This is a genomic window from Streptomyces sp. NPDC020681, from assembly GCF_044334895.1.
In the GTDB taxonomy this organism is placed as follows: Bacteria; Actinomycetota; Actinomycetes; order Streptomycetales; family Streptomycetaceae; genus Streptomyces.
Genome location: NZ_JBIRTX010000027.1, coordinates 1 through 57,671, shown reverse-complemented (window position 1 = coordinate 57,671; position 57,671 = coordinate 1). Strand labels below are relative to the sequence as shown.

The 57,671-nt window shown below is 69.6% G+C and carries 43 protein-coding genes, 1 tRNA gene and 2 pseudogenes; 23 read left to right on the top strand and 23 right to left on the bottom strand.

Annotated features, from left to right (window positions below; translation table 11 throughout):
- Positions 1-16: 16 nt before the first annotated feature.
- A complete protein-coding gene (locus tag ACH4YL_RS36815) occupies positions 17-709 on the top strand; it encodes a LuxR C-terminal-related transcriptional regulator (protein WP_398511887.1) in 693 nt (230 codons plus the stop codon).
- A gap of 13 nt (positions 710-722) precedes the next feature.
- Here ACH4YL_RS36815 and sbnB read toward each other — a convergent pair whose 3' ends face one another.
- Both sbnB and sbnA read right to left on the bottom strand, forming a co-directional pair.
- Complete coding sequence (gene sbnB / locus ACH4YL_RS36810; RefSeq protein WP_398511886.1) at positions 723-1,721, bottom strand: 2,3-diaminopropionate biosynthesis protein SbnB; 999 nt, start codon at positions 1,719-1,721, stop codon at positions 723-725.
- Positions 1,714-2,706 carry a 2,3-diaminopropionate biosynthesis protein SbnA gene (gene sbnA, locus ACH4YL_RS36805; RefSeq protein ID WP_398511885.1) on the bottom strand — a complete coding sequence of 331 codons (993 nt, stop codon included), beginning with the start codon at positions 2,704-2,706 and terminating at the stop codon, positions 1,714-1,716. The genes sbnB and sbnA overlap by 8 nt, the downstream gene beginning before the upstream one ends.
- 266 nt (positions 2,707-2,972) lie before the next feature.
- On the opposite strand from sbnA, the gene ACH4YL_RS36800 reads away from it, so the two are divergent.
- Entirely contained in the window at positions 2,973-3,968 is a 996-nt protein-coding gene (locus tag ACH4YL_RS36800; protein ID WP_398511884.1) for a TauD/TfdA family dioxygenase, read from the top strand.
- Positions 3,969-4,050: 82 nt separating this feature from the next.
- Here ACH4YL_RS36800 and ACH4YL_RS36795 read toward each other — a convergent pair whose 3' ends face one another.
- Positions 4,051-5,001, bottom strand: a complete 951-nt coding sequence (locus ACH4YL_RS36795; RefSeq protein ID WP_398511883.1) for a D-2-hydroxyacid dehydrogenase — start codon at positions 4,999-5,001, stop codon at positions 4,051-4,053.
- Complete coding sequence (locus ACH4YL_RS36790; RefSeq protein ID WP_398511882.1) at positions 5,002-5,214, bottom strand: MbtH family protein; 213 nt, start codon at positions 5,212-5,214, stop codon at positions 5,002-5,004. It abuts the gene before it with no gap.
- Positions 5,215-5,530: 316 nt separating this feature from the next.
- On the opposite strand from ACH4YL_RS36790, the gene gntD reads away from it, so the two are divergent.
- The 8 genes from gntD (at position 5,531) to ACH4YL_RS36750 (ending at position 21,755) form a co-directional block, all read left to right on the top strand.
- Positions 5,531-6,565 (top strand): guanitoxin biosynthesis L-enduracididine beta-hydroxylase GntD, encoded by a 1,035-nt coding sequence (gntD, locus tag ACH4YL_RS36785; RefSeq protein ID WP_398511881.1) that lies wholly within the window; start codon positions 5,531-5,533, stop codon positions 6,563-6,565.
- Between the two features lie 64 nt (positions 6,566-6,629).
- Positions 6,630-7,835, top strand: a complete 1,206-nt coding sequence (locus ACH4YL_RS36780; RefSeq protein ID WP_398511880.1) for a pyridoxal-phosphate-dependent aminotransferase family protein — start codon at positions 6,630-6,632, stop codon at positions 7,833-7,835.
- Positions 7,832-9,130 (top strand): MFS transporter, encoded by a 1,299-nt coding sequence (locus ACH4YL_RS36775; RefSeq protein WP_398511879.1) that lies wholly within the window; start codon positions 7,832-7,834, stop codon positions 9,128-9,130. Before ACH4YL_RS36780 ends, ACH4YL_RS36775 begins: the two co-directional genes overlap by 4 nt.
- Complete coding sequence (locus tag ACH4YL_RS36770; protein ID WP_398511878.1) at positions 9,127-12,402, top strand: amino acid adenylation domain-containing protein; 3,276 nt, start codon at positions 9,127-9,129, stop codon at positions 12,400-12,402. Before ACH4YL_RS36775 ends, ACH4YL_RS36770 begins: the two co-directional genes overlap by 4 nt.
- A 31-nt stretch (positions 12,403-12,433) precedes the next feature.
- Positions 12,434-16,522, top strand: coding sequence for an amino acid adenylation domain-containing protein (locus ACH4YL_RS36765; protein WP_398511877.1), 4,089 nt, complete (start codon positions 12,434-12,436; stop codon positions 16,520-16,522).
- Between the two features lies 1 nt (position 16,523).
- On the top strand, positions 16,524-17,687 hold the full coding sequence (vioD, locus tag ACH4YL_RS36760; protein ID WP_398511876.1) for a capreomycidine synthase: 1,164 nt from the start codon (positions 16,524-16,526) through the stop codon (positions 17,685-17,687).
- Entirely contained in the window at positions 17,684-20,962 is a 3,279-nt protein-coding gene (locus ACH4YL_RS36755; protein ID WP_398511875.1) for an amino acid adenylation domain-containing protein, read from the top strand. Before vioD ends, ACH4YL_RS36755 begins: the two co-directional genes overlap by 4 nt.
- Positions 20,963-20,978: 16 nt before the next feature.
- A complete protein-coding gene (locus ACH4YL_RS36750) occupies positions 20,979-21,755 on the top strand; it encodes a 4'-phosphopantetheinyl transferase family protein (protein ID WP_398511874.1) in 777 nt (258 codons plus the stop codon).
- An 82-nt stretch (positions 21,756-21,837) separates the two neighbouring features.
- On the opposite strand, the gene ACH4YL_RS36745 is transcribed toward ACH4YL_RS36750, so the two are convergent.
- Entirely contained in the window at positions 21,838-22,299 is a 462-nt protein-coding gene (locus ACH4YL_RS36745; RefSeq protein ID WP_398511873.1) for a pyridoxamine 5'-phosphate oxidase family protein, read from the bottom strand.
- Positions 22,300-22,457: 158 nt separating this feature from the next.
- Positions 22,458-22,889, bottom strand: coding sequence for a DUF1398 domain-containing protein (locus ACH4YL_RS36740; RefSeq protein ID WP_398511872.1), 432 nt, complete (start codon positions 22,887-22,889; stop codon positions 22,458-22,460).
- A 139-nt stretch (positions 22,890-23,028) separates the two neighbouring features.
- On the opposite strand from ACH4YL_RS36740, the gene ACH4YL_RS36735 reads away from it, so the two are divergent.
- A complete protein-coding gene (locus tag ACH4YL_RS36735; protein ID WP_398511871.1) occupies positions 23,029-24,387 on the top strand; it encodes an alkaline phosphatase PhoX in 1,359 nt (452 codons plus the stop codon).
- A gap of 123 nt (positions 24,388-24,510) precedes the next feature.
- Here the strand turns inward: ACH4YL_RS36735 and ACH4YL_RS36730 are convergent, their stop codons facing one another.
- Both ACH4YL_RS36730 and ACH4YL_RS36725 read right to left on the bottom strand, forming a co-directional pair.
- Positions 24,511-25,209: a class I SAM-dependent methyltransferase gene (locus ACH4YL_RS36730; RefSeq protein ID WP_398511870.1), complete on the bottom strand. Its 699-nt coding sequence runs from the start codon at positions 25,207-25,209 to the stop codon at positions 24,511-24,513.
- A gap of 172 nt (positions 25,210-25,381) precedes the next feature.
- Entirely contained in the window at positions 25,382-26,506 is a 1,125-nt protein-coding gene (locus ACH4YL_RS36725; RefSeq protein ID WP_398511869.1) for a PP2C family protein-serine/threonine phosphatase, read from the bottom strand.
- Between the two features lie 219 nt (positions 26,507-26,725).
- Here ACH4YL_RS36725 and ACH4YL_RS36720 point away from each other — a divergent pair, with 219 nt between their 5' ends.
- Positions 26,726-27,304, top strand: a complete 579-nt coding sequence (locus ACH4YL_RS36720) for a dihydrofolate reductase family protein (protein WP_398511868.1) — start codon at positions 26,726-26,728, stop codon at positions 27,302-27,304.
- Positions 27,305-27,408: 104 nt separating this feature from the next.
- On the opposite strand, the gene ACH4YL_RS36715 is transcribed toward ACH4YL_RS36720, so the two are convergent.
- The 6 genes and pseudogenes from ACH4YL_RS36715 to ACH4YL_RS36690 all read right to left on the bottom strand — a co-directional run.
- Positions 27,409-27,537: a hypothetical protein gene (locus ACH4YL_RS36715; RefSeq protein WP_398511867.1), complete on the bottom strand. Its 129-nt coding sequence runs from the start codon at positions 27,535-27,537 to the stop codon at positions 27,409-27,411.
- A 170-nt stretch (positions 27,538-27,707) separates the two neighbouring features.
- A complete protein-coding gene (locus ACH4YL_RS36710) occupies positions 27,708-28,034 on the bottom strand; it encodes a carboxymuconolactone decarboxylase family protein (protein ID WP_398511866.1) in 327 nt (108 codons plus the stop codon).
- A gap of 433 nt (positions 28,035-28,467) precedes the next feature.
- A complete protein-coding gene (locus ACH4YL_RS36705) occupies positions 28,468-30,804 on the bottom strand; it encodes a chitinase C-terminal domain-containing protein (RefSeq protein ID WP_398511865.1) in 2,337 nt (778 codons plus the stop codon).
- 278 nt (positions 30,805-31,082) lie between these two features.
- Positions 31,083-31,805: an LmeA family phospholipid-binding protein gene (locus tag ACH4YL_RS36700; protein ID WP_398511864.1), complete on the bottom strand. Its 723-nt coding sequence runs from the start codon at positions 31,803-31,805 to the stop codon at positions 31,083-31,085.
- Entirely contained in the window at positions 31,777-34,002 is a 2,226-nt protein-coding gene (locus ACH4YL_RS36695; protein WP_398511863.1) for an MMPL family transporter, read from the bottom strand. The genes ACH4YL_RS36700 and ACH4YL_RS36695 overlap by 29 nt, the downstream gene beginning before the upstream one ends.
- 203 nt (positions 34,003-34,205) lie before the next feature.
- Positions 34,206-35,403 (bottom strand): annotated as a pseudogene (locus ACH4YL_RS36690) (RNA-guided endonuclease InsQ/TnpB family protein); the annotation flags it as partial.
- Between the two features lie 175 nt (positions 35,404-35,578).
- Between ACH4YL_RS36690 and ACH4YL_RS36685 the strand changes: the two are divergent.
- The 3 genes from ACH4YL_RS36685 (at position 35,579) to ACH4YL_RS36675 (ending at position 39,111) form a co-directional block, all read left to right on the top strand.
- Positions 35,579-36,265: a response regulator transcription factor gene (locus tag ACH4YL_RS36685; RefSeq protein ID WP_398511862.1), complete on the top strand. Its 687-nt coding sequence runs from the start codon at positions 35,579-35,581 to the stop codon at positions 36,263-36,265.
- Positions 36,262-37,656 carry an ATP-binding protein gene (locus ACH4YL_RS36680; RefSeq protein WP_398511861.1) on the top strand — a complete coding sequence of 465 codons (1,395 nt, stop codon included), beginning with the start codon at positions 36,262-36,264 and terminating at the stop codon, positions 37,654-37,656. Before ACH4YL_RS36685 ends, ACH4YL_RS36680 begins: the two co-directional genes overlap by 4 nt.
- A 126-nt stretch (positions 37,657-37,782) precedes the next feature.
- Positions 37,783-39,111: a cytochrome P450 gene (locus ACH4YL_RS36675; protein ID WP_398511860.1), complete on the top strand. Its 1,329-nt coding sequence runs from the start codon at positions 37,783-37,785 to the stop codon at positions 39,109-39,111.
- Positions 39,112-39,179: 68 nt separating this feature from the next.
- Here the strand turns inward: ACH4YL_RS36675 and ACH4YL_RS36670 are convergent, their stop codons facing one another.
- Entirely contained in the window at positions 39,180-40,319 is a 1,140-nt protein-coding gene (locus ACH4YL_RS36670; RefSeq protein WP_398511859.1) for a PP2C family protein-serine/threonine phosphatase, read from the bottom strand.
- A 279-nt stretch (positions 40,320-40,598) separates the two neighbouring features.
- A complete protein-coding gene (locus ACH4YL_RS36665; RefSeq protein ID WP_398511858.1) occupies positions 40,599-44,282 on the bottom strand; it encodes a S8 family serine peptidase in 3,684 nt (1,227 codons plus the stop codon).
- A gap of 239 nt (positions 44,283-44,521) precedes the next feature.
- Between ACH4YL_RS36665 and ACH4YL_RS36660 the strand changes: the two genes are divergently transcribed.
- Positions 44,522-44,640: transfer RNA gene (locus tag ACH4YL_RS36660), tRNA-OTHER, on the top strand.
- A 136-nt stretch (positions 44,641-44,776) separates the two neighbouring features.
- On the opposite strand, the gene ACH4YL_RS36655 is transcribed toward ACH4YL_RS36660, so the two are convergent.
- The 7 genes from ACH4YL_RS36655 to ACH4YL_RS36625 form a co-directional block, all read right to left on the bottom strand.
- Positions 44,777-45,970: an alpha/beta hydrolase gene (locus ACH4YL_RS36655; protein WP_398511857.1), complete on the bottom strand. Its 1,194-nt coding sequence runs from the start codon at positions 45,968-45,970 to the stop codon at positions 44,777-44,779.
- A gap of 413 nt (positions 45,971-46,383) precedes the next feature.
- Complete coding sequence (locus ACH4YL_RS36650) at positions 46,384-47,409, bottom strand: Gfo/Idh/MocA family protein (RefSeq protein WP_398511856.1); 1,026 nt, start codon at positions 47,407-47,409, stop codon at positions 46,384-46,386.
- On the bottom strand, positions 47,409-48,428 hold the full coding sequence (locus tag ACH4YL_RS36645; protein ID WP_398511855.1) for a Gfo/Idh/MocA family protein: 1,020 nt from the start codon (positions 48,426-48,428) through the stop codon (positions 47,409-47,411). The genes ACH4YL_RS36650 and ACH4YL_RS36645 overlap by 1 nt, the downstream gene beginning before the upstream one ends.
- On the bottom strand, positions 48,425-49,174 hold the full coding sequence (locus tag ACH4YL_RS36640) for an HAD family hydrolase (RefSeq protein WP_398511854.1): 750 nt from the start codon (positions 49,172-49,174) through the stop codon (positions 48,425-48,427). The genes ACH4YL_RS36645 and ACH4YL_RS36640 overlap by 4 nt, the downstream gene beginning before the upstream one ends.
- Positions 49,171-49,635 carry a PTS glucose transporter subunit IIA gene (locus tag ACH4YL_RS36635; RefSeq protein ID WP_398511853.1) on the bottom strand — a complete coding sequence of 155 codons (465 nt, stop codon included), beginning with the start codon at positions 49,633-49,635 and terminating at the stop codon, positions 49,171-49,173. Before ACH4YL_RS36635 ends, ACH4YL_RS36640 begins: the two co-directional genes overlap by 4 nt.
- Positions 49,632-49,862: a glucose PTS transporter subunit EIIB gene (locus tag ACH4YL_RS36630; protein ID WP_398511852.1), complete on the bottom strand. Its 231-nt coding sequence runs from the start codon at positions 49,860-49,862 to the stop codon at positions 49,632-49,634. Before ACH4YL_RS36630 ends, ACH4YL_RS36635 begins: the two co-directional genes overlap by 4 nt.
- A gap of 187 nt (positions 49,863-50,049) precedes the next feature.
- Positions 50,050-50,778: a GntR family transcriptional regulator gene (locus tag ACH4YL_RS36625; RefSeq protein ID WP_398511851.1), complete on the bottom strand. Its 729-nt coding sequence runs from the start codon at positions 50,776-50,778 to the stop codon at positions 50,050-50,052.
- Positions 50,779-51,112: 334 nt separating this feature from the next.
- On the opposite strand from ACH4YL_RS36625, the gene ACH4YL_RS36620 reads away from it, so the two are divergent.
- The 7 genes and pseudogenes from ACH4YL_RS36620 to ACH4YL_RS36590 form a co-directional block, all read left to right on the top strand.
- Entirely contained in the window at positions 51,113-52,348 is a 1,236-nt protein-coding gene (locus ACH4YL_RS36620; RefSeq protein ID WP_398511850.1) for a PTS transporter subunit EIIC, read from the top strand.
- Between the two features lie 44 nt (positions 52,349-52,392).
- Positions 52,393-52,659, top strand: a complete 267-nt coding sequence (locus tag ACH4YL_RS36615) for an HPr family phosphocarrier protein (protein ID WP_398511849.1) — start codon at positions 52,393-52,395, stop codon at positions 52,657-52,659.
- Entirely contained in the window at positions 52,656-54,344 is a 1,689-nt protein-coding gene (gene ptsP / locus ACH4YL_RS36610) for a phosphoenolpyruvate--protein phosphotransferase (RefSeq protein ID WP_398511848.1), read from the top strand. The genes ACH4YL_RS36615 and ptsP overlap by 4 nt, the downstream gene beginning before the upstream one ends.
- Before the next feature lies 1 nt (position 54,345).
- Positions 54,346-55,125: a glucosamine-6-phosphate deaminase gene (gene nagB / locus ACH4YL_RS36605; protein ID WP_398511847.1), complete on the top strand. Its 780-nt coding sequence runs from the start codon at positions 54,346-54,348 to the stop codon at positions 55,123-55,125.
- Positions 55,125-56,048 (top strand): ROK family protein, encoded by a 924-nt coding sequence (locus ACH4YL_RS36600; RefSeq protein ID WP_398511846.1) that lies wholly within the window; start codon positions 55,125-55,127, stop codon positions 56,046-56,048. Before nagB ends, ACH4YL_RS36600 begins: the two co-directional genes overlap by 1 nt.
- Positions 56,049-56,149: 101 nt before the next feature.
- Positions 56,150-57,142, top strand: a complete 993-nt coding sequence (locus tag ACH4YL_RS36595; RefSeq protein ID WP_398511845.1) for a hypothetical protein — start codon at positions 56,150-56,152, stop codon at positions 57,140-57,142.
- 259 nt (positions 57,143-57,401) lie between these two features.
- Positions 57,402-57,576: pseudogene (locus tag ACH4YL_RS36590) on the top strand (IS5/IS1182 family transposase); the annotation flags it as partial.
- Positions 57,577-57,671: the final 95 nt, after the last annotated feature.

Sequence of the window (57,671 nt, the reverse complement as noted above, 5' to 3'; positions counted from 1 at the left end):
GAGCCCGGTAGCAGACATGACAGAGCATCAGGTTCTTGACGTGCCGACCACGGACATTGTCCGGACGGCGATCATCCACGACGATCCTCTCCAGCGGGCCGGCATCCGGTCGCTTGTGGAGAGCTCACCTCTCATCGATGTCATCGGTGACTACGGATCCATGCGGGCCTTCGCCGGTGTCGGGGCCGTGCCGGACGTGGTGCTGATGGGGGCCAGGCAGCTCCAGGACCGGCCTTCAGTGATCACTCCGGCACCGGGCCGTACCGAGCGGGACCGTTCGCCGGCGGTCGTCGTGCTGCTGTGGCCCGACGACACCTCCACATTGCGCAGCGCCATACTGCAGACGGTCCAGGGTTACGTGGATCCGCGCACCAGCGACCGGGACATCCGGGACGCGGTGGTCGCGGCCTCGCGCGGCGGCACATACCTGTCGTCGTCGATCGCGGAGATCCTGGTCGGCTGGACCGCGAGCAAGATGACCTCGCAGACGCACAGCCCGGCCGATGCCGCCAAGGAGCTGACGATCCGCGAGTGCGAGGTGCTGACGGCACTCGGAGAGGGCATTACCAATGCGCAGATCGCACGCCGCCTGTACATCCAGGAGGCCACCGTGCGCAGCCACGTCTACCACATACTGAGCAAGCTCAATCTGCGGACGCGGACCGAAGCCGTGCTGCTGGGGCACAGCTTCGGTCTCGACTGGTGGTGACCGGTGCGGTTCCTCACCACCGGGCGGTGTCGCCGAAGAAGCCGGGCACGGTCAGCAGCCGGCCGGAGGAGGCCGCGGTGCGGTACACGTGATGGCCGACGGCCAGATCGAGTACGCCGAGGCCGAACGGTGAGAACACGGTGGGCCGCTGGGCGTCGAGAGGCACCTCGCCGCGCAGCACACCGGCGAGTGTCCCGGTGACGAAGTCGCGGCTGCCGGTGAGCTGTTCGGCCAGATGCGGTGAGGTGTTGGCCTTGAGGCAGTGGTCCAGGTCGTCGAGCACGTTGTTCGCGGTGAGCAGCAGCTGCGGGGCGAGGTCGCGCAGCGAGATGTTCAGCACCAACTGGCCGGGGCGCAGGGCGTGGGGTTCGTCGATGTACGGCGCGGGGGCGGTGGTGGCGAGGAGGACCAGGTCGCAGTCGAGGGCGTCGGCGAGGGTGCCGGTGGTCGCGTGGCTGCCGTGGGCGTCGGAGAGATGCGAGGCGAGGCGGCCGGCGGAGTGCTGGTCGAGGTCGTGGCAGCGCACCGTGGTCAGGTCGACCCCGGCCGAGGCCAGATAGCGGCAGACGGTTCGAGCGATGAGGCCGGCGCCGACCACACCGACCGAGCGCGGAGCGGCGGTGCCGAGCGTGATGGCGGCCAGCGCGGCGGACGCGGCGGTTCGCGCGGCGCTGATGGCGGCCGATTCCAAGAGGGCCAGCGGATAGCCGGTCTCGAAGTCGTTGAGGATCAGCACCGCGGAAGCGCGCTGCTGTCCGGACCGTACGTTCTGCGGGAAGCTGGAGATCCACTTGAGGCCGGCCAGGCCGACCTTGCCGCCGAGATAGGCGGGCAGCGCGATGATCCGGGCGTCCGGCTTCTGCGGGAAGCGCAGGAAGTGACTGTCCGGGTTGACGCTGTCGCCGTCGTGGTGGGTCAGATACGCCTCGCGGACCAGCTCGATGACGTGGCTGTCCTGGCCGTCGAGCAGTTCGGCGATGTGGGTGCCGGTGACGATCGCGAACTCAGGCATAGTTGATCAGTTGTTCCTTCCGGAAGGATGGCTCCGGCCGGCCGGCGGCGGGCTCGGCCCGCAGAACTTCGACGCCGTACCGTTCGGCCACCCAGTCGTCGTTGTAGATCGTGTCCAGATAGCGGTCGCCCAGGTCGGGAGAGAGGGCCAGGACGCGGCTTCCGACGGGGATCACCGGAGCGAGGCGGGCCACCGCGCCGAGGACGGTTCCGGTGGAGCCGCCGACGAGCAGCCCGTACCGCCGGGCGATGTGGCGGCAGGTGCGCACCGTGTCCGCCTCCGGGATCAGCACCTTCTCGAAACTGCCGTCGTCGCACAGCAGTTGCGAGCGCCGGCTGCTGCCGAGGCCGGGGATCAGACGCTTCTGCGGCGCGTGCCCGAACGTCACGGAGCCGACGGAATCGACGGCCACGATCCTTGTGGGCGCCTCGAGTTCGCGGAAGGCGCGTACGCAGCCCATCAAGGTGCCCGCGGTGCCCGCGCCGACGAACAGCCAGTCCGGGAAGCCGAAACCGGACACGATTTCCAGGGCCGTGCGCTGCTGATGCGTCGCCGGATTGGCCGGATGCGCGTACTGGTTGGTCCAGATCAGCGCGGGATCGGCGGCCAGACGGTGGCGTACGCAGTCGATCCGGGTCTGGAGGTAGCCGCCGTTGCTGTCGCGCTCGGTCACCACGATCACCTCGGCTCCGAGTGCTCTCATCGCGCGCACGCTGGCCAGGTTGGCGTTGGGGTCGGTGACAAGGGTGAGCGGATAGTCCTTTGCCGCGCACACCGACGCCAGAGCGATTCCGAGGTTGCCGGACGTCGACTCGATGAGCGCGCTGCCGGATCCGAGACGACCGCTGTGCTCCAGTGCCTCGATGAGCCCGAGGGCGGTCTTCAGCTTGATCGAGCCGGCCGGGTTGAGGCCCTCGATCTTGAGCGTGGTGCTGAACGTTTCGGTGAAACCCGGCAACGCGAGGAAGGCGTGCTGACTGAACACCTCGAAAGCGTGATCCGCTATCACTAGGTTCCCTTCGACCGCTGCGCTGCTGTGGGACAGGCATTGCTCTGGAAGGAGCATAGGAGCCGTAAATCCGCGTACACATCGGCAGACCGAGACCCGGGTGTGGTCTTTCCGTTGAGTGCTTCTCGTGTTTCGCGCTGATTGTTGGCCGGTCGACGGAACTCTCCTTGACCCGCGTGAAGTTGCCACGGATTCTTGACCGCGCAGAACCCAGATATTCTCGTGGTCTGAAAGGTGCTCTTATGCCTGTGCAGGAAATCAGTGACCTGGACATCGAGAGCCGTCGCGCATTAGCGGCGGCGGCCGGCGAATTCGCCGCCGAAGGCGCACTCGGCGACACGGTGCTCGCCGACGCCGGTGCCTGTCTGCCGGATGTCCTCGCCGCGCGTCTCAACTCGGCGGTGCGGCCGCCGGACCCCGGGGTCGGCTACCGCGTGGTCCGAGGGCTGTTCACCGAGTTCGGCGACCAGGGGCCCACTCCGCTGCACTGGAGGGAGACCGACCGGGAGCGCTGCGCACCCTTCGACATCGGCCTGGCGATGGTCGCCTCGCTGGTGGGCAGGGTGTTCGGCTGGGCCGATCAGCAGGACGGCCGGATCGTGCACAACATCCTGCCGAGCCCGGGCTGCGAGGAGATGCAGATAGGAGCCAGCAGCACCACACCGCTGGCCTGGCACACCGAGGACGCCTTCCATCCGGACCGTGCCGACCTGCTGTTGCTCGCCTGCGTACGCAACCCGGACGCCGTGGGCAGCCGGCTGTCCACGGTGGCCAGCGCGAAGCTCGGCGAGCGGGACATCGGCCGGCTGCTGGAGCCCCAGGTGGTGATCCTGCCGGACGACAGCTACGAGGACGACCACGCCGAACTGCGGGAGCGGATCGGCATGGCGACCCTGTGGCCGCGCCGCGGCAGCCTCGGACTGCGCTATGACCCTTCGTACACACAGCACTTGACGGAAGACGCCGCCTTCCGCGCCGCCTACCAGGAGCTGGGACGTGCCCTGGAGGACGGCAGCTTCATCGTGCCGCTGGCCCCGGGCGACCTGCTGATCATCGACAATGACGCGGCCGTGCACGGGCGCGTCGCCTTCCAGCCCCGCTATGACGGCACCGACCGCTGGCTCAAGCGCGTCCTGGTCCGCTCGCCGCAGGCCCGGCCCGAGCGGGAACAGCGCGAACACGGCTACCAGCAGCGTCAGGTGGACGCCTACCGGACGCAGCTGCCGCTGCCCATGTGAAGGACCATCCGCCACCACAGCCGAAAACGGTGTCCCCACCCCTGAAGGAGGGTGGGGACACCGTTTTCGGCTGTGGTGGATTTCAGTAGCCGCGCTGCGGGTCCACGACATTGCGCAACGGCCGCCCGGACCGGTACCGGGCGATATTGTCCAGGACCAGATCGAGGCAGCGGCGGTCCGTCTCCGCCGTGGTGTCGGCGCAGTGCGGAGTGATCAGCACCCCCGGCGTCGACCACAGTGCGGAGGACGCAGGCAAAGGCTCCGTGGCGAACACATCGAGGGCGGCACCGGCCAACTGCCCGGTGTGCACCGCGTGGAGGAGAGCCTCCTCGTCCACGATCGGCCCGCGGCCGACGTTGACGAGGAACGCGCCGTGCTGCAGCCGGGCCAGTTGCCGGCGGCCGATCAGGCCACGTGTGCCTTCGGTCAGCGGCGCCGCGACGACCAGCAGGTCCAGGCCCTCGCAGAAGGCGTCGAGCTGATCGGACCGATAGGTGGCGGACACCTCGGCGACGGCGCCTTCGCCCCGCCGCAGCCCGACGACCTCGGTGCCGAACGCGCTCAGCAGCCGCGCCGTGGCACGGCCCAGGTCGCCCAGACCCACGATCCCGGCACGCAGACCGCGCAGTTCGCGGGCGACCGGCGGCTGCCAACGGCTCGTGCGCTGGGCGTCGAACAGTTGAGGCAGCCGCTTGCAGTGCGCCAGGGTCAGTGCCAGTACGTGCTCGGCCACCGCATCGCCGTGCGTGCCGGCTCCGTTGGTGACCGTGAGCCCCTCGCGCCCGGCCAGCCGTGACAAGACCTCCGGCGGCAGGCCGGCCGCGGTGGTGTGCAGCCATGCGAGGGCTGGCTGCGCGTCCAGGAAACCGGCGAGCTCCCCGGGATCGCAGTCCCACACCAGCGCAGCCGAGAAGTCGCCGTCCGACGTGTCACCGAGGACTTCGGCGTCCGGCCAGGCGGCCGCGACGTGCTTCGCGGCCTCACTCGCCGGAGCGCCGAAGGTCCGCACCCGGACACGGTCGTTCGCGGTCATTCAGCGCGCCGCGGCTTCCGCGTGCCGGCGCACGCTGAGCGGCCGCATGTCGGTCCACACCTGCTCGATGTGCTCCAGGCACGCCTCCCGGGTGCCGGTGAGCCCGCCGAGATTCCAGCCGGCCGGCAGGGCACGGTCCGCCGCCCAGATCGAGTACTGCTCCTCGCCGTTGACCACCACGTGGAATTGCTGGATCTCCTGCGTCTCGGACATGTCGCTCTCCTTAATCAGTCGACGGCCGCTTCCGGCGGATTCCGCTTCCCATGACAGTGCATGGGAAATAGCGGTTCGGGTCGGTGGCACAGAGCCTATCGGCGCGGCAGCAGGCGTCGACCGTGACCGATGTACGCCGTCTCATCATTTCGTTGAGAGCACTCAACGGAACGTGAAGGAACCGATGATTCGAACTGTGAATTGACCGTGCACTGCGCCTTTTCCTACCGTCGGGGCAGAGGAAACTGCAGAGGAAACCTGCTGGGAACGCAATGCCTGCGGATCCGTGTGCCGATGCGCCGCCGAAGGAGCTGAGATGTTCACCATAGAACTGACCGATGACGACCGAAGCCGGATCGACGCCCTGCTCACCGGGATCCTCGGCAGCCACCAGCAGTTGGACGACCCGGCCTTTCTCGACCAACTCACGGTCTACGCCCAGGAGATGCCGCGCAACGTACGCCTCCAGGCCAACCACTACCGGCTTCACGAGCCCGCGGGCGGCTGCGTGTTCACCGGATTCCGCGTCGACGACGACGCCATCGGCGAGACCCCCGCGCACTGGGGCGCCGCGGACCTGGGCGGCGGCGCACGCACCGCACGCGAAGACCTGTTCCTGCTGCTGTGCGCAGCGCTGCTCGGCGATCCGGTGGCCTGGGCCACCCAGCAGGACGGCCGGCTGCTGCACGACGTGATCCCGATCAAGGGACACGAGACGGAACAGATCAACTCCTCCACCGAAGCGCCCTTGTGGTGGCACACCGAGGACGCCTTCCACCCCTACCGGGCGCACTACGTCGGCCTGATGTGCCTGCGCAACCCGGACGGCGTGGAGACCACCTACGCCGCCTTCGACGACCTGGAACTGGACGAGGACATCGTCCACACGCTCACCCAGCCGCGCTATGTGATCAGGCCCGACGAGTCGCACCTGGCCAAGAACCGCGGCGAGTCCAACAGCATCGACGCCCCCGCGGAGCTGCTGGAGCGCAGCTTCGCCTGGGTCGAGGAGATGAGCACCTCGCCGCAGAAGACGCCGGTGCTCTTCGGCGACCCGAACGCCCCGTACGGCCGGCTCGATCCGTACTTCATGGACCGTGTGGACGACGACCCGCTCGCTATGTCGGCCTTCGACGCGTTCGTCAAGGAGATCGACGACAAGCTCACCGGAGTGGTCCTGCAGCCGGGCGACGCGCTGTTCATCGACAACTACAAGTCCGTGCACGGCAGGAAGCCCTTCGCGGCACGCTTCGACGGCCGCGACCGCTGGCTGCGCCGGGTCAATGTGACCCGCGACCTGCGCCAGTCCCGCGCCGCCCGGGTCAGCGCCGCTTCCCGGGTCATTTTCTGACGGCCTCGTCCCGTCGCCCGAACGTTCCAGAACAGTCCTCGAAGCGATTGCGAGCTGACGACGTATGAAGAAGTACCGGCTGATGGTTCCGGGGCCGACGCCGACGCCTCCGCAGGTCACGGCCGCCGCCGTGCTTCCTGTCGAGGACGAGCGCACCGCCGCGTACGCGCAGGTGTTCACCCGGGTCACCGAGAACCTCAAGCGCGCCCTGTTCACCCGCAACGACCTGCTGCTGTTCACCTCCAGCATGACCGGTGCCTTCGAAGGCGCGATGCAGAACCTCTTCTCGCCGGGCGACGGTGTCCTGGTCGTCAACAACGGTGCATTCGCAGCGCGTTGGGTCGACATGGCCACCCGGTTCGGGCTGCGCGTGACCGAGGTGCACCATGACTGGGGCAGCCCGCTGGACCTCGACCGGATCGCGGCCGCCGCCCGCACCCCGGGCCTGGTCGCCGCGATCGCGGTGCACTGCGAGACCTCCACCGGCATGGTCAACGACATCGAGGGCTTCGCGGGCGCCACCGGCCCACTGGTCACCGTCGTCGACTCCGCATCCGGCGTCGGCGCCTGCGCACTGCGGACCGACGACTGGGGCGTGGACGTCGTCGTCGGCGGCTGCCAGAAGGCGTTGATGACACCGCCGGGCCTGTCCTTCGCGAGCGTCAGCCCGCGCGCATGGGAGCTGCACGCACGGGCCGCACTGCCGCGCTACTACTTCGACTGGGACGAGGCGCGCGACGCCCTGCACGCCGATGTGCCGCGCACCCCGTGGACCCCTGCCATCAGCCTCATCAGCCAGCTCGACATCGCGTTGCAGCAGATGCACGAGGAGGGCATGGAGGCGGTGTTCGACCGGCACATCCTGCTCGGCAGGGTGGCCCGCGCCGGAGTACGCGGACTGGGCCTGAGCCTGTTCTCCCCGGACGAGGACCGCCACGCCTCGGTCACCGCGGCCGAACTGCCGGCCGGCATCGACGGCGGCGCACTGGTCGACCACATCCTGGACCGGTACGGAATCCAGCTCACCGGAGCACAGGGCCGGCTGGCCGGGCGCGTCCTGCGGATCGGCCACTGCGGATACATCGACGTCTTCGACGTCCTGACCGCGCTGGCCGCCGTCGAAATGGGCCTCGCCGACCTCGGACACTCCGTCGAACCCGGCAGTGCCACATCCGCCGCACTGCGCGCCGTCGCCGCGGCCAACTCCCGTACTGCCGACGCGCGCACGCTGATCAGCGCACCGCGCGCGACCGCGACGGAGGCGTCATGACGACGCCGGCCAAGGCCGACAAGCCGGTCCTGGAACTCGTCAGGAGCGCACGCTACTGGCGCTGGGTGCTGGCCACCATGCTGCTGCGACTGCCGCCGATCATGGCGCCGATGGCGTTCGTCGTGATGAGCATGGAGCACAGCGGCGGTCCTGCCCTGGGCGGCCTGCTGGTCGGTGCGGCGGTCCTGCCGGGAGTCGTCGCGGGCCCGCTGTGCGGCCGCCTCCTGGACCGTATCGGCACCGAGAAGTGGACCCCGCGCGTGCTGGTGCTCGGCGCCGGCGCGCGCCTGCTGCTGCCCGTCGCCTTCGTCCAGGACGCACCGGAGTGGGCACTGCTGGGATGCGTCCTGATCGGCACGGTGATCACGTCCGGGGTCAGCGGAGCGACCAGGACGCTGCTGAACAAGACCGTGCCCAAGCACCTGATCGGGCCGGCACTGTCGCTGGACTCCATCGCCGTGGAGTTCGTCGTCATCACCGCACCGTTCACGGTGGCACTGTGCGCGCTCGCCGACCCGATCTACGCGCTGGTCGCGATGGGCGTGGCCACCCTCGGCGGCGCCGTCCTCCTCCACCCCCGCACGATGGGCCCCGCACCGGTCGACACCACCACCCACGAGGACGGCCCCACCGGCGGACCTTCGCCCGCCGGAGTCGAGGAACCGGCCGTGGGCCACAGCGCGGTGAGCGCCTCCGCCGGCCTGTGGCGCAACGGCAAGTTCGTGTTCTGGGTGCTGGTCACGCTGGCTTTCGGGCACCTGCTGGGAACCGCCGAAGTCGGCGTCCTGCCCCGCGTGGCGCTGGACGGCGGCGACACCACCGACGCCGCGATCCTCACCGGCCTGCTGGGCGCGGCGAGTGCCGTCGCCGGCTTCGCCTACGCCTGGTACAGCAACCGCATCCGGACGAGCTTCGTCCGCCAGGCCGTCATCCTGATGATCCTCATGATCGCCAGCAGTCTGGCCATCGCACTCGTCGACGGCTACATCGGCCTGGCCATCGCCTTCGTCGCGCTCGGTGTGTGGACCGCACCGCTGAACACCGTGATGAACGAGGCGCCCGGCCACATCGTGCCGGAAAGCCGCATGACCGAGGCGTTCAGCACGCTCGTCGCGGCGCAGAGCATCGGATTCGCCATGGCCGGAGGCCTGCTGGCCATCGTGTCGGTCGAGCACATGCTGCTGATCGGCTCGGTGACGGCGGTACTCACCCTGGCCCTGGCCCCCACCCTGCTGACCGAGCGGACCCAGGCGCGCACCACACCGGTGGAGCCGGCGAAGGAGTACTCGCGATGAAACTCACGCCCGAGAAGCAGCGGCTGCTGCAGAACCTGCGCGCGGCGCGGCAAGGTGGCGGCGCGACAGTTCCGCCGCAGCACCGGCCCGACGAGCTGCGGCCGCGCACCTCCTCAGGTCCCGTGCCGCTGTCTCCGGCGCAGCAGGGGCTGTGGCTCGTCGACCAGTTGCTGACCGGCGCGGACCGGGCGACGTACAACATGGGCTGGGCGCTGAGACTGTGCGGCACGCTCGACGCCGGAGCCCTGCGCAAGGCGCTGTCGGAGATCGTGCGACGCCACGAGGTGCTGCGCACCCGCTTCGCCGCCGCCGACCCGCTGCCGGTGCAGATCGTCGAGGAGCCGGGCCCTGTCGTCCTGACCGTCCGCGACATCGCTGCGGAGCAGGTACGCGACGCGGCTGCCGCCCACGTCGCCGCACCGTTCGACCTGGCCGCCGGGCCGCTGCTGCGACCGCTCCTGCTGCGCGTCGACGACGACCACATCCTTGTGCTCAGCTGCCATCACACCGTCGGCGACGGCACCTCGATCGGTGTATTCCACGACGAACTCACCGCCCTGTACACCGCCTACGCCGCCGGCCGGCCGTCCCCGCTGCCGGAGGTACGGATCCAGTACGCCGACTACGCGCTGTGGCAGCGGGCGCGGCTGGACTCCGGCGCGCACGAAGGCGACCTGGCGTACTGGCGTGATCGGCTCGCCGGTTCGCCGGCGCTCCTGGAGCTGCCGACGGACCGGCCGCGGCCCGCCGTCGCCTCGCACACCGGAGGACAGTGCCGCTTCACCCTGGACCCGGTGACCACGCGGCGGCTGCGCGAGCTGGCCCGCGCCGAGCGCAGCACGCCGTTCATGGTGCTCATGGCCGCCTACCAGGTACTCCTGGCCCGCTGGTCCGGCCAGGGGGACGTCAGCGTCGGCACACCGGTCTCCGGCCGCGGGCACAGCGAACTGGACGGCCTGATCGGCTACTTCGTCAACACGGTCGTGCTCCGGGGCCGTACAACACCCGAGATGTCCTTCCGCGAGGTGCTGGCGGACACCAGGAAGGCGACGCTGGAGGCATTCGCCCACCAGGACGTGCCCTTCGAGCAGTTGGTGGAAGCCCTCGCACCGCAGCGGACCCTCAGCCACCACCCGCTCTTCCAGACCATGCTGGTCTTCCAGAGCGACAGCGCGGCGGAGCCAGTACGGCTGCCCGGTGTGGAGAGCGAGGACTACCCCGTCGCGACCTTCGACGCGAAGTTCGATCTGGTGCTGGACCTCCTGGAGCGTCCCGACACCCTGGAAGGAACCCTCGGCTACCGCGGCGACCTCTTCGACCCGCAGACCATCGAGCGGCTGGCCGCCCGGTACGTGCAGCTGCTGGCGGCCGTGGCGGCGGACCCGGATGCCCGCACCGGTGAATTGGACCTGCTGCTGCCCGGCGAGGCGCAGCGGCTGCTGGCCCAGGGCCGCGGTGCGCCGACGGACGGCGCGGCCACCACGCTGCACGCGCTCTTCGAGGAGCAGGCCCGCAGCACACCCCACGCACCGGCCCTGTCCTGCGACGGAGTGAACCTGACCTACGCCGAACTGGACGAGAGGGCCACGCGCCTGGCCGACGGGCTGCGCGCGCGGGGCATCGGCCCCGAGCATCTGGTGGCCGTGGCGCTCGAACGCTCGGCGGACACCGTGGTCGCCCTGCTCGCGGTGCTGAAGGCGGGTGGAGCGTATCTGCCGGTGGACCTCGCGCATCCGCCGGAGCGCATCGCCGCGGTGCTGGAAGACGCGCAGCCCACGCTCGTACTGACTTCGGTGGACCTGCGGGCCCAGGCGGCGACCGATCAGGGCCGGCCGTCCGGCGCGGCCGCGCCGCTGACAGCGGCGGGACCGCACAATCCCGCGTATGTCATCCACACCTCCGGATCCACCGGCCGGCCCAAGGGCGTGGTGGTCGAACACGCCAGTGCGGTGAACCTGGTGCGGTGGGCGGTGGCCGAACTGGGAGCCGAGCGGCTGGCCCGGACGGTGTGCACCACCTCCTTCACCTTCGACGTCTCGGTGTTCGAGCTGTTCGCGCCGCTTGCCTGCGGCGGCCGGGTCGAGATACTGCGCGATGCGCTGGCGCTGGCCGAGCGCGAACCGCACGCGGCGCGCGCCACGTTGGTCAGCGCGGTGCCCTCGGCGCTCACCGCGGTGCTCGAGCAGGGCCGGCTGCCGCAGGGCACCGGCACGGTCGTCCTGGCGGGCGAGGCACTGCCGGGCCCACTCGTCGACGCCGCGCTCGCTGCCGCGCCGGGCGCCCGCGTCGTGAACGCCTACGGGCCCACCGAGGCCACCGTGTACGCCACCGCGTGGTCCACCGACCAGGCGTCGCGGACCGCCCCGTGGACCGGCCCGCCGCCGATCGGACGCCCGCTGCCGGGCACCACCGCGCAAGTCCTGGACCCGTACCTGCGACCCGTGCCCGCCGGAGCGGCCGGCGAGTTGTACCTGGGCGGAGCCGGTGTGGCGCGCGGATACCTCCACCAGCCGGCACTGACCGCGGACCGGTTCCGGCCCGACCCCTACGGCGAGCCCGGCGCCCGGATGTACCGCACCGGCGACCTGGTACGGCGTACGGACGACGGCGAACTGCAGTACCTGGGCCGCACCGACCACCAGGTGAAGGTGCGCGGCTTCCGCATCGAGCCGGGCGAGATCGAGGCGGCGCTGTGCGCGCACGAACAGGTGGCGCAGGCCGTCGTCGTGGCCCGGGAGGACATACCGGGGGACAAGCGGCTGGTGGCGTACGTCGTCGCCCCGGCCGCCACACCGGCGCCGCCCGCCGCCGCACTGCGCGGCCATCTGGGCCGCATACTTCCGGCGCACATGGTGCCCGGCTCGATCGTCGAGCTGGAGCGGCTGCCGCTCACAGCCAACGGCAAACTGGACCGCGCCGCGCTCCCGGCGCCCGACCTCGCGGACGCGGCCACGCGCGCCCCGTACGAGCCGCCGCGGCCGGGCACCGAACAGCTCATCGCCACGATCTGGTCGGAGCTGCTGCGGGTGGAGCGGATCGGGCGGCACGACAACTTTTTCGACCTCGGCGGCCATTCCCTGCACGCCGCGACGGCAATTGCCCGCCTGCGCACCCGCACCGGCACGGAACTACCGCTGCCCGCCGTGTTCGCCGCGCCGACCGTGGCCGAGCTGGCGGCCGACGCCGACGCGCGCCGCACCGCGCCCGCCCGGGAAACCATCCGCAGCCTGGACCGCAGCCGCTACCGGATCACGCCCGCCTCCCGCAGCTAGCGACACCGACTTCGAGCAGATTGGAAACGCCATGTCCACGTCCGCTCAGGACGACGCCGGGCCCGTGACGGACACACCGCCGGCCGCCGTTGAGGACGTCCTGGTCTTCCCGGCGTCGTTCGCCCAGGCACGGCTCTGGTTCCTGGACCAGCTCGCTCCCGGCAGCACCGTCTACAACGTGCCCCTGGCGATCGCTCTCACCGGTCCGCTGGACGTACGTCTGCTCACCGACAGCCTCACCGAAGTGGTGCGCCGGCACGAGGCGCTGCGCACCACCTTCGCCGACGGCGACGACGGCCCGCTGCAGATCGTCCGCCCGCCCGTGCCGGCCACGATCGAGGTACGGGACACGACCGCCGACGCCCTTGAACGGGCGGTGACCCAGGAGACATCCAGGCCGTTCGACCTGACGGCCGGCCCTCTGCTGCGCACGCTGCTGCTGCGTGTCTCGCCCACCGAGCACACGCTCGTGGTGACCTTCCACCACACCGTGTGCGACGGCTGGTCGATCGGTGTGTTCTGCCAGGAGCTCAGCTCGCTCTACCAGGCGTACGCGCTCGGCTTTCCCTCGCCGCTGCAGGACCCGGAGATCCAGTACGCCGACTACGCGGTCTGGCAGCGCGAGCGTCTGGGCCCCGACGCGCTCACGGACCGCCTGGACTACTGGCGCGAGCGCCTGAGCGGTGCTCCGGCCCTGCTCAACCTGCCCACCGACCGGCAGCGTCCCGCCGTCGCCTCCTACCGCGGCGCCGAGGTACCGGTCACCGTCCCGGTGGACCTCACCACGCCATTGCACCAGCTGGCGCGCCAGGAGCGCTGCACACCGTTCATGCTGCTCCTCGCCGCCTACCAGGTGCTCCTGGCCCGGTACTCAGGGCAGTGGGACATCAGCGTCGGCACACCGGTGGCCGGACGCGACCACTCCGAACTGGAGCCGCTGATCGGCTACTTCGCCACCACTGTGGTGCTGCGCGGACAGTTGCACGGCGACCTGACCTTCCGTGAACTGCTCGCGCACACCCGTGAGACGACGCTGGCGGACTTCGAGCACCAGGAGGTGCCCTTCGAACAGCTGGTGGACGCGTTGCGGCCGGGCCGCGACATCGGCCACAACCCGCTTTTCCAGGCCGCGTTCGTGCTGCAGAACACCGACACGGACGAAGTGCGCCTGCCCGGTGTGCACAGCCGCATCGGTGAACCGGCCGCCGACACCGCCAAGTTCGATCTGACCCTGACCCTTCAGGCGGACCCTGACGGCCGGTTCACCGGCACTCTTGAATACGCGACGGACCTCTTCGACACCGCGAGCGCGGCCGGACTTGCCGACAGCTTCCACCGCCTGCTGGAGCACGCCGTCACCGCACCGGACACGCCGCTGGACCGGATCCCGCTGACCGCCGCCGACCGGGCCGCCGAACCGGTCGCACCCGCCCCGCAGAGTCTCACCGGCACACCGCCCGGCACCGGGGCAGCCGACAGCATGACGCTGACGGCCTTGTTCGAAGAGCGGGCGGCCCGCACACCGCACGCCTGCGCCGTCACCACCGACGGCTCCCAGCTGTCGTACGCAGAGCTCAACGGCCGCGCCAACCGGCTGGCACGCCGCCTCATCGCGGCCGGTGCAGGGCCCGACCAGCTGGTGGCGCTCGCCATGCCGCGCTCCGCCGAACTGATCGTCGCGCTGCTCGCAGTCCTCAAGTCCGGCGCGGCCTACCTGCCGGTCGACCCGTCCATGCCGGCCGACCGCGCCCGCCACATCCTGGCCGACGCACGACCGGCCTGCGTCCTGACCAGCGAGGAGACCGTCACCGATCTGCTCAACGGGGCCGCGCACACCGTGCTGATGCTCGACGACGGCCCGGCCTCGGACAGCACGGACGTGACCGACGTGACCGACGTCGAGCGCATTGCGCCACTGAGCGCCGGACACCTGGCGTACGTCATCTACACCTCAGGCTCCACCGGACGGCCCAAGGGCGTGGAGATCTCGCACCGGCAGGTTGTCCGGCTGCTCACCACCACCGAGGCCGAGTTCACCTTCGGGCCCGACGACGTATGGAGCCTGTTCCACTCCTTCGCCTTCGACTTCTCGGTGTGGGAGATCTGGGGCGCGCTCGCCCACGGCGGCACCCTCGCCGTGGTGCCGGCCGAGACCGCGCGCTCGCCGCGCGAGTTCCTCGACTTTCTGCAAAGGCACCGGGTCACCGTCCTCAACCAGACACCGTCCGCGTTCCGGGAGTTGACCGCCGCCGCCATCAACTCACCACACCTGGACCAACTTCCGCTGCGCACCGTCGTCTTCGGCGGCGAGGCCCTGGCCGTCGACGACCTCGCACCGTGGTTCGACCGGCTCGGCGACCGCTGCCCCGACATGGTCAACATGTACGGCATCACCGAGACCACCGTGCACGTCACGCACCGCCGCGTACAGCCGAACGACCTGACCTCAGCGGTCCGCAGTCCCATCGGCCACGCCCTGGGCGATCTGCGCCTGCACCTCCTCGACGCGCACGGCACGCCGGTGCCGCGCGGCGTGCCCGGAGAGCTGTACATCGGTGGGCCCGGCCTCGCCCGCGGCTACCGCGACCGGCCCGCCCTGACGGCGGAGCGCTTCGTGCCCGACCCGTTCGGCGCGCAGGGCGAGCGCCTCTACCGCTCCGGCGACCTGTGCCGGTGGCGTACGGACGGCGAACTGGAGTACCTGGGACGCACCGACCAGCAGGTGAAGGTGCGCGGCTTCCGCATCGAACCGGGCGAGATCGAGGCGGCACTCCTGGAGCACCCGCAGGTCTCCCAGGCCGCCGTCCTGGCACGCGCGGACCACGCCGAGGACCAGCAACTCGTCGCCTACCTGGTCCCGGAGAGCGCGGAAATGTCCCCGGACGCCGTCGCGCTGCGCACCCACCTCCAGACGACCCTGCCCTCCTACATGGTGCCCAGCGCCTATGTCGTCCTGCCCGCGCTGCCGCTCACCGTCAACGGCAAACTCGACCGCGCGGCCCTGCCGGCGCCGCACACCGCGCCGCGCGCCACGGCAGCCGCCTACGAACCGCCGCGCGCCGGCAGCGAGGAGCTGCTCGCCGAGATCTGGCGGGACGTCCTGCGCGTGGAACGCGTCGGCGCCCACGACAACTTCTTCGACCTCGGCGGTCACTCGTTCTCCGCCCTGCGGCTGAACAACCGGCTGGAGAGCGCCTACGACTGCACGGTGCCGACAGCCGTCATCTTCCAGACGCCGACCCTGCGCGGCCTTGCACAGTGGCTCGACGAGCGGGTCGCCTCCACCACGGTCTCGCCCTTGGTGTCGCTGCACTCCTCCGGCACCCGGCCACCGCTGTTCCTCGTCCACCCGGTCGGCGGCCACGTGTTCTGCTACACCGGCCTGGCCAAGGCGCTGGGCACCGAGCAGCCGGTGCACGCACTGGTGGCCCGCGGCATGCGCGAGGACGAACAGCCCGCCGAACGGATCGAGGACATGGCCGCCGACTACCTGGCCGCCCTCGAAGACGCCGGGCACGCCGGGCCCTTCACGCTCGGCGGCTGGTCGATGGGCGGTGTGATCGCCTTCGAGATGGCCCGCCAGCTCGAGCGGCGCACCGGCCGCACCGTCCCCGTCGTACTGATCGACAGTTACGCGCCTCAGGAGTACGCGCCCGCCGCCGACGAGGCCGACCCGGACGGGCAAGCCCGACTGGTGGCCGACTTCGCCGACGACTGGGGCCGCTGCACCGGCACTGAGCTCGGCGTCCGTTTCGACGACCTGGCCGCCATGCCCGCCGGACAGCACCACGCCCACCTGCTCGCCCACGCACAACGCGCCGGAGTGCTGGAGCCGCAGGACAGCGCCGACTTCGTCGCCCGCCTGCTCGACCTGTTCCGCGTCAACCGGACTGCTCTGGACCGCTACCTGCCCGCCACCCGCCACCACGGCCCACTGCTGCTGCTGTCCGCGGACGACACCGGCAGCGAACCGGCCGAACCCTCACGCGGCTGGCAGCACTGGACCACTGCGGAACTCAGCATCCGGCAGATGCCGGGAGACCACTACAGCCTGCTGCGCGAACCGAACCTCTCACGACTCGCGGCGCAGCTGCGGTCCCACACCCCGTCAGGAGCCTGAGATGAAACTGCGCCGAGCACCGCTCGAGGACTGGATGCGCGACTTCTACTTCGACACCTCCATCGACCTCGGCAGTAGCGGTGTGCAGTGCTGGACGCTGGCCGAACTGCGAGGCCTGCTGGACATCAGCCACGAAGACCTCGACGCGATCGCCTTCGACGACAGCCCCTCCTACGGCGGACCGGGCCTGCGCACCGCGCTGGCCGACCGCTTCGGCGACGGCGACCCGGACCGCGTCATGTCCACGCACGGCTCCACCGAAGGCATCTTCCTGGTCATGAACGCCCTGCTCGGACCGGGCGACGAGATCGTGGTCATCGACCCGGGCTACCACTCCCTGTGGTCGGTCGCCGAATCCATCGGCTGCAGCATCAAACGCTGGCGGCTGCGCCCCGAGGACGGCTTCACCCCGGACCTGGACGCCCTGCGCCCCTTGATCACACCGCGCACCCGCATGGTCGTCGTCAATCTGCCCAACAACCCGACCGGTGCCACGCTGCGCCCCGAGCAGTTCGACGAGTTCCTGGACATCGTCACCGCCAGTGGCGCCTACCTCGTCTGGGACGGCGCGTTCACCGAACTGACGCACGGCACACCGCAACTGCCCGAGCCGGCCCTGCGCTACGAGCGCTGCCTCTCGCTCGGCACCATGTCCAAGGCGTACGGACTGCCCGGCACCCGGGTCGGCTGGTGCCTCGGCGCTCCGGACCTCCTGGCCCGACTGCTGCCTCTGCGTGACGTGCTCACCATCTGCCTGTCGCCGTTCACCGAGTACATCGCCGAACGGGCCGTCACCCATGCCGACCGGCTCCTGAGCATCCGCGGCGCCCAGACCGCACGCAATCTGCGCCGCCTCACCGACTGGGCCGACGACCATGCCGACCTGGTGTCCTGGACGCCGCCCGGCGGCGGCTGCACCGCCTTCCCCACCTTCCACGGCATCAGCGACACCGAACAACTCTGCCGCGACCTGGGCCGCGACTACGACGTACTGCTCGTGCCGGGCAGCGGCTTCGGCCACCCGGACCGCGTACGGCTCGGCTTCGGCGGTGTGGAGGCCGAGTTCACCGAAGGCCTCGACCGGCTGCGAAGGGCGCTGGAGACCCGTACCGCACCGGCACGCCGGACCGGGACCCGGCCGATCGAAGGAGCCCTGGCCCGATGAGCTACGCACCAGTGACCGACCAGCCGCACAGCGACCGGGTCCGCCCCACTTCCATCAGCCAGCACGGACTGTGGTTCCTCGACCAGGTCACGCCCAACGACCCGCTCTACACACTCGCCTGGCGCATCGAGCTCACCGGACCACTCGACCACGGCGCGCTGCACAGGGCGGTGAACGCGGTCGTCGCGCGTCACGACGCGCTGCGCACCCGCTTCGGCCTCGACGACCAGGGCCGTCCCGTGCAGTTCATCACCCCGTACCTCGCCATCGACCTGCCGGTGACCGACCTACGGGCGCTCTCGGACGCCGAGCGGTCCCAGGCCGCCGACGAGGCATGTGCCGCCGAGGCCGCCATCGGCTTCGACCTGACAACCGGCCCATTGATCCGCACTCGGCTGCTCAGGACCGACGATGACCGGCACGTGCTGATGCTCCTTGTCCACCACATCGTGTTCGACGGGGTCTCGATGGACATCGTGGTGGGCGAACTCGGCGACTCCTACGGTGCGATCCGTGCCGGTGCGCCATGGCAGCCGCAACCCACGGCGCAGTACCCGGACTTCGCCGCATGGCAGCACGACCACCTCGAGGGGCCGCACCTGGAAAAGCTCCTCAACCACTGGCGCGACCACCTGGCCGGCGCTCCCGAACTGCTCACCCTGCCCACCGACCGGCCACGGCCCGCCGTCCAGTCCTACGCCGGAGGCGAATACCGCACCTGGCTCTCCGCCGACCTCAGCCGCCGTCTCCGCGCACTGGCCCGCTCGGAGCGGGCCACGCTCTACATGGTGCTGCTCGCCGCCTACCAGGTGCTGCTGGCCCGCTGGTCCGGCCAGCCCGACGTCAGCGTCGGCAGCACCGTCGCGGGCCGGCCCCGCCGCGAACTGGCCTCCGCCGTCGGCTACTTCGTCAACACCGTCGTCCTGCGCGGTCAGCTGGAGGACAATCCCTCCTTCCGTGACCACCTGCGCACCGTACGCACCGCGAGCCTTCAGGCCTACGACCACCAGGCGCTGCCCTTCGACCGGCTCGTCCAGGAACTGCGCCCGCAGCGCTCTTTGAGCCACAACCCGCTCTTCCAGGTGACCTTCGACGCCTTCGTGGGCGGCCAGGCCGAACAGCGGACGGACTTCGGCGGACTCGACGTGAGCGCCATGGACTTCATCGAAGCCGGCCGCTCCAAGTTCGACCTGTCCCTCACCGCCGTCGACGACGGCCACAGCATCGAACTCACCGTCGAGTACGCGACCGACCTCTTCGACGCGACCACCATCGAGCGCATGACCGGCCACTACGCGCTGCTGCTCGAATCCGTGGCCGCCGCCCCGGAAACGCCCGTCAACAGCCTCGGTTTCCTCTCCGACGCCGAACGCCACGCGACGTTGCACCAGTGGAACACCACGGACGGGCCCGTCCCCGACGCGACCCTCGCCGACCTGTTCACCGCCCAAGTGGCCGGCACACCCGACGCCGTCGCGGTCAGCGACGACACCACCACCCTCACCTACGCGCAACTGGCCGCACGCGCCGCACAGGTCGCGCATGTGCTGAAGGCACGCGGAGCGGGACCGGAGAGCTCCGTCGGCGTCTTCCTCGAACGGTCCGTGGACCTCGTCGTGGCTCTGTACGGCACGCTGCTGTCCGGCGCCGCCTTCGTGCCCCTGGACCCCGGCTACCCGCCGGACCGCTTGGCCTACGTCATCGACGACGCACGGATCACCACAGTCCTCACCCAGCACGAGCTGCGCCCGCGCCTCCCGGACCACCTCGACACGCTGGACCTCGACACCGACCGGGACACCCTCGACCGTCAGCCGACCACCGCACCGGCGCCACACCTCACACCGCGCCACCTCGCGTACATCGTCTACACCTCCGGCTCGACCGGCCGCCCGAAGGGAGCGATGAACGACCACACCAACATCGTCAACCAGCTCACCTGGGTGCAGAACCAGTACCCCATCGGCCCCGGCGACGTACTCCTGCAAAAGACCCCCATCGGCTTCGACGACTCACTGCGCGAACTCTTCTGGCCGCTGGTCACCGGCGCACGGCTGGTGATGGCCGCACCCGGCGGCCACCGCGACCCCGCCTACCTCGCCGACGTCATCGCGGCCGAGAACGTCACCGTCCTGCACGTCGTGCCCTCACTGCTCCAGGCATTCGTGGACGCACCCGCCGACGCGGCCCGCTGCCACTCGCTGCGGACCGTCATCTGCAGCGGCGAAGCGCTCCTGCCCGAACTCCAGCGCCGATTCTTCGCCGCCTTCGACGCCAGACTCCTGAACCTTTACGGCCCGTGCGAGGCCGCCATCGACGTCACGCACTGGGAGTGCCCCCGCGATGCCGCCGGCCAAGTCCCCATCGGCAGCCCCGTGCTCAACACAAGGGCGTACGTCCTGGACAGCGACGGCCGACCGGCCCCCATCGGCGTACCGGGCGAACTCCACATCGGCGGACGGCAGATCGGCCGCGGCTACCACGGCCGCCCGGCGCTCACCGCGGAACGCTTCATCCCCGACCCGTACGCGGACGAGCCAGGCGCCCGCCTCTACCGGACCGGCGACGTGTGCCGCTGGCGGCCGGACGGCCGCCTGGAATACCTCGGACGCACCGACCACCAGGTCAAGATCCGCGGCATCCGGGTCGAACTCGACGAGATCGACGCGGCGCTCAGCGCACTGCCCCAGGTGCGCGAAGCGGTGGTGCTCTGCCGCGAGGACACGCCGGGGGACAAGCGCCTGGTCGCCTACGTCGCACCGGCGGCAGGCCACACACCGCAACCGGCGGACCTGCGTACCGACCTCAACCGCATCCTGCCCGCCTACATGGTGCCCGGCGACTACGTACTCCTGGACGCACTGCCGCTCAACAGCAACGGCAAACTGGACCGCCACGCACTGCCCGCGCCCACCAACGACCGTGCCGAGACAACCCAGTTCGAACCACCGCGCAACGACATCGAAGCTGTTGTGGCGCTGGTGTGGGCGGACGTCCTGCGCGTGGACCGCGTCGGCGCCCACGACGACTTCTTCGACCTGGGCGGCCACTCGCTGCTCGCCACCAAAGCGGTGATGTTCCTGCGTGATCACCTCGGCGTCGACCTGCGGGTGAACGCCCTGTTCCAGGCGACGACGCCGGCCGAGCTGGCGGCCGCGACCACCGCGCTGGCAGCCGACCCGGCTGCCTTGCAGGAGACCGCGGAAGCCGTACGGATGGTTCTGGAACTGTCCGACGAGGACGCCGCCGCCCAGCTCCAACTCTTGGGCACCTAGACCCGGGGAGGGCCACATGTACCGAACCGCCGACAGGCCGCGCATCCCCACCACAGTCCGCCGGCACACCTCGGCACCACTGCGTCTGGTGGCCGACCTGCTGCCACCCGCTCCTGCCCCCCTGCCCCGACTGCGAATCCCGACGGGTGGCAGACCACGGGTCTGGCTGGTGGACGTCACCGCCCACGCCGCAGGCGCCGAAGCCGTCGCCGCCGGGACACTGGGCGCCGACGAACGCAACAGGGCCGCCGCCTTCATGCACCGCGAGGACCGCGAAGCCTATCTGACCAGCCATGTCGCCCTGCGGCGTCTGCTGGCCGCTTACACAGACGCACGCCCGCAGGACATCGACCTGGTCCGTGAACCGTGCCCGCTGTGCGCACGCCCGCACGGCAGACCGGCGCTCAGCGGGGAAGCGGGACCGCACTTCTCGCTGTCCCACACGCGCGGCGCCGGCCTGATCGCCGTCTCGGCGACACCGGTCGGTGTGGACGGCGAGGCACTGTCAGAGATCCACGTCTCGGACGAGCTGAGCCGCCTGCTCCACCCGCGAGAGCAGGAGGAGCTGGCCGCAGCACAACCAGCCGACCGCACCGCTGCCTTCGCACGGGCCTGGACGCGCAAGGAGGCGTACCTCAAAGGACTGGGCACCGGCCTGGGCCGCTCATCGACTCTGGACTACGTCGGTGCGGGACCGGTGGCCTGCGACGTGGGACCCGACTGGCGCGTACAGGACCTGTCCCTGCCGCCGGGCCTCGCCGGAGCGGTTGCCTGGCACACCGCGAGCGGGTGAAGCCAAAGGGCCGTAGACCTGGTTTCCGCCAAGAAAGCCCCGCGTTCCCGGTTCTCCCCGGTAACGCGGGGCTGCGTGGCCGCTACTCCAGCCATGTCCCGTCGCGCATGATGACTCTGCCGCGCAGTTCTGGTTCGCCTCGCCACGCGCGCACGGTCTTTGGCGCCACGCGCACATAGAGGAAGGACCCATTCTCCGTGCGCGGGTCCCACCCGAACTTGTCGGTGAATGCGTCCGCTGCGTCGCCAGGCACGTCCTGGTCGGTGAAGCACTCCGCCTCGCCCTGCAGAAGCACCACGTCGAAGGTGTCCGGCAGGGACAGGCGCACCCGCGGTTCCTTGCGAACGTTCCGCGCGGTCACGGAAGTTGCGCTGGTGCACATCCACACTGCCCGACCGTCCCATGAAAACCACAGCGGCACCTGGTGCGGTCCGTGATCAGGGTGAGCTGTTGATACCCATACATCCCGCTCCGTGGCGAGCCGTTCCAGAGAGTCGCGCTTGCGTTCCGCTACCTGGCGACGAACGAGTTCCGTGTTCTGCATGAGTGCCGACCCTAGCCAGCAGGCTCGAGGCGTACATGGGGCGTCGGTCCTACTCCCAACGACCGAGACGCCCTTCAGCCTTCGCTTCGAGGCGGCCAACCGAGGCGCTCAGTATGGCCAACCGGAGGGTTCTGACCGCTCTTCGGTGAACGGGGTCGTCAGATTTCGACGGTGGGGTACGTCTCGATGTAGCTGTCGCCGTCGGCGCCGTAGTAGGTGCAGGTCCGTGCGGTGAGGTCGACGTCGTACCAGACGATGCCGGCGTTCCAGCAGCCCTGGACGAACTCGGGGAAGGTGGTCTGGCCCGCCTGGTCGGCGCGCAGCGCCGTGATGAGTGCCTGGCGGTCGAACGGCATGACGTCGAGCATGCCGGTGGCCGGCGGTTCGCCCTGGACGGCGACGGGTCCCGCGTCGGTGAGGTAGAGCATGGCGTTCGAGGGCACGGCCATCCGGCAGCGGGTGACGCCGCCCTGGCGCAGGGCCTCGGCGAGGTAGGGGAAGCCGCCGACCTCGGGCCTGACGGTGGCCGCGCGCTCCAGGGCGGCCTGCAGGTTGGTGATCGCGGTATTCGGCCGACGGACAGACCTCACCTGGGTGAACCGCTCCCGAGGGAGCCTCGCCCGGCAACTACACGACGGTGATGGGGCGCGTCGCATGGTTACGTGTGGCTGTGCTGCGTGATACACACGTGCGGGTCAATCTCCATGTCCGCCAACAGGGAGTTGTTCCATGACCGCATCACGACGTGAAGTCCTGGCTCGTACGGGCGCGTTGAGTGCCGGGATCGCTTTCACCGGCGCTTTTTCCGAGCTCTTCGCGGGTACCGCGGCCGCTCGCGGCCACAGCGGGTACGGCCCGCTCGTTTCCGACCCGGCCGGGCTGCTCGATCTGCCAAAAGGTTTCCGCTACACGGTCCTCTCGCGGGAGGGCGACCCGCTTCGCTCCGGCGAGGGAAAGGTCCCCAGCAACCACGACGGCATGGGGGCATTCGCCGGCCGCCGCGGCCGGGTCCACCTCGTCCGCAACCACGAGAACCGTGTCACCGCCAAGATTGGGGTCCCGACGGTCGAGGGCCTCACCTACGACCCGATGGCCAAAGGCGGCTGTACGGCGCTCGAGCTGGACGGCCGCAACAGAGTGCTCTCCGAGCGCGTGGCCATCGCCGGCACGGCCGTCAACTGCGCCGGTGGGCCCACTCCGTGGGGTACCTGGCTCACCTGCGAGGAGACCGAGGACAAAGCCGGCACCAACGGCTACACCAAGGACCACGGCTTCATCTTCGAGGTCGACGGCGCCGACCCACGCCGTACCGGAGCTGTGCCGCTCACGGCGATGGGCCGCTTCCAGCACGAGGCGATCGCCGTCGATCCGAAGAGTGGGATCGTGTACGAGACGGAGGACGCTTTCGACCGGCCCTTCGGGCTGTTCTACCGCTTCCTGCCCGCCAAGCCGCTGGGCGGCACCGGTTCGCTGCGCGCGGGCGGGGTGCTGGAGGCGATGCGGGTGCCGGGCGTGCCCGACCTGTCCGCGATCCAGGAGACCGGCGCGAGCTTCGACTCGGTCGCGTGGGTGCCGGTACCGGACAGCCAGGCGAAGCAGACACCCATCCGGCTGCAGGACTTCGGCCCGAAGGGCATCACTCACGCGCAGAAACTTGAGGGCTGCTACTGGGGCGGGAACTCGGTGTACTTCGTCTCCAGCTTCGCCCAGAGCTCGCTGGGCTCGGCGGCGGACCACTTCGGGCAGGTGTGGAAGTACGAGCCGCAACGGCGCCGTCTGACGCTGGTGATCGTGTTCGGTCCGAGCACGGACATCCAGCTGCCCGGTGAGTCGCCGGACAACATCTGCCTCGCTCCCGGCGGCGGCCTGATGGTGTGTGAGGACGGGAACGGCGCACAGCATGTGTACGGGCTGACGAAGCGCGGCGAGCTCTACCCGATGGCGCGCGGTGCGCAGAACATCGGCACTGAGCAGGCGCCGGAGTGGGGCGAGTTCGCGGGCGTCGCCTTCTCGCCCGACGGGGAGACCATGTACGTCAACTGCTATACGCCCGGCACGACCTTCGCGGTCACTGGGCCGTGGTGCTGAGGCGTTGACCCTGCCGGGGCGGGTGCGGCGCACCACGTGCGTGACGCATCCGCCCCACGCAGTTGCGCGCATCGCCCTGCCGGTCACCGGCACCGACCCCCGAAGCCCTGCGCACCGATCCAGTCACGGAGCTTGACCAGCGCTCCAAGGGCCCGAGGGTTGGTAGTACGAGGCGACGGCGGGCTGTCCGGTGTAGTTGGGGCCGGCGTGGGGATCTGCGCCGAGATAGTCCCAGGGAGGGTCGACCTTCCGGGGGCCGTGGAGGGTGAGTCGGTGGTGGCGCGGGTGGTAGGTGAACCCTGCCGCGCGCAGCGCCGCCAGCGCGGGACGGCTGGCTGATCTGCCGTCGGCCCACCGGATCGAGTCCGGGTCGAAGTGGGCAACGAACAGCCCCTGGTGAGTGAGCCAGGATGCTGCCCGGGTGAGCAGGCCCAGCTGGTCGCCCACGTAGTGCAGCCCGTGGACACACGTGATCAGGTCGTACGCCCGCGGAGCGGTCCATGTCGCGATGGAGGCGGTGATGAGTTCCACTCCAGGGGGCGGTGGGCTCGGCGCGAGCGGGCCCACCAGATCGATGCCGGTCAGCACGGAGGCGTCCGGCAGCCTGCCAGCTGCCTCCCGCAGGGCTCTGCCTTCTCCGCTGCAGACGTCGAGCCAGGACGGCGCCGCGGACTGGGTCAGGAGATGGTGGACCGGATCGAGGCCGAGTTCGCGGGCGTAGCTGTTGACGCCGGCCAGGCCTCGTTCACGGTTCATGGTGTTGTTGGCGACCACGGTGGATTGCTCCAACTCGTGATCCGTCAGCAGCCGAGGCCCGGTCATGAAGTCCGCTCCGGCGTGGTGCCTATATGCATTGGATCATTGTCCCAGAGCGCGGTCAGCATGCCCGTCGTCCCCGGATCGTCTGGGACAGGGTTCCGCACGCGATCGGCGCCTCCCGTACGCCAAGGTACGTCGGGGGAGTGGTGGTAGGCGTCAGCTCTCGCGTTGTGTCCTACCGAGGGTGAGTGAGCATCAGGGCGAGTGCCGCCTGGTCGTCGTTGTCGGTTGTCGCCGCGTCCGCCGACCAGTGTTCCGTGTCCGACTGCAGGAACGCCACGATGGCCTCCGGCTGCAGTGAGCGTGTGTCGCCGAAGTGTTCCGCGAGGCGATCCCGGACGGGGTAGAAATGGCCGGATGCGTCGCGGGCCTCGCTCACGCCGTCGGTGTGGACGACGAGTACCTCGCCGGGACCGAGCGCGTGCTGCGTGGTCTCGGCGGGTCTGCCCGGGGACATGCCTCCAAGGCCCAACGGGAGTCCGGGCACGGTGGCCAGGTACCGGGCGCCGTGCGGGCCGAGGACGATCGGGGGCGGGTGTCCGCGGTCGACGACCCGGACCGCGCCGCCGGTGTGCGGGAACTCCAACACCAGCGCGGTGACGAACAGTTCGGGGTCCCCGTCCTCACCGGCCGGGCTGTTGCGGGCGATGCTGAGTTCAAGACGCTCTGCGAGACTGCTGAGACTCGTCCACTCGTGGGCGGAGACCCGGAAGCTGCCCAGGACGGCGGCGACCGTCTGCACCGCGTCCATGCCTTTCCCGCGTACGTCACCGATGATCACCCGCACCCCGAAGGGTGTCGTGCAGATGTCGTACAGGTCCCCGCCGACGAGCGTGCCGCCCTCGCCCGCCGCGTAGAACCCGGCGGCCCGCACCGGACCGAGCCTGCGTGGCACGGGGCGCAGCAGGGTCTTCTGCATCGCCTCGGCCACCGATCTCGCGCGGATCAGGTGCTGCTTCGTGCGCTCGCGCTGCCAGGCGAGCGCAATGCTCGCCGTGCCGATGAGCAGCGTGCCGGCGTACAGGGCGACATGGTGCTGCTCGGCGAAGTGGCCGGGACGCAGGGCCGCCATCAGCATCTGCAGTCCCAGGCAGCCGGCGGTCGCCACAGCGGTGCCCCGCGGCCCGCGTGTCGCGGCGGCCAGCGGCGGCACGCCGGTGAGCAGGAAGCTCACGGGCTCCTGCCCGCGGAGCGCGATCTCCGCGGCCAGATCGATCAGCACCGCGAAGAACGGCAGCCACCAGAGCCAGCCGTGGCGCGGCAGCGACCACCGGTCCGGGCGACGACTCCTGTCAGGCATGGGGCCAGGCATAAGGCGCACCTTAAGAGCCGGGCCCGCCGCGAACGATCACGGCGAGCGCCGTGTCGCGGACAGCTGCTTCCTCACGTACTTTGCCGTGGTCAAGTCCCGGGGCCGCATCCGGGGCGGCCGGACTCCGGGAGTCCAACCGCGATGAATTTCGCCGTGGCTTCCAGTCTGAATCCACACACCCGATCAACCGCACTCGAGGAGAGCGTCATGACCGCTGCCTACACCTTCGACGTCTTTTCCAGCCTCGACGGCTACGGCGCCGCCGGCGGCAACTGGACCGGCTACTGGGGCAAGCAAGGCCCCGAGTTGCTCGACCACCGCCTCGCTCTGTACGGCGAGGAGCAGCGGATGGTCTTCGGGGCCAACACCTATCGGGCGTTCGCGCGGATGCTGGCCTCGAGCACCGAGGAGTCCGAGGTGCGTGACCCATGGGTCACACGGATGAGGAGCCTGCCGGCAACGGTGGTGTCGACCACGCTGGAGGGACCCCTCGACTGGCCGGATGCGAACGTCGTGAGCGGCGATGCCGTCGACGTCGTCGCGCGGCTCAAGGAGGAGTCCGAGGTACCGCTGCGCTCGCACGGCAGCCTGTCGATGAACCGGGCGCTGATGGCCGCCGGTCTGGTCGACCGCGTCCAGGTGACGCTCTTCCCTGTGATCACCGGTCAGACCGGGCTGGACCCGATCTTCCAGGGTGCGGCCGATTTCGACCTCGAACTGATCGAGCGCCGGACGCTCGACGGCCACATCCAAGAGCTCATCTACCGGCCCACCCTGCATGTCTGAGTCCGTCTATGCACCCCCACACCGTCAAGCATCCGAACCTGACGCGGATGTTCCGACCGACATGCCGACCGGGCCGGGCGAAGGCTGCGGGGCGGCTGCCTGCCTCATGCGCGTATGAACAGGCCCAGGCTCACCAGGATGATGACCGTCCACACTCCGATCGCCAAGCAGACGATCCTGATGATGAGCCGGTTGACGGCAGCCAGCCGCGATTCGTCACGCTTCGATGGCAAGTCCCCTCCCAGAGGAAGACCATAGTGGTCAGCCCCGGGCCGTCTCAGGGCCGTGCGACAGCGGCCAACGGAGACCAACGATGACAACCGCCGACAGCTTCACCGAGCTCAGCTCTGCAGGTGCGCCATGTCCGCCGTGCCGATCATCTGTGCCGGGTAGGAGTCTGCTCTCAGCCCTGGTCCTCGATTTCGGCGTCGGCGACAGCGATGGCGATGCCGAGCGCTGCGGTGATGTTGCCCGCTGCCGTCATGACGCGGGCGGTGCCCACGATGGGGGCGATGGCGACCAGGACGTCTTGCAGCTGCTCGGCGGTCATGCCTGCCTTGATGGCGGGGTCGATATTGGCCACGTAGGAGATCGGCGGAGCGTCTGAGGCTGCGAGGGCCGCGATACGCGTGAGCATGAACGTGTCCGGAGCCAATCCGCACCGTTCGATCGAGTCGACCGTCATGGCGGCGAGGGTGTCCAGGACAGGGGTTTCTGATGCAGTGGCCATGCCAAGTGCCTTTCCCGTGTGCTTCCGACGCCGAGTTGGGAATGGTGGCGGAGCATCGGGTGTCCGCAAGCGCCGGGCTCCCTTTAACCCTAGATCCGTCCTGGGTACCCCGCCTGGCGGCGCAGGTCTCCCATTCTGACCAGCCGGTGCTCGGGACGCGGGCCACGGCATCGCCGTCGTGGGCGTGGGATCGTCGAGCTTCCCGTGTCAGCGGGCGATCGTCAGGGCGAACGGCTTGGGGCCATGGCGGCGGAACAGGTGGGGGACGAGCAGAACCAGCGATTCCGTGGCGCGGGCCGTGGTGATGTCGCCGAGGTCTTCGATCCACTCCTGGCGCCAGCCAGGTCGGCAAGCAGGCCGCGCCCAGCCGCTTTGGCATCTGCCCGGCGGCAAGGTTTGCCGCCGGGCTGCCGGGGTCCGTCAGGGGCAGGGATCAGCACGCACCGAGGTCCTGCCACACCCCCCACTCACCCGTGGTGCCGGGTTCCTCGTTCTTCGTCCACCACTTCGACTTCCACTGGTGCGACGCGTGGGAGACCGTCGTACCGCCGCCGTACTCCGTCGCCGGGTTCCACGCGGGCGCCGTGCATGTGCCCGGGTCGGAAGGGGACGGCGACGGTGAGCCCGACGGGGAGGGTGTGGGCGACGGGGAGGAGCCGGTGCCCGGCTCGACGATCGTCGTCCCGCGCGCGAAGTCCCCGGCGAGCGCGTATGTCTTGCCGCCGAAGGTCGCCGTCCAGTTGGACGGGGTCGACACCGGCAGGTAGTAGACGAAGTCGAGCTGGACCGAGGCGCCCGGTGCCAGGGTCTGCCAGCTCGGCAGCTTCAGTGAGACGCGGTTGTAGTCGCCTTTCAGGCCACCGACGTTGGTGCCGCTGTGGTCGCTGCGGATGATCGTGGTGCCGAATCCGGACTGGTCCTTGGCGTTCGCCGGGGCGGAGGTGCCGTAGTCGAACTGGAACTCCGTACCGCCGGGCAGTGTCGCCGTCGTGTTGTTGGTGATCTTCAGCTTGGGGCTGATGGGGTAGTTGGAGTCGCCGAGCGGGAACTGCCCGAACTCCACGTCGATCTTCACTGCTTCGCCGGGCATGGTGGTCGTCGCCCGCTTCGCGCCGTACGGAGAGGCCGCCTTGAACTTGTCGTACATCGCCGTCGTCAGGGTGTCACCGATCTCGTACTGGCCCTTGGCCGCGTTCCAGCCGTAGTCGCCCGCCAGCTCCCAGACCATCGTGCCGCCGATGCCCCGGTCGACCACGTAGTCGGCCTTGGCGGCCACGGACTGCTCGTCCTCGGTGGACAGGAACACCTTCTTCTGAGCGTTCCACAGCCACGGAGCGACCAGCGTGGAGTCGTACTTGCGGGCGTACGTCCCGGTCAGCGTCGTCGCCGAGGGGAAGCCGTACTTGGTGACATAGTCTCCGACGACACCCTGCTCGAGGTTCTTGGCGTGCCACATCGGGTTGGAACCGGCAGGGGACTCATTGCCGGCGGTGTCCTTGTCGTGCCACAGGTTGTCGATTCCCACCGCGCCGTCACCGCACTTGGTCAGGCCGGAGCCGGCCGGGCAACTGGTCGAAGCCGCCCTGCCCCACAGCCCGTCGGTGCCGCCCTGCACGTTCTTGAAGCCGCGGGTGTAGTACGGCAGGCCGATGTTGATGCGTCCGGCCGGCATCGAGCCGCGGAAGTAGTGGTAGGCCCAGTCGGTGTTGAGATAGCCGATGCCGCCGTACTGGGACGTGGAGTACACGCCCGCGGCGGCAAGTTCGGCGTCCTTGCCGTCGTCGAAGAGCGAGGCGTTCGGGCCGACGTACTCGTTCCACGCGCCGTGCAGGTCGTACGACATGATGTTGACGTAGTCCAGGTACTTCTGGACCTGGTAGGTCTCCATGCCGCGCAGCAGGTAGCCGGACGACGGCGCGGCCACGGTGAGCAGATAGTGCTTGCCGTCCGCGGCGCCCGCGTGGTCGAGCTTCTCGCGGAGCGTTTTCATCAGAGCTGCGTAGCCCTGGACAAGGCCTGCGCGGCGGGCGTTGGAGATGGAGTAGTCGAGCGGATTGCCCGCGTCCTTCATGGACGTCGGGTACTCGTAGTCGATGTCGACGCCGTTGAAGCCGTACTTCTTGATGAAGGTGACGGCGGATTCGGCGAAGGTGTTGATGCCGGCCTGATTCACCGAGCCGTCGGCGTTGGTCGCCATCGAGTAGAAGCCGCCGGAGCCCACCCGGTTGCCGCTGTCGTCGAAGTAGCCGCCGGTCTCGGCCCAGCCGCCGACCGAGATCAGCGTCTTCACGTTCGGGTGCTGCTTCTTGAATTTGCTGAGCAGGTTGAAGTGGCCCTTGTAGGTGTACGCGGGGTCCATCTCGGCGCCGGTGACGCCGGGCCAGGTCATTCCGGTGGCCGCGTTGTTGGCGCCGTCCGTACCGACGGACAACTTGTTGCCGGAGTCGATGTGGCCGAAGGCATAGTTGATGTGGGTGACCTTGCTCCACGGAATGTCGGAGGCAAGGTAGGCGGGCTCGCCGTTCTTGCCGGTACGCCATCCGGTGAAGTAGCCGATGACGCGGCGCTGGTGGTCGGCGCCCATCTTCTCCCTGCCCTCGGCGTCGTACACGGAGCAGTAGGGAACGTCGATGCCCGGAGTCGAATAGAGCCCGTCGGGACGACAGGACTCCTGAGAAGCGGCCTGTGAAACGCCTGCCGGGAGCGATCCGGCCAGCAGCGCTGCGGCGGCTACGAGCAGCGATGCCCGGACACGGGTGGGGGAGAGCACGGTCGGATCCTCCTGGTGGGAGTGGGCTGCACCCGCCAGGGGCGCAGGGGGAACGGCCTCGCACACATGGCATTTGGGGGTGGGTCATGCCGGGCCGGGGGGGGGGGGCCCCCCCCCCCGGGCGCCCCCGGACATACGCCAAGACAAAAAAGAAAAAAAAACTTCGGTGTAAAAGTATTTAAAACTACCAGTGGGGGGCGGGGTTGGGCCCACCCTCCGTTCAGGGGTCGTTCGGGCTGCACGATCGCCCATTCGTCCGTTCCGGCGGCCGTCGGGCTTCATGAGCGGGCCAGTGTGCTGGGGCCGCCGATCAGGGTGACCCGGACACCGTCCTCGCCGACGCGCAAGGAGGTGGCCTTGAGGCCGAGCGGATAACGGCCCTCCTGTGCGCCCGCCCCGGCTCCCAGACCGCTGCCGATGCTCCCGAGGCGGCTGGGAGGCACGGCGCGGCCGAAGACCGTGAGCCCGTCGACGGAGAATAAAACCTTGCCGTCCACGATTGCCGGACGCAGCGTCAGTTGTCCCTGGCCGCCAGGGCCGAGGCCGACGGCTATCGTCCCGCCGGCCGGGTCGGTGGCGACCGAGGAAACGGCCGCGGCCGGTGCCGCGGCCTGGACCGCGGCACCGATGGAGTACGTGGGGACGGTGACCTCGGCGTGGGTGCTGCTGACGCGGGCCTCGTCGCCGAGGCGTACGTCGTCGAGCCGCGCGTCGACGGAGACCTGCGGCAGGGGCCCGAGGTGTGCGTCGTCGCTGCTGATCTCGAGCCGCGGGATGTGCTGTTGCGTCATGTCCCACAGGGCCCAGCTGCCGCCCGTGCTGACAGTCAAGGTGTCGCCGAGGGCGGGGGCCGCGGTGGCGATGCGGCTCCGGATCATATGACGTGCCGTGAGTTCTCCTGTCCCGGCAGCGGCAACGGCCGCGAGGGCGACGGCTGTTGTGATGGTGAGCGCCGGGCGTCGGCGCAGTGTCCTACGGAGCCTTGACGAATGCCGCTTCATCATTCACCTCGATTGCTACGGCCGTGGTTCCTTCGGGGTCGAGGTGAGGCAGGTGTCTGTCGAGCCAGCCCGGTATCCACCAGTTGGCGCGCCCGAAGAGATACATGGACGCGGGAACCAGGACCAGCCGGACCACGGTGGCGTCGATCATGACGCTCACGCCGAGGCCCAGCGCCAGCATCTTGACGACGGTGTTGGTGGAGAGCAGGAAGGCCAGGAACACACTGGTCATGATCAAGGCCGCACAGGTGATGACGCGGGCGGTGGCGGCGAGGCCGGTGGCGACGGCCAGGTGGTTGTCCTGCCGTCGTAGCCAGCTCTCGCGGATCCGGGAGAGCAGGAACACCTCGTAGTCCATGGAGAGTCCGAAGGCGATCGCGAACATCATCATCGGCACGTAGGACTCGACAGGCACCTTCTCGGTGACCCCGAACAGCGAGCCGCCCCAGCCCCATTGGAAGACCGCCACGACCACGCCGTACGAGGCGGCGATGGAGAACAGGTTCAGCAGGGCGGCCTTGAACGCCACCAGCGGGCTGCGGAAGACGGTGAGCAGCAGCAGGAACGCGGCGGCGACGACCACGCCGATGATCAGCGGGAGTTTCGCGACGAGCGTGTCGGTGAACGTCAGGCCCGCTGCGGTGGGGCCGGTGACATAGCCGGTGGCGCCGGTGCCGGACAGCGTCTTGGGCAGGGTGTCGTTCTGCAGGGTGTGGAAGAGGTCGGCGGTGGCCTGGTCCTGCGGGCCGGCGGTGGGGGTGACCGTGGTGATGAGCAGGGCGTGGTCGGGACTTGCGGCAGGTGGCGTCACAGAGGCGACACCGGGAACGGCAGTGAGAGAGCGCTGGAGCAAGGTCGCCACGTCGTGGCGCTGTGCCTCGTCGGCGACCTGCCCGCTGTTCAGCTGGGTGACCACGGTCAGCGGCCCGTTGGCGCCGGGACCGAAACCCTCGGTGATCAGGTCGTAGGCGCGGCGGTTGGTGCTGCTGGTGGGCTGGGCGCCTGCGTCGACATGACCGAGTCGCATCGACGCGGCCGGGACGGCGAGCACGCCGAGCATGAGCAGGCCGGTGACCAGGAAGAGCCAGGGACGCCGTCCGATCATGGCGGCCCAGCGGTGCCACAGGTCCGAATCGCCGGTCGGTTCGGCGACCGGGGTCCGCACACGCAGCCGGTCGATACGGCGGCCCAGCAGACCGAGGAGCGCCGGGGTGAAGGTCAGCGACGCGGCGGCGGCCACGACGACGGTGAGCCCGGCGGCGGCTCCGAGGGTGCCGATGAACGTGACACCGGAGGCGTAGAGCCCGGCAAGGGCCATGGCGACGGTGGCGGCGGCGACCAGCACGGCCCGGCCGCTGGTGGCGAGGGTGCGCCCGACCGCGTCGTGCGGTTCCAGGCCGTCGTGCAGCAGGGCGCGGTGGCGGGTGACCAGGAAGAGCGCGTAGTCGATGCCGACGCCCAGGCCCATCATCGAGGCGAGGGTGGGCGCCGCCTGGGCGAAGCTGAAGTGTGCGGCCAGCAGGCCGAGTCCACTCAGGCCCACGGCCAGGCCGAGTACGGCGGTCAGCAGCGGCAGCCCCGTGGCGGCGATGCTGCCGAAGCCGATCAGGAGCACGAGTACGGCGACGGCCAGGCCGATGGCCTCCGAGGCGCGGTCGGCGGATTTGGGTGCGGCCAGCTGCCCGAGCGGGTCGCCGTACTCGACGGTGACGTGGTCGGCGCGCAGCGGCGCCAAGGCGGTGTCGACCTGGGCGATGTAGGAGCGGTCGAAGCCCGCCGGATTGCTGCCGAAGCGAACGGTGACCATGCCGATGTCGCCGTGCGCGGACACGGCGCCGGGTGTGGTGAGCGGGTCGGAGACCGCGAGCACCTCCGGCAGCCGTTCCAGCCTTTCGACGGCCGTGTTGATGGCGGCCCGGTGATCGGTGAGGGAACCCTGGTCCGATGTGATCGCGATCGGCGCGGACACGCCCCCGGAGCTGTCGCCGCCGTGCGCCTTCAGCAGATCGGTGCCGGTCTGGGTGCTGGTGCCGGGCAGGGAGAAGCTGTCCGCAAAGGCGCCGCCCCACGTGCTGTTGGCCACCCCGAGGCCGACCAGGAGGATCGCCCAGACGGCGATGACGCGCCAGGCGTGCCGGGCGCACCAGCGCCCCAGTCGATGCAGCAGGCCGGGCCCGCCGACTGATTCGGTTTTCATGGGCGCTGACAGTGGGCGACGGACGTATGGACACCGTGGGCTCATTGTTCGGGGAATGTACGGGCCAGGACGCACACAGCGGGAGACCGGGCCTGCGTGGTTAGCATCGAGCACGTTCCCGCACCTGAGAGAGGCATCGTTGACGCCTCCCTCAGCTTAAGCAGGGGGATTCCTAGCTCACGTCGCCTGCCCCCCGGCGGAGGCGCAGGTCTTACACGATCAGCGCTAGCCGGGTTGCAGACCAGCCCGGACCAGCATCACGCGGGCGGAGTTCTTGTCTCTGGGCGAGACCACTCCGCATGCGGTGCAGGTATACGTTCGTTCGGAAAGAGGTAGTGCGTGCTTGGTTCTCGCTCCGCACTGCGCACAGTCCATCGTGGTGTGCGCGGGGTGTACCAGATGCACGATCCGCCCGTGCTTGCGGGCCATCTCGACCAACGCCGTCTTGGTCGCTCCGATCGCGGCGTCAGCGGCCTTGCGAGCCATCGTGGACTTCGCCAGGAACTTCGGGCGGAAGTCCTCCACGGCCAGCGCGTCATGGTCGCGGACCACGCGCTTGGCCCACTTGCGAGCGGTGTCCTGCCGCTGCCGGGCTACCTTCTTGTGCAGCTTCGCCGTCTGCCGGTGGGCTTCGCGGTAGCCCTTCGATGCGGCCTTCCCCTTCGCCGGTCGGCGCCGGGCCATCATCCGCTGATACTTCGCCAGACGCTGGGCGGCGGTCTTGCCATGCTGTGGGTGGGGAGGGTCGTGGTCGTCGCTGGTGGTGGTCGCGGTTTCTTTGACGCCCCAGTCGATGCCGATCACCCGGCCGGTTTCCGGCAGGGCCTCGGTGCTGGTGCCCACGACGAAGGAGGCGTACCACGCTCCGGTGCTGTCGCGGTACACGCGCACACTGGACGGGGGCTCGGGCAGGTCCCGCGACCACACAGGCACTACGGCGATGCCGCCCGCCAGGTGCAGACAGCCGTCTTTAAGGCGGAAGCCCCGCCGGGTGTATTCGAGGGTCGGCAGCGCTTCGCGCTTCTTCTTGTACCGGGGCATCCCGGCCCGCTGCCGCATCGGCAACCGGGCCTTGATGTCCTTGAGAGCCTTGGCGCGGGACTTCCCGAAGTCGCGTATCAACTGCTGCTGCGGGACACACGCCCCCTCACGCAGCCACTCGGTACGCCCACGGGCATCGGTCAGCAGCGCGGCGAGCTGCACCGGCCCGCACGTCGCCTTCTCTCCGGTCGCCCGGTTGTGCGCGTGCACGGCCTTGGACTTGGCGACGCACTCATTCCACACCCAGCGGCACCGGTCCCACTCGGCTTCGAGCGCAGCACGGGCCGTACGGGAGAGGCGAAGCCGGTAGGTGAACCGGGCGTGCCCGATCACCTCGCCCGCCTTCGCCTGCGCCGTCACGAAGAGCAACCTATCGGGTCAGTACGACAGTTGAGGAGACGCCCTGGTGGACTGCCTCACCGGCCCGGTTGGCACTGGGATCCGCCCTGGCGGCGAACCCCAGCCCTATGCCCTGCTCCGCAGGATCTTCGTTTCCTCCCCACCTAAAAGTGGGCGTATCCACGAAGGAGACCAGATGACCGATTCCAAGGGTCTCGTGCTGGTCGTCGAGGACGAGCCTCATATCGCCGATGTACAGAGGCTCTACTTGGCTCGCGAGGGCTTCGGCGTCCATGTCGAGGCCAATGGGAGCGCCGGGCTCGCGGCCGCGAGGCGGATGCACCCGGTGGCGATCGTGCTGGACATCGGGCTGCCGGGACTGGACGGCATCGCCTTCTGCCGGGCTCTGCGGGACGCGGGCGACTGGACGCCCGTGCTGCTGGTGACCGCGCGCGACGAGGAGGCGGACCGGATCCTCGGCCTCGAGCTGGGTGCGGACGACTACCTGACCAAGCCGTTCTCACCGCGCGAACTGGTGGCCCGGGTCAAAACGGTGCTCCGCCGGGCCGCCGGCCCGCCCGGTGCGCCGGCCGGCAGCGTGGGCCGGCTCACCCTGGACCGGCTCAGCCGCACCGTGCGACGCGACGGTGAGCCGGTTGAGCTCACCGCCACCGAGTTCAACCTCCTCGCGCACCTGGTCCAGCACATGGGGCAGGTCTTCACCCGCGAGCAGTTGCTCGCACAGGTCTGGGGGTACCCGGGCTACCGCGACACCCGGATGGTCGACGTCTTCGTCTCCCAACTGCGCGCCAAACTCGGCGATGCGAGCCCGATCCGCACGGTGCGCGGCGTCGGCTACAGCGCCGTGGACCCGGACGCATGAGGCGCTCACACCTGCAGCGCGGGTCCCTGTCGCGCACCATCGTGATGCTGACCACCGCCGTGGCGGCACTCGCGGCAGTGTTGACCGGGCTGATCGCCTGGCAGACCGCGGCGGACGGCGTGGAGCAGCGCGAGCGCGACCATCTGACGCGCCAGGCGACGCTCCTCAGCCGCCTGCCCGTACTGTCCCAGCCGCTGTTCAAAGGGGCTCAGGTGGTGGCGGGGCCGAACGGCGTCGAGATCGCCGTGATCTTCCCGGACGGGTCGGTCCAGGGACCTGCCACCCCAGCCGTCGACACCGAGTCAAAGGCCGCGCTGCTGGCGGGCCGGCCGGTCTCCACCAACGGCATCCTCGGCGGGCAGGACGTGCTCCTGGTGGGACGGCCCGGGGTGCGCGGCGGTGCGGTCGTACTGACCGAGCCGTACACGGTCGTCGAGAACAACACGCGCCAGATCCGTCGCAACGCGATGGTGCCGCTCCTCGTCGGCATGCTCGGTGCGGCTCTGGCCGGCGCGTTCCTGGCCCGCCGCACCGCCCGGCCGCTGGTGTCGGCCGCACAGGTCGCGCACCGGCTCGCCGACGGTGAACGCGGTGTACGTGCCCCGGTCGACGGCCCACGGGAGGCCGCGGACATCGGACACGCGCTCAACGCCCTCGACGAAGCGCTGGCGCACAGTGAGAACCGGCAGCGGGAGTTCCTGCTCTCGGTCTCCCATGAGCTGCGCACCCCGCTGACCGCCGTGCAGGGCTACGCGGAAGCGCTGGCCGACGGCCTGATCGAACCGGACCAACTCCCGGACGTGGGCCGCATCCTGGTGGACGAGACCCGCCGTCTGGACCGCTTCCTCGCCGACCTGCTGGACCTGGGCCGGCTGGAGGCCGACGACTTCCGCCTGGACACCGCTCCGACCGACCTGACCGCTCTCGTCACCGAGGCCGCGGCCTTCTGGTCGGGCCCCTGCGCACGCGAGGGCATCGACCTGCGGCTTGAGAAGCCCAAGCGGCCCGTCATGGCGGACACCGACGCCTTCCGCGTACGACAGCTGATCGACGGCCTGGTGCAAAACGCCCTCCGGGCCACGCCCGGCGGTGCGCCCCTGGTCCTCGCGGTGCGCGCCGGGGCGGCCGGCGGAGCCGAATTGCAGGTCCGCGACGGCGGACCCGGACTGACCGAGGACGACGTTCGCATCGCCTTCGACAGTGGTGCTCTGCACGCCCGCTACCGGGCCACCCGTCCTGGAGGCAGCGGCCTGGGCCTGGCCATCGCCCACCGTCTGACCAGCCGCCTCGGCGGCACCATCAGCGTCGAAGGACACGGGCCCGAGGGCGGCGCCTCCTTCACCGTCGCCCTGCCGTCGTATCCCGGCGACCCGGCTACGGCGTCGGGCTGAAGTTCCCGGGCTCTGACATGCCCGTGGGGGACGCTCCAAGGGCTGTGGCCTCCTCCCATCATGGTGTGGGAGTGATGCCGCGCACATGTCGGTGATCGCCGGACGGTCGCGTGTTAGCGTCCGCCCGTGATCATCCCGGCCGTGGACACACCCACACCTGGCGCCCGAGACGGCATCACGATCCGGGGCCCCGTGGCAGGGACGGGATCGCCCGACGCCCGCGATCCGCTCGGCCTGCTGGACCTGTTCGGCGACGGCTTCGTCTGGGACCCGTACCCCTGGCTGGAGGCGCTTCGCACCCAGGCGCCGGTGTTTCAGGATCCGGGGACCGGGCTGTGGCTGGTCAGCCGCCACCGGGACATACGCCGGGTGCTGCTCGACCCGGCCGCCTTCCGTCCGGACAACGCCCAGCACGCCGTCACTCCGCTGCCTGCGGCCGTGCTGCGGGTGCTCGCGCGGGCCCGGTTCAAGCTTCCGCCCGCACTGGCCAACAACGGCACCGCAAGTCATGCCGGGCTGCGGCGGGTGGTCACCCGGTTCTTCAACGCCCAGCGCGTCGCGGCAGCCGTACCAGTGATCGAGCGCATCGCCGGCGAACTGCTCGACACAGCGCGGGCCCGGATCAATGCCGGCGATGAATACGACCTCTTCGCTTCCTTCGCCCAGGTCCTGCCCTGCCGGGTGCTGATGGAGCTGCTGGGCATCGAGAGCGTCGACCCGGCCACACTGATTCGCTGGAGCGACGCCTCGCTGGAGCTGTTCTGGGGCAGGCCCGCACTGCCGCGGCAGCTGGAACTGGCGGAGTCGGTCGGCGAGTTCCACCAGTGGCTGACCGCGACCGTGCGCAGCGGCAAGGCCGCCTCGGACTCCTTCATCGGAGCACTTGCCCGGCACCGTCTGCCGGATGGAACGCTGTTGGACCCGCAGACGGCTGTCGGTGTGTGCTTCTTCGTCTTCATCGCCGGCCAGTCGACCACCGGCCAGCTCATCGCCACCGTGCTGCGCCGGGCGCTCACCGAGCCCGGCATGTGGCCGCGCGTGGCGCAGGAGGCGGACGGTGCTGAGGCCTGGGTGGAGGAGGTGCTGCGGCGCGAGCCACCGGTGACCACCTGGCGACGGGTCACCGCGCGAGGGGTGGAACTGGGCGGCGTGGAGGTGCCCGCCGGCGCGCAGCTGCTTCTGATGCTCATGGGCAGCGGATCGGATCCCGAGGTCTTCGCCGATCCGGAGCGGATGTGCCCGCACCGGGCGAACATCCGTCACCACCTGGCGTTCGGCGCCGGCCGCCACCGTTGCCCGGGCGCATCGTTGGCCCGAACCGAGGCGGCGGTGGCGCTACGGGCCGCGGCCCGCACCTTGCCGCAGGCGCGTCTCGCGGAGGGAGAGACGGAGCCGCCGATGCTCGGCCTGCTGTCCTTCCGGGCACCGCTGCGGGTGGCCGTAACCGGAGGGTAGAGGAGCGCGGCTGCACACCATGTGATGCTCAGAGCGTCGCTCCCAAGGAGGCTTCGGCACCCGGAAGATCACTCCAAACCGGCGGCGGATCTTCTCCGGAGGACCAAGAGCGCAGTGTCGTCGGTCTGTTTGCCGCCCGTGTGCTGTTGCAGTTCGCGGTGCACCGTTGACGCGACTTCGCTGGGACTGATCTTGCCCCAGTGAGTCACGCGCTCCTCCAGCGGATAGAACGTGCCCGCCGCGTCGCGGGCTTCTGTGACGCCGTCCGTGCACAGCAGGAGGCTGGAGCCGGGAGGGAAGTCGAACCATTCGACGGTGCGCGGCTCCGGAGTGAGAGAGGCCAGGCCCAGCGGAACGGACGGCTCGTGGCGAAGGGCCGGCCTCGTCTGCTCGCCGTGCAGCAGGTAGGGCTCGACGTGGCCGCAGTTGATCGCCTGGGCCTCGGACCCCGAACCGATGCTGAAAACGAGCGCGGTGACGAAGCGTTCCCGTCCCCCCGCCTGCGCGGCGAACGAGTTGTGCCGCAGCACCGAAACCTCGAGAGCGTCCACGACTGCCGTGAGTGTGGGCTCCGCCAGAGCTGCCTCCCGGAAGGCAGTCAGGACGGCGAAGGCGGCACTGATGGCGGGCAGGCCTTTGCCCTGGACATCGCCGATGAATACACGGCTGCCAAACGGTGAGTCCACGACTTCGTAGATGTCGCCTCCGACCTGGCTGTCCTCCTCCACGGGCTCGTAGAGGCCGTGGACGAGAAGCTCGTCGGTCAGCAGCGGAAAGGGACGCAGAATCTGGCGCTGCAGAGCGGCTGCCGCGGAACGCAGCCGTGCGATCTCACCTTCCCTGCGGAGCCGCTGGGCCGCTCCGGCAACACTCACGCTGTTGAAGACGACAACAAAGACGAGCACGCCCACAGTCGCGCCCACCGTCTCCATCGGGGTGTCGATCAGGGAGGCGGCAATGACGACGGTGACCCACACGGATGCGAATTCGGTCTGCCGAACCGTCCCCCTCCCCGCGATCAAAGCAGGCAGGACGACGAGAAGCGGAGCCAGCCTGCTCTCTCTGCCGAGGTAAATGGCCGTCACTGCCAGGATCGCAGTGATCACGACCAGCCAGAACACAACGACGCGCCACGAGAGGGATCCGGCGCGCCTGCCCCGGCTCTTCACTGCATCCGGACCATCAGGCTCGTTCGCGCTGAGCACCACTACTCCCGGTCTCCGCGGCGGTGCCCCGGCAGAGCTGCCTGCCGCCCTCGGTTCACACCGGGTCTGTCGATGAAACCGGCGCATGCAAGTACCGGCGCCCGCCACGTCTGGCAGCCGCTCGTGCGGGCGCACCGGCGAGCGGGCCAAGGCTGCCCGGTGGAATCGACGAGGTGGACTGGGCGGAAGCGGCAGCCGACCCACTGAGCCCTTGGGCTGCTGAACGGCCCGGTACGGCAGCGCTTCGCCGTACCGGGCCTCCGCTCCGGGAGGTTCAGCGTGTCACTTCACGCCGACCGCCCGGATGATCTCCTGCTTCACCGAGCCGCCCTGGTCGTCGGTCGCCGAGGCACGCAGGGAGAGGTGGTCGGCGCCCTTCGGCACCCACAGAGACGCCTCCCACGCGGCGGACTTGCCGCGTACGCCGTCGAGCCGGACCTTCGACCACGTCTTCCCGTCGTCGTACGACACCTCCAGCGCGGCGCCGGTGATCGTGCCGGTGCCGGCGGCGCCCTTCACGTACTCGGAGAAGATCCCGACGTCGAGCTTCTTCCCCGCCCGCACATTGCCGTTGAGGTCGGTGTCGACGTCGAAGCCGAGGTTCAGCAGCGGCAGGAAGGTCTCCTGGTCGTCCGGGGTCTCCTTGGAGCGGAAGGTCCACTCGGAGTGGCCGCGGGTGGAGAGCACCCACCGCTCCGGGTCGAGCGTCGTGTCCGTGACGACCCTGAACTCCTGCTCGGTGGGCTTGACGTCCCAGGCGTACGCGCCCGAGCTCATCCTGCGGTCAACCCGCACCCCGTCCACATACACCTCGGTGAACTGGGTCATCGAGTCGTCGCTCCACACGTCGCCGAAGCCGGTGTGGTCCGGGCCCGAGTCGCCCCAGCCGGGGGTGTTGAACTTCAGGCTGTTGCCGGCACGCTGCTGGCCCCAGCCGAGGCCCGTGCCGAGCCACGGGTGCCAGACCGGCTTGAACCAGTTGAGCGTGGACCGGCTGCCGCCCTCGTAGACGTTCAGGCCACTGCGCTGCTCGATGGCGCCCGGGCCGTTGGTGATGGACTCGTGCCAGTACTGGCCCGGGCCGGTGCTGACGTAGTCCGTGCGCTCGACCGGGAAGGCGACTCTCTCCTGGAAGCCGAAGCCGATCGGGAAGGTGTCGGTGATCGAGTAGCGGAAGTCGCTGCCGTCCGCGGCCTTCGTGGCGTGGAACTTGGTGTTCAGCACGGCCAGATCACGCTCGCCGGGCCGGTAGGTGAGGTCCCGGTCCGGCACCGCGCCCCGGTGGCCCTCGGAGAGGTCGTACACGTAAGGCGTGTTCCGGGTGCCGGTCAGCTCTACCCGCTCGTGCCGGGCGGCCGCGGCGATCAGCCGTGCCCCGTCTGCGGAGTTGACGGTCGCCACGTGGAGCGGCCGCGTCTCGTAGTCCGCCGTGCCGAACCACTTCATCAGTCGCCCGGCAGCGTCGTCGGTGACGAACAGCGCCTTGGCACCCGCGTCCTGGGCGTTCTGGGCGAGTTCCACCGGCGAAACGGCCCCGGTGTGGCGGACGACGACGGCCTTGCCCTTCACGTCCTTGCCCGCGTAGGCGGCGGTGTCGCCGATGCCCGCGTCCACGACGCCGAGCCGCAGCTCGCCGTCGAGGACGGTCGTACCGCTCGGCACGGTCGCGTCGCCGAGCCGCTTCCCACCGGCCTCGACCTCCAGCAGCGGCCGGCCGAGCCGCCACACGGTCCGGTGCTCGAAGGTGCCGGTGGCCGGCTTGCGGGTCGGCGCGACGAAGATCGAGTCGTACGTCAGCGGCACCTGCACGGCACCGCCGTACGACGCGCCGTTCGCGTCCCGGTCGAACTCCATCAGCAGCTGACGGGTCTCGGTGCGCTTGTCCACTTCGGCCCGGAGCTCGCGCAGCTTCCGCCCGTCGAGGGTGATGTCACGATCCCGGTCGAGGTTGATCTCCGGGTCGGTGAGGAGGCCGAGGCCGAGGGAGTCCTTACCCTTGCTGCCGCGCACGTCGAGGAACGAGGACACCGTGTACGTGCCGGGCCTCAGGCGCAGTTCCAGCGTGCCGGACTCGCCGACCGCCGCCGGGAACGGGTCCTCACCCTCGGCGAGCCTCTTCACGCCCAGGCGGGCGGCCGTCGGGGCGCCGTCCCGGTCCTTCACATGGACCGTGAGGGTGTACCGCTCCTCCTCCTTGACCAGGCCGAAGGCGGTACGCGCGAGCACGGTGCCGTCTGCTGCGGTGGCGGTGATCCGGCCGCCGTTGTTGCCGACCGCAGCCTTCGCACCGTCACCGGTGACGGTGGTCTGCGCGGTGCCGTGCGCGGGCACGGTGAGCCTGGTGTCCGCGAGAGTGGCGACACCGGCGGCGGCGCCCTCGGCGGCGAGCGTCAGCGTGACCGGCGCGTCGGTGTGGTTGGTGTACGTCAGGGTCCTGGTGACCGGCTTGTCGTCCTCGTACGGCCAGCTGTGGAAGCCGAGGTCGGCGCTGCCGGTCGCGGTGATGCGGGCGCGGGTCGCGGCCGGGACGTCGACGCGGCCTGCACCGAGCGCGTACGGGCTCGCGTCGAGCTGCTTCGACGTGGACATCAGCGCGTCCTTGAGCTGCGCAGCGGTCCAGGCGGGGTGCTGTTCGGCGAGCAGGGCGGCGACGCCCGCGACATGCGGTGTGGCCATGGACGTACCGCTCATGGACGTGTACAGGCCGCTGCCGGAGGAGAGCTGGGAACGCGCGGCGAGGATGTCGACGCCCGGCGCGGACAGGTCGGGCTTGAGTGCGTAGTCGCCGTAGCGCGGGCCCTGGCTGGTGAAGTAGGCGGCATCGTCGGCCGAGTCGACGGCGCCGATGGTCAGCGCGGAGTCGGCGGCACCGGGCGAGCCGATGGAGCCGGGGGCACCGGAGTTGCCGGCGGCTATGACGAAGAGGGCGCCGGTCTGGGCGGAGAGGGTGTTGACGGCCTCGGCCATCGGGTCGGTGCCGTCGCTCGCCTCCCGCGAACCGAGGCTCATCGACACGACCTTGGCGTCGATGTCCTTCGCCGCCCACTCCATGCCGGCGATGATCTGCGACTCGCTGCCGCTTCCCGCGTCGTCGAGGACCTTGCCCACGGCGAGGTCGGCGCCGGGCGCGACGCCCTTCTCCTTGCCGTCGGAGCCGGCGCCGCTGCCGCCGACCGTGGAGGCGACATGGGTGCCGTGGCCCTGGCGGTCCGCGACCTCCTGGCCCTCGATGAAGCTCTTCGACTCACCGACGCGTCCGGCGAGATCGGGGTGGCCCGCGTCGACGCCCGTGTCGAGGACGGCGACCTTCACACCTTTGCCGGTGAGTCCGGCCTGCCAGGCGTCGGGGGTGCCGATCTGGGCGTTGGACTCGGCCATGTCGGCCTTCACGCGGCCGTCGAGCCAGATCTTCTCGATGCCGCCGGAGAAGGCACGGCGGTTGGTGGGGGCCACCGCGTCCCAGAGGATCCCCGGCTCGGCCTGCATCGCCACGCCGCCGATGCTGGGCAGGGACCGTACGGTGTCCCCGCCGCGCGGAGTTGAGGCTCGGGCCGCCGTGGCGTACGTGACGATCAGCGGGAGCGGTCCCCGCTCGGCGAGACCCTGCTCGATGAGTCCGGTGACGTCGAACAGCCGCTTGTCCAGCACCCCGGAGTCGAGGTAGGGCCGGGCCTCGTCGGGTACGACGGTGACGCGGCCGTCCGCTATCTCGCTGCGCACGGCGCCGGTGGCGTCCTCGGGACGCTCGACGGCGACGGCTTTGCGTCCGCCGCCGAGGTCGGTGACGGTGACTTTGTCGCCGGTGATGAGGCTGACGGTGTGGCGGGGAGCTGCATCCGCAGGCGGGACGCTGCCGTTGGGGCCCTCAAGGGTCTGGGTGGCGAGGGCTTGTCCGGCCGGGAGTAGTACGAGCGAGAGCCCGGCCGCCAACAGGCGGGCGCTCCGTCTCCTGGACGCTCTGGTCATGAATGTCTCTCCTCGTTGCACCCGGTGAAGGGGTGGTTCCGGGTGTTCCGAAGAGTGTGAGCGCTCGAAAGTCGCTGATCACGGCAGGTAGTTGGCGGGTACATACCCTGGCGGCTATCCGCCAGTCGGCGGCGCGGGGGCGGCTCGCAGGCGTCGTGCCGGCGCCGTACGCCGGTGCACACCGGGCCGGCGCGATGGATACGCTCACCGGAGCGGGACTGCGCAGTCTCGTAGGTTGCGGAGCCGTGGCAGAGTGGCCCATTGCGATCGGCGTGGGGGAGGTTCCCTCTCACGCCGACTGACGGGGTCGGGCGGACCTGTCCTTCCCTGTCCGCGGGTTCGAATCCCGCCGGCGTCGCAGCCGACCAACATCACCGAGAACGGGATCGGTCAGCCGAACGTCGGTCACACCGTCAGAGTCGGCCGTGCTCACGCCGGGGCCCGGTGTCGGTCGTGCCCCGGCTCGTCCGCGTGTCACCCGCGGCCCGGGGGCATCACTCCACTTCCGCCAGCACGCCGTCCGTGTCCATGACCCAGCTTCCGCTCTCGACGCCGTACACCTTCTTGTCTTTGAGCCACTTCCAGGACATGTGCTGCAGGAACTGGGCGGCCTTACGTTCCCAGACCGGGTTGTGGTCCCAGCCCTCGACACGGAACATCAGCTTCTCGTCGCCCGGGATCTCCTTGTAGAGCTTCGGAACGGAGAAGTGCAGCACCGGCCCCATCTCCGGTGGCGTGTTGGCCGTTCTGTCCTGGTCTCCGTAGACGATGCACACCGGCACGGCCTTGCCGAGCGTGGAGCCGTGCGGCACGGTGCTCGTGTTCCAGCCCCACCAGTAGGAGTTGCGCCACCGCATGACGCCGTCTGGTGCCCCCGGGGTCGAGCCGCCCCACTTCTGGCCGATGCTGTCGCAGTCCATGATGGCCTGCCACACGTGGTCGGCCAGCTTCTTGTCACTGATGCCGGCTTGGAGTCCCGCCTTGCTGGTCAGGTTCATCGGGAAGCCGAAGACCGCGGGCGGCTCGGACACGGGCTGCTTGGGCAGGGGCGTTCCGGGAGGCGGAGCGAAGGGTGCGGAGGTTTTCGTCGACCATCGGCCGTTCGGGGGGAACATGGGCGCGAGAAGGAACATGCTCGCCACGTCGCCGGGATGCTGAAGCGCGTACGGGCCCATGACGAACGCGGCCGCTGACCAGCCGATGAATGCGACCTTCTCGTTGGCGCACCGGTCCCTGATGAACTTGACGACGGTGCCCAGCTCGTCCCATTCGCTCTTGGAGTTCCCCAACTGGTTCGGGTAGTTCGCTGTCGGGTCGCAGTCCTCCGTACCGGGATTGGTCTTCAGGAGGCCCCGCTGGGCCGGGTTGGCGTTGCACGGGTCGTGCATTTCCGGGCGGGGGGAGTGCCCGGATCCCTGGAGGTCCATGATGTACACGTCGTAGCCCTTGCCGGCCAGGGCCTGCGCCCAGCTGTAGCTGGTGTCCGGGTGCGGGGAACTGCCGCTCGGGGGGAGCACGAGGTCGAAGCCGGGGAGGGCCGGAACGCTCCTGCCGTGGAGCATGAGGACCGGTTTGGGGGTGCCGCCGGATCCGGCGTCCTTGTATTCCCGCACGAAGAGCTCGATCTTGGTGCCGAAGTTCGCCGGGATGGTCGATTCGTGCTCGACTCGGTGGTTGACGGGAGTCATGTGCGGCATGGTCGCCTCCGATGGCTGTTCGCCCTGAGGAACGCTTGTTCCCGGGGGTGGTCAGCATCTCCGCCGTCCCCGGGCGGTACGGGGAGCCGGACGGCGGGTCGCACGGACAGTGACTGATCGGGTGGGCGCCGCTCCTCCGATCGGCGGGGCGCGCGCTGGGGAGCGCGCCAGCGACTGCGCTGCCGCCTCAGGCTCGAATGCTTGGGCGGGGAAGTTGACGCTGCCGATGGGGAATTACGTGACGTTCCACAGGTGCCTCTGCGGATGATCCGCAGCAGGCGCCTGCCCTCGTCATCGTCGCCAGGTCGGCTTCGGCCTGGCGCATCCGCGATTCCGTGCTCCTGTCCGTTCCTCCCAGGGGCGCGGTCTGGCTGAACGCCCGCAGTCGGGACCGGAGTGGCGGGTCAGACTGCGCCGGCCGTGACCACGGGCTGGCTGGTGCGCAGGGATTCGTATGCGGCCAGGACGGTTCTGAGGCTGCGTAGTCCGGTCTCTCCGTCGGGGTGGGCTCGTCGGCCGGTGCGGGCGGCGTCGAGGAAGCTGTCGAGCATGGCGGCGTCGAGGTCGATGGCGCCGGGCTCCCAGCGGATGGTCGCCTGCGTGGTGTCGTAGCCGTCGAGGAGAGGAGGGAAGGCGTCGAACTCGGCGAGGGCGCGCTGCCCGACACATGTGAGCGTCAGACCGCCCCAGTTGGGGTGGGAGGAGGGGTGGCTCCAACTGCAGTCGATGGTCGCGACGAGCCCGTGTGCGTAGGTGAGGGTGAGGAGGCCGGCGGATTCCACCTTCGGTTCCTCTTCGCCGTCCGGGGTCAGGAGTGTGTTGGCGACGGCATAGACCTTCGTGGGCTGTTCGCCGTCGAGGAGGACGTCGAGGAGGTCTGCGATGTGCAGGGTGTGGTCCATGATGGCGCCGCCGCCCGCGAGGTCCGGGTCCGCGAACCAGGGGCGAGCGAGGCCGGGAGGGCGGGAGTTGTTGACGCCGTGCACGCTGAGAAGGCGCCCGAGAGAGCCATCGGCCAGAGTATGGCGCAGGGCGGTGAATGCCGGGTGGAAGCGGACGGGGTAGGCGGTCATGAGGCTGACTCCCGCGTGCTCACAGGCGTCGATCATGGCGCGTGCGTCGTGTTCGGTGGTGGCTATCGGCTTCTCGCACAGGATGTGTGCGCCCACGGTGGCGGCTTGTTCGACGAGCTGCCGGTGTCGGGCGTTTTCGCTGGTGACGATGACGGCTCGGGGGCGCTCGGCGAAGACTTCCTCGTAGCCTGCCCGGTAGGTGATGCCGAGTTCGTCGGCGAGGGTCTTGCCGCGGGTCGGGTCGCCGGGCGGGGCGTCGGGGTCGGTGGTGATGAGCTCGATGTCGCTGCGGTCGCGCAGCAGCTCGATGTATGTGGCGGCGTGAACATGAGCGAAGGACAGGACGGCGACCTTCATCAGTGGCTTCCTTCCGGGAGTTTCTGCGACGAGGCGTCTTCGACCGCGACGGCCAGCCCGGTCGCGGCAGACTGGCGGGCGGCGGCGGCGAGTCGGACGGCCGCCACCCCGTCCCACGCGTTGACCCGTGGGGCGGGACCGCCCTGGAAGGCGGCTGCGAACTCGCGGATCTGGGTGGCAAACGGGTCGTCACCGAAGTCGCCGGTGGGTATGCCGTCCGCGTCGGCTCCGGTCTGGCCGACCAGACGCAGCGAAGGGTGAGCGAGGGAGTCGTGGGTGAGGGTTCCGTTGGAGCCGGCGACGTGGAAGGTGTAGCGAAACGGCGTCGCCGGTGATGCCCAGACACCCTGGATCTGAGAGATGACGCCGGATGTGTGGGTGAGGGTCGCGCTGCCCGTGGCCACCGCACACTCGGGTGCAGGGGCGGTGAGGTGGCCGCGCTGGGTGGCATGGATGCAGGCGACTTCGCCGAACAGCCACCTGGCGATGTCCATGTCGTGGAGCATCTGGTCGGTCACGATGCCTCCGGAGAGCGCGGGATCCGCGAACCAGGTGCTCCAGGTCGGATAGCGGCCGGTGCGTGTGAAGCGGGCCACCGCAACGCGGCCGAGCGCACCGGAGCCGATGGCGTCCCGGAGCCGGACGTAGGCGGGGAAGAACCGTACGACGTGCCCGGGGTAGAGCTGACGACCTGTCTTCTCTGCGGCGTACGCCATCTCCAGGGCATCCGCCGGGGCGAGCGCCAGCGGCTTTTCGCACACCACGTCCGCGCCGGCCTCGAAGGCGGCGAGAGCGATGTCGCGGTGGGTCGTGGTGGGAGTGCAGATGTCGACGACCGTGGCCCACGCCAGTGCATCGTCGAGTGTGGGGGCCTCGGTGATTCCGAACTCTTCGGCAAGGCGGGCGGCTTGGCCGTCGGTCGAAAAGATGGTGACCCTCGCCCCGAGGGCGATCCAGGCCGGCAGATGGGTGCGCGCGATGAAGCCTGCACCGATCACGGCCACGTCGAGTCTTTTCATGCTTGGGCCTCCTTGTCGTTGCTTGCCCGGTCCGCTGTCTTCGCGCTGACGGAGCTGCGTATGTGCTGCAGGCGCCGGGGGGTGAGATCGGGAACCGTCCAGCGCGCTCCGGCGCGGGTGAGGTCGGCTGCCGTGGCGGTCGTTGTGACACCGACGATGTCCCGCACTCCGGCAGCGACAAGCGCGCCGACCCCTGAGGGTGAGTCCTCGAAGGCGAGGCAGTGTTCAGGTGGTACCCGCAGGGCTGAGCAGGCCCTCAGGTAGCCCTCGGGTGACGGCTTGCCACGGGTGATCTGCTCCGCGGTGATGACGACGTCGACCAGGTCGCGCACACCGAGGACGTCCTTGAGGAGGTGCTGGGCCCACTGGGCTCCCGCGCTGGTGACCACGGACAGGCGGTACTTCATGCGTAGTTGCCGGATGAGAGCGGTGGCGCCGGGCACCACCTTCACGCCGTCCGCGTGCTCCAGGGTGAAGGCGGTCATGGTGGCGAGGGCGGCGGCCGCGTCTGTCCCGGTCCATGGTCCGGGCACGCTCGTGATGACGTCGCTGGGGCGTCGTCCCATGTAGTGCTGCTGGTAGTCGGCGTTGGTGACGTGTGCGCCCCATGTGTCGAAGAACGCCTGCCAGGCACGCCGGTGTACGTCCTCGCTGAGTACCAGAGTCCCGTCCAGGTCCATCAGGACGGCCTCGCATGCCGCGTCGGTGCCGAACCCGTTGCGGAGGCCGAAGCCCGTGCCCGTCACGACGCTGCCCAGCTGAACAAGAGTGCCCCCGCGCGGATCGGGCCGGTGACGGCCGGCGGTTGCGCCGATCCGGGCGGGCTGTCGAGTACGACGACAGGGCATATCGCGGACAGGCCGTGTGCTCGAACTGCCATGGGGTCGAAGGTGATTACGGTCTGGCCGACCTCGACGTGCTGCTCTTCGGCTATGTGCGCGCGGAAGCCTTCTCCGTTCAGGCGCACGGTGTCGATGCCCATGTGCACCAGAACGCCCGTCCCACCGCTCGTTCGGATCACGAACGCGTGCGGGTGCAGTTTGACGACAGCGCCGGCCACGGGTGCCACGACGTCGACGGGACCGGTCTCACAAGGAGGTTCCACCGCCAGTCCCGCGCCCACCATCTGAGCTGCGAAGACCGGGTCGGGCACCTTGCCGAGTGCCGAAAGGTCACCGGACAGCGGGGCGTAGACGGCGAGACTCACAGCATCTCCTTGATGTCCTCGGCCAGACAGTCCGCCTCGGCGCCGACGACGACCTGAACGATGCCGGCCGAGACGAGGACCCCGAGAGCTCCTGCCCTTTTGAGGGCGTCGACGTCGACGAGGTCCGTGTCGTTCACCTCGGTGCGGAGCCTGGTGATGCAGGCCTCGATGTCGGCGATGTTGTTCGTTCCGCCGAGCGCGTCGAAGATCAGCCGTGCTTTGGACATGAATGCCCCTCAATGGATCACGCTGTGCTTGCGATGCCGCACAACCTATCGGGCGAGTGGTTATTACCAGTCAGGACCAGAAGGTACTCGGCTGGAGGTCGCCGCGCAATGGCGTGATTCGAAGGGGCGGTCATGTGCATGTCAAATTAGGGAGAGGGCTGCCTCGGATGGTCCCGAGGCGGCTACGTCATCGGTCGGCGAGGGTCATGTGCAACTGGTACCGGTCGGCGCGGAACCACGAGTACGCGTGCTCAACCGGCAGGTCGCCGCTGTATGCGATGCGATCGAAGGTCATGACAGAAGCGCCCGGGCGAACCCCCAGCAGTGCCGCCGTCTCCGAGGACGCCGACCCGGCCCCGACTGTCTGCTCTGCGCGGTCGATGGGATGTCCGAAGCGCGCGGCGAGGGTGTCGTAGATCGAGACCGTGAAGTCAGCGCTGTCCAGCTCCGGCAGGAGGTTGGCGCTGTACCACGCGTCCTCGACGCAGATGGGTGTCCCGTCGGCCAGCCGGAGGCGGCGGACATGCCATGCCTGCTGCTCGTCGTTCATCCGCAGCGCCGCGGTGGTGGCAGAGGAGGGCGCGTCCTGCTCGATGGACAGGACGACGGTGCCCGGCTCAAGGCCGAGGCGGCGCATGTCCTCGTGAAATGAGGCCAGTCGGAGTTCGGAGCGGTGCGCTCTCTCGGCCACGAAGGTCCCGCGGCCGTGGACGCGGACGGCCAGGCCGTCGGCGACGAGCTGGCTGAGTGCTTCGCGCACCGTGACGCGGCTGACTCCGTGATCGAGGCACAGCTGGCGCTCGCTCGGCAGTGCGTCGCCCGGCGACAGCTGGTTGGTGCACAAGTCGACAAGGATCGCGTGGAGCTGCGCGTGCTTGGGCACCATGCCCTTGCCGACTTTCTGCTGTGTAGCCACCGCGACCCTGCTCTCGGTCCGGAAGGGGCGCTGATGCCCCCTGCTGGTTATTACCAGTATGCATCACACAAGTACCGATGCTGTTCAGTCGTCGGCGTGGCCGCCCTGTGCTCGGGCCGGGGGTTTCCGTAAGCCCGGCCGGTGGCCGTTGTTTTCTCTGATGTCGGACGGTCGTAAGCATTGACACCGGCGCGACGGCGGGACCATATTGAAGCAACTGGTCTTGACCAGATAGTACCGGTCCTGTCCACTGGCTTTCTCTGAGCCGCTCCGGGCTGCGTCCCCGCCCGGCTTCTCTGCGCTCCCTCTCCTCCTGCACACCTTTGAGGTCGTCATGAGCACCAGCACAGCCACCACTTCCGGCCGCCGCCCGGGCCTGGCAGGCCTGCAAAAACTCGGCCGCAGCCTGATGCTGCCGATCGCCACGCTTCCCGCTGCCGGTCTCCTGCTGCGACTGGGCCAGGACGACGTCCTGGGCCGCTTCCCAGCACTCCAGGACACCGCACACGTCATCTCCGCCGCCGGCGGAGCCCTCTTCACTCACCTGCCCCTGATCTTCGCCGTCGGCATCGCCATCGGGTTCGCGAAAAAGGCCGACGGCTCCACCGCGCTGGCCGCGGTGGTGGGATATCTCGTCCTGGAAGGCGTCTTCAAGGCCATGTCGCCGGTCGTCCTCGAAGGCCAGAAGGACCTGGCGGGGGAGCAGGCCCTGGTCAACTTCGGGGTGCTGGGCGGCATCGTCGTCGGACTGCTCTCGGCGATGCTGTGGCAGCGCTTCTACCGCACCACGCTGCCGCCCTACCTGGGCTTCTTCAGCGGACGCAGACTTGTCCCCATCCTCACGGCCGTGACCGCGCTCGTCGTTGGCGTGCTGATGAGCCTGGTCTATCCCCTGTTCAACGACGGCCTGACCTCAGTCGGCGAGGCCGTCGACGAGAACAGCATCATCGGCGGCGGAATCTACGGCACCGCCAACAAGCTGCTCATCCCTCTCGGCCTGCACCACATCCTCAACTCCGTCGTGTGGTTCATCCTCGGCGACTACAACGGCGCACACGGTGACCTGAACCGCTTCTTCGCAGGCGACCCGGAGGCCGGGATCTTCATGACCGGCTTCTTCCCCATCATGATGTTCGCTCTCCCGGCCGCGGCCCTGGCCATCTGGCGCGAAGCCCGCCCCGAGCACCGTAAGGCCGTCGGCGGCATCATGCTCTCGGCCGGACTCACCAGCTTCCTCACCGGCATCACCGAACCGATCGAATTCTCCTTCCTCTTCGTCGCCTGGCCCCTGTACCTCGTGCACGCCGTGCTGACCGGCACGTCCCTCGCCCTGGTCAACGCCCTCGACATCCACCACGGATTCACCTTCTCCTCCGGGCTCATCGACTACGTCCTGAACTGGGGCAAGGCCACGAACCCAGCGCTGCTGATCCCCATCGGCCTCGCCTACGCGGCCCTGTACTACGTGCTGTTCCGCTTCGTCATACGCCGCTGGAACCTGCGCACCCCAGGTCGTGAAGAGGAGAACCCGGACGCCGCCCAGGAACGCAGTCCCGAACCCGCGGCCTGACCACCACGTTCCCGAACCCCGAACACCCGTTGAAAGGAACCTTCATGGCGCAGCGCGTCGTCTTCATCGGCTCACGCAGCGGCCTGCACGCCCGCCCCGCCGCCACGTTCGTCCAGGCAGCCGCCAACGCACGGGTCCCCGTGACCATCGCCGTCGACGGCAAGCCCCCGGTCGCCGCCGACAGCCTGCTGGGCGTCATGACGCTCGGCGCCGGCTACGGCGACCGGGTCGCCCTGACCGCGGCAGGAGACCGCGCGGAGGCTGTCCTGGACGAGCTGGCAGCCCTGCTGAGCAAGGAGCTCGACGCGTGAGCACCTCCTCCACCACGATGACCGGCCACGGCGTCAGCCCGGGGCTGGCGTGCGCACCACTGATCCGCATGACGCCGCCGGTCATCACCGACCCCTGCGAAACTCCGGGCGGTGACTCCGGGCACGAAGTGGAGCGTGTACGGCTGGCATTGGCCCAGGTGGCCGAGCAGCTGTCGGCGATCGAGGCGGGCGAAACGGCCGGCGCCATCCTGGACGCCGGCGCCGCCATGGCCGGCGACCCCGCCCTGGTGCGGGCCACCGCCCGGCACATCAGCGAAGGCGTTCCCACCGCTCACAGCCTCTCCCTGGCCGTCGACGGCTACTGCGCCCAACTGGAGGCGCTCGGCGGCTACATGGCCGAACGCTCCGCGGATCTCCGCGACATCCGCAACCGCGCCGTCGCGCTCCTGTTGAACGTGCCCATGCCCGGCATCCCACGCCCCGGACACCCCTTCATCCTCGCCGCCGAAGACCTGTCCCCGGCCGACACCGCGGGCCTGGCCGACAGCGAAGCGGCGGGGCTGCTCACCGAAAGGGGAGGCCCGACCAGTCACACGGCCATCCTCGCGCGCAGCCTGGGACTGCCCGCCGTAGTGGGTTGCGCCGAAGCCGCCACTCTGGCCGACGGCACTCCCGTCATCCTCGACGGCAGCACGGGCACCGTCGAAGCACACCCCTCGTCCGAACGCCGACGACTGGCCGCGCAACAGGACCGCTCCCGGCAGAAGCCTCGTTCACACGGCCCCGGACGCACAGCCGACCAGCACCCGGTGGCACTCCTCACCAACATCGGCACGCGCCGCGACGCCTTCCGCGCAGCACAGGACGACAACGAGGGCGTGGGCCTCTTCCGTACCGAATTCCTCTTCCTGGACCGCCGCGAGGCACCCACGACCGACGAACAGATCTCCGCCTACACACAGGTCCTCACGGCCTTCAAGGGCCGCGCCGTGACCGTCCGCACCCTGGACGCCGGCTCAGACAAGCCCCTGCCCTTCCTACGGCTTCCTGTTGAGGACAACCCGGCCCTGGGCATTCGCGGCCTGCGCACCTCGACGATCCTGCCCGGCATCCTCGAAGCCCAACTCAAAGCGCTCGCAGCGGCCCAGCGTAGAACCGGCGCGCAGCTGAAGGTCATGGCACCCATGGTCTCCACCGTGCAGGAAGCCGCACACTTCGCCGAACGAGCCCGCAGCTTCGGCATCCAGAACGTCGGCATCATGATCGAAGTACCGGCGGCAGCCCTTCTCGCACACGACCTTCTGCAGCACGTCGACTTCGCCAGCATCGGCACCAACGACCTGGCCCAATACACCTTCGCCGCAGACCGCACGGCCCACACCCTCGCCCACCTGCTGGACCCCTGGCAGCCGGCCCTTCTCACCCTCATCGCCCAGGTATGCAGCGCCGCAAAGGCACTCGGCCGTCCCGTCGGCGTCTGCGGTGAGGCAGCCGCCGACCCGCTCCTCGCGCCCGTCCTGGCCGGGCTGGGCGTGAGGAGCCTGTCCATGGCCCCTCCAGCCGTGGCCCCGGTCCGTGACGCACTCGCCCAGCTCACCCTGCAACAGTGCAAGGACCTGGCCGCGAGCGCGCTCCACGCCACAGAACCGCAGACAGCACGCACAACCGCACAGCGGATGAGCGACGCCTTCCTTGCCGCACCGCGCGAACGGCAGGAGGCCTGACATGGAGGTGGTGATCCGCCCCGCCGCCGCAGACGCCGGCCGCACCGTCGCCGGCATCATCCACCGCGCGATGGCCGACGGTACGAAGACTCTGGGGCTGGCCACGGGCTCCTCGCCCCTGGCCGTCTACGCAGACCTCGTCCGCCGCCACCGGCAAGAGGGCCTCAGCTTCGCCGGCATCGACGCCTTCCTGCTCGACGAGTACGTCGGCCTCCCGCCCTCCCACCCGCAGTCCTACGCCCAGGTGATACGCCGCGAACTGGTCGACCACGTCGACCTCGACCCCGCCCGGATACACGCGCCCCAGGGAACGGCAGCGGACCCGCAGCAGGAGGCCCGCCGCTTCGAACGCACCCTCACGGCCGCAGGACCGGTCGGCGTACAGATTCTCGGAATCGGCGTCAACGGCCATATCGGCTTCAACGAGCCGGGCTCGTCCCTCGGCTCCAGCACCCGGCTCAAAACCCTCACCGACGACACCCGCCGCGACAACGCACGCTTCTTCGGTGGAATCGACGAGGTGCCTCGTCACGTCATCACCCAAGGCCTGGCCACGATCGGCGGGGCATCCCACCTCGTGCTGATCGCCACCGGCCCGCACAAGGCCCACGCGGTGGCCTCCGCCGTCGAAGGACCCGTCAGCACGATGTGTCCCGCTTCCGTCCTCCAACTGCATCCCCATGCCACGGTGGTGGTGGACGAACTCGCCGCGGCCCGACTGGAACAGCAGCCCTACTACCGCGAGGTCGCCCGTCACAAGCCTGCCGGTCAGGGGTACTGATGAGCCGCCCCACTGATGTTGTGGCCGTCGACCTCGGCGGCACCACCATCAAGGCCGCGCGATTCGACGCGCAGGGGGTTGCCGAGGAGACCCTGCGGCTGGCCACTCCGTCGTCGGAAGGACCGGAAGCGGTTGTCGCCGCCGTCGTGCGGGCCGCCGCTGATCTGGTGAGCCCCAGTACCGCGGCCGTCGGCCTGTGCGCTCCGGGGCTGATCGATGCTGCCGCCGGTGTCGTCCGGTTCGCCGCGAATCTTGGACTGCGCGAAACGCCTCTCGCTGCGGCCGTGGCGGACAGGGTCCGCCTTCCCGTGACACTCGAGCATGATGTGCGGGCGGCCTGCCTGGCCGAGCAGCGGCTCGGGCTCGGCGGGGATGTCAGGGACTTGCTCGTGGTCGTACTCGGTACGGGTGTGGCGGCAGGGATCGTCTGCAATGGACAACTCGTGGGAGGCGCCCAGGGCTTCGCCGGCGAATTCGGCCACATCCCCGTCCACGCCGGTGGTGAGCCCTGCACCTGCGGTCAGCACGGCTGCGTGGAGGCCTACGCATCAGGCGGTGCCCTGGTCCGCCGCTACCGCCGCACCGGAGGCATCGCCAACAATGCGGCCGACGTCGCCGCACGGCGGGACACCGACCCTGAGGCTGCACGGCTCTGGGCCGAGGGAGCCGACGCTCTCGGAAGAGCGCTCGTCACCACGACCGTCCTGCTGGACCCACAGCGCATCGTCCTGGCCGGCGGCATGGCTGCCGCCGGAGATGCGCTCGCGGAACCAGTCCGGCACACGCTGCAGAACGGACTCGCCTGGCGCTCCGCCCCCGCGGTGGACATCTCACCGCTGGGCGCGGACGCGGGGCTCCTCGGCGCGGCTCTACGGGCCGCAGAGGCAGCAGGCGCACGCGTATTCCTACGGAGCACATGCTGAGACCCCGCCCGCGGCCGATCCCGCCCGGTGTGACCGCCTGTTCCGGCAGTGACGACATCGCAGCTGTGCCCCAAGCCCCGCATGAAAGGAGCACGTCACCCGTGTGGCCCCGAAAACGCAGCCACCGACCTCCCCGGAGGCTGCAGCCCGAGCTCGACGACGAACCACTCGCCCGCGCCCTGACACATCTGGGAGCCCAGATAGCGGCCCAGGGCAACAACTTGGCCGAATGCAACGACCGTGGCGCCCTCACCTATCCGATAGAGCAGGCACTGCGCGACCCGGGAAAGGACTGGGACCGGCGGATGCACCGCCTGCTCGTTTTCAGCACTCTCCCCGAAGCGCACGTCCTGGCCGGCCACTGGCGCACCTGGAATCCCGCCAGTGCCGATGCCATGCTCCTGCAGGCCCTCGCCAGCATCGCCCAGGCCCGTTCAGGCGGCCCTACCGGCGATCTCGGCACCACGATCGCCCTGTGCCGGGACGCCGCTGAACGGGCACCTGAGGACCCTGCCCCATGGGTGGCCATGCTGAGCTACTACAGGCTGGTGCGGGCGCCCGGGGCTCAAGTGCAGCCCATCTGGAACGCCGTGAAATCGCGCGATCCTTGGAATCGGGAGGCTCACTGGCAGATGCTGCGGTACGTCTCCCCGGAGGAGTGCGGGTCCAACGTTCTGACCGTTCAGTTCACCGACTCAGTGGCTGTCTCCGCTCCTGCGGGCTCTCCCGTAGCGGCCGTTGGCCTCGCTGCCGGCCTGAGCCGGTACCGAAGGGCTCTGGCAGCCGGAGGCATCACGGCACTCACCGCACGCCGACACTGGGATCAGCCTCACGAACGCGCCCTCGTCGACGAAGCCCTTGCCGGCTGGACACAGCCCGGCTTTCTCAGGCATGCAGCAGCCCTTCTCGACCTGAACCTTCTCGCCTACGTGCTGACGAAGGCCGCACGCCTGCAGGAAGCATGGCTGGTCTTCGAGGCAACCGCAGCGGTCGCCGCCTCCTGGCCCTGGGAGCTGGACGGCGTCCCCCTGAAAGAGGTCCAGGAATGGCACTCTCGGGCATTCAGGGCCAGGAACCGGCGCTCACCACGGTGACCTCGGCATACGCAGCCCCGGAACACCGCAACGGTTCTCCCCGGGAAGTCCGCCCACGGTGCAGCCGCAAGGCACAACAGGATCGGCAGCGACATGCCCGCTCCGTGGGCCTGGCGATCTCCCACAGGCCCTCCGGAACGATCCATCCCCCCACCGTCCACTCCCCATGCCGAGGACAACTGCCACCTGGCCGTGCAGATCGCGGTCTCAATCTCGCAGGGCTTACAACGGCTAACACAATGAGGTGGATCGCTCCTGGATGACGTGTCGGGAGCGGGAGTTGGACGTTCGGCTGGATGCGGGGCCTGCACCGTGGATCGTGTCCGGGGGCTGTGAGAGTGCAGGGAGCCGTTGCTACCGCAGCGCGAGCGGCGCTTCCGGTATCCGGGGCGCAAGGCACTGCCGGACCGGGAGTGCTGTGCGACATCCTCTATGCTTGGCGTTTAACGTTGGTGAGCTTGATGTTCCTTGATCGACTCGGCGCGTTTGACCGTCTTGCCGACGTCGTGACGCGTGGCCCGGTGCTTGT

Excerpts from the sequence above, each read along its gene's own strand:
- ACH4YL_RS36815 (WP_398511887.1), top strand. The coding sequence starts at position 17 with ATGACAGAGCATCAGGTTCTTGACGTGCCGACCACGGACATTGTCCGG.
- sbnB (WP_398511886.1), bottom strand. The coding sequence starts at position 1,721 with ATGCCTGAGTTCGCGATCGTCACCGGCACCCACATCGCCGAACTGCTC.
- ACH4YL_RS36800 (WP_398511884.1), top strand. The coding sequence starts at position 2,973 with ATGCCTGTGCAGGAAATCAGTGACCTGGACATCGAGAGCCGTCGCGCA.
- ACH4YL_RS36795 (WP_398511883.1), bottom strand. The coding sequence starts at position 5,001 with ATGACCGCGAACGACCGTGTCCGGGTGCGGACCTTCGGCGCTCCGGCG.
- ACH4YL_RS36790 (WP_398511882.1), bottom strand. The coding sequence starts at position 5,214 with ATGTCCGAGACGCAGGAGATCCAGCAATTCCACGTGGTGGTCAACGGC.
- gntD (WP_398511881.1), top strand. The coding sequence starts at position 5,531 with ATGTTCACCATAGAACTGACCGATGACGACCGAAGCCGGATCGACGCC.
- ACH4YL_RS36780 (WP_398511880.1), top strand. The coding sequence starts at position 6,630 with ATGAAGAAGTACCGGCTGATGGTTCCGGGGCCGACGCCGACGCCTCCG.
- ACH4YL_RS36775 (WP_398511879.1), top strand. The coding sequence starts at position 7,832 with ATGACGACGCCGGCCAAGGCCGACAAGCCGGTCCTGGAACTCGTCAGG.
- ACH4YL_RS36770 (WP_398511878.1), top strand. The coding sequence starts at position 9,127 with ATGAAACTCACGCCCGAGAAGCAGCGGCTGCTGCAGAACCTGCGCGCG.
- ACH4YL_RS36765 (WP_398511877.1), top strand. The coding sequence starts at position 12,434 with ATGTCCACGTCCGCTCAGGACGACGCCGGGCCCGTGACGGACACACCG.
- vioD (WP_398511876.1), top strand. The coding sequence starts at position 16,524 with ATGAAACTGCGCCGAGCACCGCTCGAGGACTGGATGCGCGACTTCTAC.
- ACH4YL_RS36755 (WP_398511875.1), top strand. The coding sequence starts at position 17,684 with ATGAGCTACGCACCAGTGACCGACCAGCCGCACAGCGACCGGGTCCGC.
- ACH4YL_RS36750 (WP_398511874.1), top strand. The coding sequence starts at position 20,979 with ATGTACCGAACCGCCGACAGGCCGCGCATCCCCACCACAGTCCGCCGG.
- ACH4YL_RS36745 (WP_398511873.1), bottom strand. The coding sequence starts at position 22,299 with ATGCAGAACACGGAACTCGTTCGTCGCCAGGTAGCGGAACGCAAGCGC.
- ACH4YL_RS36735 (WP_398511871.1), top strand. The coding sequence starts at position 23,029 with ATGACCGCATCACGACGTGAAGTCCTGGCTCGTACGGGCGCGTTGAGT.
- ACH4YL_RS36730 (WP_398511870.1), bottom strand. The coding sequence starts at position 25,209 with ATGACCGGGCCTCGGCTGCTGACGGATCACGAGTTGGAGCAATCCACC.
- ACH4YL_RS36725 (WP_398511869.1), bottom strand. The coding sequence starts at position 26,506 with ATGCCTGACAGGAGTCGTCGCCCGGACCGGTGGTCGCTGCCGCGCCAC.
- ACH4YL_RS36720 (WP_398511868.1), top strand. The coding sequence starts at position 26,726 with ATGACCGCTGCCTACACCTTCGACGTCTTTTCCAGCCTCGACGGCTAC.
- ACH4YL_RS36710 (WP_398511866.1), bottom strand. The coding sequence starts at position 28,034 with ATGGCCACTGCATCAGAAACCCCTGTCCTGGACACCCTCGCCGCCATG.
- ACH4YL_RS36700 (WP_398511864.1), bottom strand. The coding sequence starts at position 31,805 with ATGAAGCGGCATTCGTCAAGGCTCCGTAGGACACTGCGCCGACGCCCG.
- ACH4YL_RS36695 (WP_398511863.1), bottom strand. The coding sequence starts at position 34,002 with ATGAAAACCGAATCAGTCGGCGGGCCCGGCCTGCTGCATCGACTGGGG.
- ACH4YL_RS36685 (WP_398511862.1), top strand. The coding sequence starts at position 35,579 with ATGACCGATTCCAAGGGTCTCGTGCTGGTCGTCGAGGACGAGCCTCAT.
- ACH4YL_RS36680 (WP_398511861.1), top strand. The coding sequence starts at position 36,262 with ATGAGGCGCTCACACCTGCAGCGCGGGTCCCTGTCGCGCACCATCGTG.
- ACH4YL_RS36665 (WP_398511858.1), bottom strand. The coding sequence starts at position 44,282 with ATGACCAGAGCGTCCAGGAGACGGAGCGCCCGCCTGTTGGCGGCCGGG.
- ACH4YL_RS36655 (WP_398511857.1), bottom strand. The coding sequence starts at position 45,970 with ATGACTCCCGTCAACCACCGAGTCGAGCACGAATCGACCATCCCGGCG.
- ACH4YL_RS36650 (WP_398511856.1), bottom strand. The coding sequence starts at position 47,409 with ATGAAGGTCGCCGTCCTGTCCTTCGCTCATGTTCACGCCGCCACATAC.
- ACH4YL_RS36645 (WP_398511855.1), bottom strand. The coding sequence starts at position 48,428 with ATGAAAAGACTCGACGTGGCCGTGATCGGTGCAGGCTTCATCGCGCGC.
- ACH4YL_RS36630 (WP_398511852.1), bottom strand. The coding sequence starts at position 49,862 with ATGTCCAAAGCACGGCTGATCTTCGACGCGCTCGGCGGAACGAACAAC.
- ACH4YL_RS36620 (WP_398511850.1), top strand. The coding sequence starts at position 51,113 with ATGAGCACCAGCACAGCCACCACTTCCGGCCGCCGCCCGGGCCTGGCA.
- ACH4YL_RS36615 (WP_398511849.1), top strand. The coding sequence starts at position 52,393 with ATGGCGCAGCGCGTCGTCTTCATCGGCTCACGCAGCGGCCTGCACGCC.
- nagB (WP_398511847.1), top strand. The coding sequence starts at position 54,346 with ATGGAGGTGGTGATCCGCCCCGCCGCCGCAGACGCCGGCCGCACCGTC.
- ACH4YL_RS36600 (WP_398511846.1), top strand. The coding sequence starts at position 55,125 with ATGAGCCGCCCCACTGATGTTGTGGCCGTCGACCTCGGCGGCACCACC.